At 63.9% G+C, this 55,633-nt stretch carries 55 protein-coding genes and 1 pseudogene (1 of these 56 cut by a window edge); 31 read left to right on the top strand and 25 right to left on the bottom strand.

Annotated elements, in window-relative coordinates:
* Positions 1 to 388, bottom strand: the 5' portion of a protein-coding gene (locus tag ACROSR_RS12675) for a hypothetical protein (RefSeq protein ID WP_432685588.1). Its footprint begins 389 nt before the window's first position; the window shows 388 of its 777 coding nt (coding positions 1-388); it begins with the start codon at positions 386 to 388; the stop codon falls past the left edge of the window.
* Between the two features lie 391 nt (positions 389 to 779).
* Here ACROSR_RS12675 and ACROSR_RS12670 point away from each other — a divergent pair, with 391 nt between their 5' ends.
* From ACROSR_RS12670 to ACROSR_RS12655, 4 genes are all read left to right on the top strand, one after another.
* Positions 780 to 1,232, top strand: a complete 453-nt coding sequence (locus tag ACROSR_RS12670) for a DUF2924 domain-containing protein (protein WP_432685586.1) — start codon at positions 780 to 782, stop codon at positions 1,230 to 1,232.
* Positions 1,229 to 2,539, top strand: a complete 1,311-nt coding sequence (locus ACROSR_RS12665; protein WP_432685584.1) for a recombinase family protein — start codon at positions 1,229 to 1,231, stop codon at positions 2,537 to 2,539. The genes ACROSR_RS12670 and ACROSR_RS12665 overlap by 4 nt, the downstream gene beginning before the upstream one ends.
* Positions 2,536 to 2,919 carry a hypothetical protein gene (locus ACROSR_RS12660; protein ID WP_432685582.1) on the top strand — a complete coding sequence of 128 codons (384 nt, stop codon included), beginning with the start codon at positions 2,536 to 2,538 and terminating at the stop codon, positions 2,917 to 2,919. Before ACROSR_RS12665 ends, ACROSR_RS12660 begins: the two co-directional genes overlap by 4 nt.
* 87 nt (positions 2,920 to 3,006) lie before the next feature.
* Positions 3,007 to 5,127: a hypothetical protein gene (locus ACROSR_RS12655; protein ID WP_432685580.1), complete on the top strand. Its 2,121-nt coding sequence runs from the start codon at positions 3,007 to 3,009 to the stop codon at positions 5,125 to 5,127.
* Positions 5,128 to 5,238: 111 nt separating this feature from the next.
* Here the strand turns inward: ACROSR_RS12655 and ACROSR_RS12650 are convergent, their stop codons facing one another.
* The 3 genes from ACROSR_RS12650 to ACROSR_RS12640 are packed head-to-tail and all read right to left on the bottom strand — an operon-like array spanning position 5,239 to position 10,005.
* A complete protein-coding gene (locus ACROSR_RS12650) occupies positions 5,239 to 7,779 on the bottom strand; it encodes a DEAD/DEAH box helicase family protein (RefSeq protein WP_432685578.1) in 2,541 nt (846 codons plus the stop codon).
* A complete protein-coding gene (locus tag ACROSR_RS12645) occupies positions 7,766 to 9,355 on the bottom strand; it encodes an Eco57I restriction-modification methylase domain-containing protein (RefSeq protein ID WP_432685576.1) in 1,590 nt (529 codons plus the stop codon). The genes ACROSR_RS12650 and ACROSR_RS12645 overlap by 14 nt, the downstream gene beginning before the upstream one ends.
* Positions 9,352 to 10,005 carry a DNA methyltransferase gene (locus ACROSR_RS12640; RefSeq protein WP_432685574.1) on the bottom strand — a complete coding sequence of 218 codons (654 nt, stop codon included), beginning with the start codon at positions 10,003 to 10,005 and terminating at the stop codon, positions 9,352 to 9,354. Before ACROSR_RS12640 ends, ACROSR_RS12645 begins: the two co-directional genes overlap by 4 nt.
* A gap of 843 nt (positions 10,006 to 10,848) precedes the next feature.
* Here ACROSR_RS12640 and istA point away from each other — a divergent pair.
* The 6 genes from istA to ACROSR_RS12610 all read left to right on the top strand — a co-directional run bounded on the left by istA (position 10,849) and on the right by ACROSR_RS12610 (position 16,395).
* Positions 10,849 to 12,345 carry an IS21 family transposase gene (gene istA, locus ACROSR_RS12635; protein ID WP_432685572.1) on the top strand — a complete coding sequence of 499 codons (1,497 nt, stop codon included), beginning with the start codon at positions 10,849 to 10,851 and terminating at the stop codon, positions 12,343 to 12,345.
* Positions 12,342 to 13,106 (top strand): IS21-like element helper ATPase IstB, encoded by a 765-nt coding sequence (istB, locus tag ACROSR_RS12630; protein WP_432685570.1) that lies wholly within the window; start codon positions 12,342 to 12,344, stop codon positions 13,104 to 13,106. Before istA ends, istB begins: the two co-directional genes overlap by 4 nt.
* A gap of 349 nt (positions 13,107 to 13,455) precedes the next feature.
* Positions 13,456 to 13,995 carry an SOS response-associated peptidase family protein gene (locus tag ACROSR_RS12625; RefSeq protein ID WP_432685568.1) on the top strand — a complete coding sequence of 180 codons (540 nt, stop codon included), beginning with the start codon at positions 13,456 to 13,458 and terminating at the stop codon, positions 13,993 to 13,995.
* On the top strand, positions 13,935 to 14,384 hold the full coding sequence (locus ACROSR_RS12620; protein ID WP_432685609.1) for an SOS response-associated peptidase family protein: 450 nt from the start codon (positions 13,935 to 13,937) through the stop codon (positions 14,382 to 14,384). The genes ACROSR_RS12625 and ACROSR_RS12620 overlap by 61 nt, the downstream gene beginning before the upstream one ends.
* Positions 14,385 to 14,861: 477 nt before the next feature.
* A complete protein-coding gene (locus ACROSR_RS12615; protein WP_432685566.1) occupies positions 14,862 to 15,269 on the top strand; it encodes a universal stress protein in 408 nt (135 codons plus the stop codon).
* 250 nt (positions 15,270 to 15,519) lie between these two features.
* Positions 15,520 to 16,395 (top strand): lysophospholipid acyltransferase family protein, encoded by an 876-nt coding sequence (locus ACROSR_RS12610; protein ID WP_432685564.1) that lies wholly within the window; start codon positions 15,520 to 15,522, stop codon positions 16,393 to 16,395.
* Between the two features lie 176 nt (positions 16,396 to 16,571).
* Here ACROSR_RS12610 and ACROSR_RS12605 read toward each other — a convergent pair whose 3' ends face one another.
* Positions 16,572 to 17,441, bottom strand: coding sequence for an MBL fold metallo-hydrolase (locus tag ACROSR_RS12605; protein WP_432685562.1), 870 nt, complete (start codon positions 17,439 to 17,441; stop codon positions 16,572 to 16,574).
* Between the two features lie 561 nt (positions 17,442 to 18,002).
* Positions 18,003 to 18,290: a sll1863 family stress response protein gene (locus ACROSR_RS12600; RefSeq protein WP_432685560.1), complete on the bottom strand. Its 288-nt coding sequence runs from the start codon at positions 18,288 to 18,290 to the stop codon at positions 18,003 to 18,005.
* A gap of 145 nt (positions 18,291 to 18,435) precedes the next feature.
* Here ACROSR_RS12600 and ACROSR_RS12595 point away from each other — a divergent pair, with 145 nt between their 5' ends.
* The 8 genes from ACROSR_RS12595 (at position 18,436) to ACROSR_RS12560 (ending at position 31,829) form a co-directional block, all read left to right on the top strand.
* Complete coding sequence (locus ACROSR_RS12595) at positions 18,436 to 19,122, top strand: NAD(P)/FAD-dependent oxidoreductase (protein ID WP_432685558.1); 687 nt, start codon at positions 18,436 to 18,438, stop codon at positions 19,120 to 19,122.
* Between the two features lie 228 nt (positions 19,123 to 19,350).
* Positions 19,351 to 21,348: an NAD-dependent DNA ligase LigA gene (gene ligA / locus ACROSR_RS12590; RefSeq protein ID WP_432685556.1), complete on the top strand. Its 1,998-nt coding sequence runs from the start codon at positions 19,351 to 19,353 to the stop codon at positions 21,346 to 21,348.
* A 14-nt stretch (positions 21,349 to 21,362) separates the two neighbouring features.
* Positions 21,363 to 23,084 (top strand): DNA polymerase/3'-5' exonuclease PolX, encoded by a 1,722-nt coding sequence (gene polX / locus ACROSR_RS12585; RefSeq protein WP_432685554.1) that lies wholly within the window; start codon positions 21,363 to 21,365, stop codon positions 23,082 to 23,084.
* Positions 23,085 to 23,313: 229 nt separating this feature from the next.
* Entirely contained in the window at positions 23,314 to 24,165 is an 852-nt protein-coding gene (locus tag ACROSR_RS12580; RefSeq protein WP_432685552.1) for an isochorismatase family protein, read from the top strand.
* Between the two features lie 47 nt (positions 24,166 to 24,212).
* Positions 24,213 to 25,202, top strand: a complete 990-nt coding sequence (locus ACROSR_RS12575; RefSeq protein ID WP_432685550.1) for an HlyD family secretion protein — start codon at positions 24,213 to 24,215, stop codon at positions 25,200 to 25,202.
* Positions 25,192 to 27,918 (top strand): ribosome-associated ATPase/putative transporter RbbA, encoded by a 2,727-nt coding sequence (rbbA, locus tag ACROSR_RS12570; protein ID WP_432685548.1) that lies wholly within the window; start codon positions 25,192 to 25,194, stop codon positions 27,916 to 27,918. The genes ACROSR_RS12575 and rbbA overlap by 11 nt, the downstream gene beginning before the upstream one ends.
* Positions 27,919 to 27,922: 4 nt before the next feature.
* Positions 27,923 to 29,047, top strand: coding sequence for an ABC transporter permease (locus ACROSR_RS12565; protein WP_432685546.1), 1,125 nt, complete (start codon positions 27,923 to 27,925; stop codon positions 29,045 to 29,047).
* Between the two features lie 82 nt (positions 29,048 to 29,129).
* On the top strand, positions 29,130 to 31,829 hold the full coding sequence (locus ACROSR_RS12560) for a cation-translocating P-type ATPase (RefSeq protein ID WP_432685544.1): 2,700 nt from the start codon (positions 29,130 to 29,132) through the stop codon (positions 31,827 to 31,829).
* A 58-nt stretch (positions 31,830 to 31,887) separates the two neighbouring features.
* Here ACROSR_RS12560 and ACROSR_RS12555 read toward each other — a convergent pair whose 3' ends face one another.
* Together ACROSR_RS12555 and ACROSR_RS12550 are read right to left on the bottom strand one after the other, a co-directional pair.
* The gene (locus ACROSR_RS12555; RefSeq protein ID WP_432685542.1) at positions 31,888 to 32,103 is read right to left on the bottom strand and encodes a dodecin family protein; all 216 of its coding nucleotides are present in this window, start codon (positions 32,101 to 32,103) and stop codon (positions 31,888 to 31,890) included.
* Positions 32,104 to 32,288: 185 nt separating this feature from the next.
* Complete coding sequence (locus ACROSR_RS12550) at positions 32,289 to 32,753, bottom strand: phasin family protein (RefSeq protein WP_432685540.1); 465 nt, start codon at positions 32,751 to 32,753, stop codon at positions 32,289 to 32,291.
* 218 nt (positions 32,754 to 32,971) lie between these two features.
* Here ACROSR_RS12550 and ACROSR_RS12545 point away from each other — a divergent pair, with 218 nt between their 5' ends.
* Positions 32,972 to 33,721, top strand: a complete 750-nt coding sequence (locus ACROSR_RS12545; protein WP_432685538.1) for a Crp/Fnr family transcriptional regulator — start codon at positions 32,972 to 32,974, stop codon at positions 33,719 to 33,721.
* Between the two features lie 27 nt (positions 33,722 to 33,748).
* On the opposite strand, the gene ACROSR_RS12540 is transcribed toward ACROSR_RS12545, so the two are convergent.
* The 3 genes from ACROSR_RS12540 to phbB form a co-directional block, all read right to left on the bottom strand.
* The gene (locus tag ACROSR_RS12540; protein ID WP_432685607.1) at positions 33,749 to 34,171 is read right to left on the bottom strand and encodes a CBS domain-containing protein; all 423 of its coding nucleotides are present in this window, start codon (positions 34,169 to 34,171) and stop codon (positions 33,749 to 33,751) included.
* 181 nt (positions 34,172 to 34,352) lie between these two features.
* Positions 34,353 to 36,200 (bottom strand): PHA/PHB synthase family protein, encoded by a 1,848-nt coding sequence (locus ACROSR_RS12535; RefSeq protein ID WP_432685536.1) that lies wholly within the window; start codon positions 36,198 to 36,200, stop codon positions 34,353 to 34,355.
* Positions 36,201 to 36,366: 166 nt separating this feature from the next.
* The gene (gene phbB / locus ACROSR_RS12530; RefSeq protein ID WP_432685534.1) at positions 36,367 to 37,098 is read right to left on the bottom strand and encodes an acetoacetyl-CoA reductase; all 732 of its coding nucleotides are present in this window, start codon (positions 37,096 to 37,098) and stop codon (positions 36,367 to 36,369) included.
* 218 nt (positions 37,099 to 37,316) lie between these two features.
* Between phbB and ACROSR_RS12525 the strand changes: the two genes are divergently transcribed.
* The 4 genes from ACROSR_RS12525 (at position 37,317) to ACROSR_RS12510 (ending at position 39,760) form a co-directional block, all read left to right on the top strand.
* Positions 37,317 to 38,087 (top strand): SDR family NAD(P)-dependent oxidoreductase, encoded by a 771-nt coding sequence (locus tag ACROSR_RS12525; protein WP_432685532.1) that lies wholly within the window; start codon positions 37,317 to 37,319, stop codon positions 38,085 to 38,087.
* A 170-nt stretch (positions 38,088 to 38,257) separates the two neighbouring features.
* Entirely contained in the window at positions 38,258 to 38,770 is a 513-nt protein-coding gene (locus ACROSR_RS12520; RefSeq protein WP_432685530.1) for a sll1863 family stress response protein, read from the top strand.
* 30 nt (positions 38,771 to 38,800) lie between these two features.
* Positions 38,801 to 39,349: an HdeD family acid-resistance protein gene (locus tag ACROSR_RS12515; protein WP_432685528.1), complete on the top strand. Its 549-nt coding sequence runs from the start codon at positions 38,801 to 38,803 to the stop codon at positions 39,347 to 39,349.
* 12 nt (positions 39,350 to 39,361) lie between these two features.
* On the top strand, positions 39,362 to 39,760 hold the full coding sequence (locus ACROSR_RS12510; RefSeq protein WP_432685526.1) for a SpoIIAA family protein: 399 nt from the start codon (positions 39,362 to 39,364) through the stop codon (positions 39,758 to 39,760).
* A gap of 138 nt (positions 39,761 to 39,898) precedes the next feature.
* Here ACROSR_RS12510 and ACROSR_RS12505 read toward each other — a convergent pair whose 3' ends face one another.
* From ACROSR_RS12505 to atpD, 9 genes are read right to left on the bottom strand one after another with little or no spacing between them, the layout of a single operon-like run.
* Entirely contained in the window at positions 39,899 to 40,783 is an 885-nt protein-coding gene (locus tag ACROSR_RS12505) for a F0F1 ATP synthase subunit gamma (RefSeq protein ID WP_432685524.1), read from the bottom strand.
* Complete coding sequence (locus ACROSR_RS12500) at positions 40,770 to 42,302, bottom strand: alternate F1F0 ATPase, F1 subunit alpha (protein WP_432685522.1); 1,533 nt, start codon at positions 42,300 to 42,302, stop codon at positions 40,770 to 40,772. The genes ACROSR_RS12505 and ACROSR_RS12500 overlap by 14 nt, the downstream gene beginning before the upstream one ends.
* A 19-nt stretch (positions 42,303 to 42,321) precedes the next feature.
* Positions 42,322 to 43,110, bottom strand: a complete 789-nt coding sequence (locus tag ACROSR_RS12495) for a F0F1 ATP synthase subunit delta (protein WP_432685520.1) — start codon at positions 43,108 to 43,110, stop codon at positions 42,322 to 42,324.
* Positions 43,111 to 43,113: 3 nt separating this feature from the next.
* On the bottom strand, positions 43,114 to 43,392 hold the full coding sequence (locus tag ACROSR_RS12490; RefSeq protein ID WP_432685518.1) for a F0F1 ATP synthase subunit C: 279 nt from the start codon (positions 43,390 to 43,392) through the stop codon (positions 43,114 to 43,116).
* A 2-nt stretch (positions 43,393 to 43,394) separates the two neighbouring features.
* Entirely contained in the window at positions 43,395 to 44,081 is a 687-nt protein-coding gene (locus ACROSR_RS12485; RefSeq protein ID WP_432685516.1) for a F0F1 ATP synthase subunit A, read from the bottom strand.
* A gap of 25 nt (positions 44,082 to 44,106) precedes the next feature.
* A complete protein-coding gene (locus ACROSR_RS12480) occupies positions 44,107 to 44,406 on the bottom strand; it encodes an N-ATPase subunit AtpR (protein WP_432685514.1) in 300 nt (99 codons plus the stop codon).
* Positions 44,399 to 44,686 (bottom strand): AtpZ/AtpI family protein, encoded by a 288-nt coding sequence (locus tag ACROSR_RS12475; protein ID WP_432685512.1) that lies wholly within the window; start codon positions 44,684 to 44,686, stop codon positions 44,399 to 44,401. Before ACROSR_RS12475 ends, ACROSR_RS12480 begins: the two co-directional genes overlap by 8 nt.
* Positions 44,683 to 45,075, bottom strand: a complete 393-nt coding sequence (locus ACROSR_RS12470) for a F0F1 ATP synthase subunit epsilon (protein ID WP_432685510.1) — start codon at positions 45,073 to 45,075, stop codon at positions 44,683 to 44,685. Before ACROSR_RS12470 ends, ACROSR_RS12475 begins: the two co-directional genes overlap by 4 nt.
* On the bottom strand, positions 45,065 to 46,465 hold the full coding sequence (gene atpD / locus ACROSR_RS12465) for a F0F1 ATP synthase subunit beta (RefSeq protein WP_432685508.1): 1,401 nt from the start codon (positions 46,463 to 46,465) through the stop codon (positions 45,065 to 45,067). Before atpD ends, ACROSR_RS12470 begins: the two co-directional genes overlap by 11 nt.
* Before the next feature lie 180 nt (positions 46,466 to 46,645).
* Between atpD and ACROSR_RS12460 the strand changes: the two genes are divergently transcribed.
* From ACROSR_RS12460 to ACROSR_RS12445, 4 genes are read left to right on the top strand one after another with little or no spacing between them, the layout of a single operon-like run.
* Complete coding sequence (locus ACROSR_RS12460) at positions 46,646 to 48,106, top strand: YfcC family protein (protein WP_432685506.1); 1,461 nt, start codon at positions 46,646 to 46,648, stop codon at positions 48,104 to 48,106.
* Complete coding sequence (locus ACROSR_RS12455; protein ID WP_432685504.1) at positions 48,103 to 49,332, top strand: arginine deiminase; 1,230 nt, start codon at positions 48,103 to 48,105, stop codon at positions 49,330 to 49,332. Before ACROSR_RS12460 ends, ACROSR_RS12455 begins: the two co-directional genes overlap by 4 nt.
* 10 nt (positions 49,333 to 49,342) lie before the next feature.
* Positions 49,343 to 50,344, top strand: a complete 1,002-nt coding sequence (gene argF, locus ACROSR_RS12450; RefSeq protein WP_432685502.1) for an ornithine carbamoyltransferase — start codon at positions 49,343 to 49,345, stop codon at positions 50,342 to 50,344.
* A gap of 4 nt (positions 50,345 to 50,348) precedes the next feature.
* A complete protein-coding gene (locus ACROSR_RS12445; protein ID WP_432685500.1) occupies positions 50,349 to 51,260 on the top strand; it encodes a carbamate kinase in 912 nt (303 codons plus the stop codon).
* A 48-nt stretch (positions 51,261 to 51,308) separates the two neighbouring features.
* Here the strand turns inward: ACROSR_RS12445 and ACROSR_RS12440 are convergent, their stop codons facing one another.
* The 5 genes from ACROSR_RS12440 to ACROSR_RS12420 all read right to left on the bottom strand — a co-directional run bounded on the left by ACROSR_RS12440 (position 51,309) and on the right by ACROSR_RS12420 (position 53,773).
* Positions 51,309 to 51,500, bottom strand: coding sequence for a hypothetical protein (locus ACROSR_RS12440; RefSeq protein WP_432685498.1), 192 nt, complete (start codon positions 51,498 to 51,500; stop codon positions 51,309 to 51,311).
* A gap of 806 nt (positions 51,501 to 52,306) precedes the next feature.
* On the bottom strand, positions 52,307 to 52,444 hold the full coding sequence (locus ACROSR_RS12435; RefSeq protein ID WP_432685615.1) for a hypothetical protein: 138 nt from the start codon (positions 52,442 to 52,444) through the stop codon (positions 52,307 to 52,309).
* Positions 52,441 to 52,890 (bottom strand): Clp protease/crotonase-like domain-containing protein, encoded by a 450-nt coding sequence (locus ACROSR_RS12430; RefSeq protein WP_432685613.1) that lies wholly within the window; start codon positions 52,888 to 52,890, stop codon positions 52,441 to 52,443. Before ACROSR_RS12430 ends, ACROSR_RS12435 begins: the two co-directional genes overlap by 4 nt.
* Before the next feature lie 69 nt (positions 52,891 to 52,959).
* The gene (locus tag ACROSR_RS12425; RefSeq protein ID WP_432685611.1) at positions 52,960 to 53,217 is read right to left on the bottom strand and encodes a hypothetical protein; all 258 of its coding nucleotides are present in this window, start codon (positions 53,215 to 53,217) and stop codon (positions 52,960 to 52,962) included.
* The gene (locus ACROSR_RS12420) at positions 53,210 to 53,773 is read right to left on the bottom strand and encodes a hypothetical protein (RefSeq protein ID WP_432685496.1); all 564 of its coding nucleotides are present in this window, start codon (positions 53,771 to 53,773) and stop codon (positions 53,210 to 53,212) included. Before ACROSR_RS12420 ends, ACROSR_RS12425 begins: the two co-directional genes overlap by 8 nt.
* A 123-nt stretch (positions 53,774 to 53,896) precedes the next feature.
* Here ACROSR_RS12420 and ACROSR_RS12415 point away from each other — a divergent pair, with 123 nt between their 5' ends.
* From ACROSR_RS12415 to ACROSR_RS12400, 4 genes and pseudogenes are all read left to right on the top strand, one after another.
* Positions 53,897 to 54,091: a hypothetical protein gene (locus tag ACROSR_RS12415; RefSeq protein WP_432685494.1), complete on the top strand. Its 195-nt coding sequence runs from the start codon at positions 53,897 to 53,899 to the stop codon at positions 54,089 to 54,091.
* Complete coding sequence (locus tag ACROSR_RS12410; protein ID WP_432685492.1) at positions 54,088 to 54,306, top strand: hypothetical protein; 219 nt, start codon at positions 54,088 to 54,090, stop codon at positions 54,304 to 54,306. Before ACROSR_RS12415 ends, ACROSR_RS12410 begins: the two co-directional genes overlap by 4 nt.
* Before the next feature lie 110 nt (positions 54,307 to 54,416).
* A pseudogene (locus ACROSR_RS12405) lies at positions 54,417 to 54,683 on the top strand (hypothetical protein); the annotation flags it as partial.
* 106 nt (positions 54,684 to 54,789) lie between these two features.
* On the top strand, positions 54,790 to 55,344 hold the full coding sequence (locus tag ACROSR_RS12400) for a DUF3489 domain-containing protein (protein WP_432685490.1): 555 nt from the start codon (positions 54,790 to 54,792) through the stop codon (positions 55,342 to 55,344).
* The last annotated feature ends 289 nt before the right edge of the window (positions 55,345 to 55,633 follow it).

The raw sequence follows: 55,633 nt of genomic DNA, 5'->3' as shown, positions 1-55,633 counted from the left end.
AGGATGGTCCGGTCAGTGTAAAGCTTTCGGTATCAAACTCGCCGGACCGCCATTCATCAGTTGTAATCAGGGTTGGGTCCGACGCATGCAGGCGCCAGACCTTACCGGTATCCGCCGAAACAGCTTTTCTGATCGTCGAGCATCTGCCTGTTGCGCGAATGTAGCCGTCCCGCAATGCCAGCAGCAGACCGTCGAAAGCAGTGGACGCAATCCCTGGCGAACTTTTCACGGCGTTGAGCGGCGATGTGTCGGCGCCTAACTCCAAGGTCTTGTTGTCGAAAAGATCGCGATAGAATTGCTGGTGCCATTCGAAGGCTTCGACTTGCTCAATATGAGAGAGCGCGGTTCCGAGGCACCAACTTGTTCCCAAACCACATCCGACCGTCATTTGATTCTCCTACCCGAGCCGCCCGCTGATCGAGAACATAAAGAGTACAAAGGTGCCGATCAAGGAGCGCCTACTGAAAGGGTGAAACGGTTCCGCCCTCAGTCGTTGGGACCGGGTTGACCCGTTCGGAGGTCGCGACGGCTCCTGCATTCCTGTTTGGTGTGGACATGTCCATTGACCTGAGCATCCCGATGAAGCGCCCGAACCCACTCCCGCCAGACCAGATGACCGCAACCGAGCGCCGCGCCGAGCTGTGCGGCCTGCTGGCCCTCGGGCTGGTGCGACTCAGGTTGTGCGAGCGGGGCGAACATTCTGAAGATACTGGAGAACTTCCCCTACACTCTCCGGCCGGCCAATGCCTTCATGCAACTCCAACGCATGAGGAGACCCCATGACAACGCATGATCCCATCCCCGCGCGCCTGGTCGCGCTGAAAACCACGCCGACGCCGGACCTGAAAAAGCAATGGCGCGACCTGTTCGACAGCGAACCGCCGCCATTCAACCGCCGCTACCTGGAGAGCCGGCTGGCCTATCGCATCCAGGAACTGGCCTATGGCGGGCTGAAGCCGGAGACAGTCCGGCGGCTGGAACGGCTGGGCGAGGATCTCGACGGCGGCGACCGGAAGAAAAGCCGCATTCGCGCAGACCTGAAACCGATCACTGGCACGCGGTTGCTCCGCGAATGGCAGGGGGTCGAGCACGTCGTCACCGTCACCGCCGACGGGTTCGAGTGGCAGGGGCGACCGTACAAGTCGATCTCGGCCATTGCCCGCGCGATCACCGGCACGCGGTGGAACGGGTGGGTCTTCTTCGGGCTAAAGAGCCGGAGGGCGCGGGCATGACGAAACCCATCGTCCGCAAGCAGCGTTGCGCGATCTACACGCGCAAGTCGTCGGAGGAAGGGCTGGAGCAGGAGTTCAACTCGCTCCACGCCCAGCGGGAAGCCTGCGAGGCGTTCGTCGCCAGCCAGCGCTCCGAGGGCTGGGTGCTGGTCCGCGATCAGTATGACGATGGCGGCATCTCCGGCGGCACGCTCGACCGCCCCGGCCTGCAGCGGCTGCTGGATGACATCGAGGACGGGCTGGTCGACGTGGTGGTGGTCTACAAGATCGACCGCCTCAGCCGGTCGCTCGCCGATTTCGCCAAGCTGGTCGAGGTGTTCGACCGCAATGACGTGACATTCGTCTCGGTTACGCAGTCGTTCAACACCACGACATCCATGGGGCGGCTGACGCTGAACATACTGCTGTCGTTCGCACAGTTCGAGCGGGAGGTGACGGCCGAGCGCATCCGCGACAAGGTCGCTGCCAGCCGAAAGAAGGGCATGTGGATGGGCGGGGTGCCGCCCTACGGCTACCGCGTCGAGAACCGGAAGTTGCTGGTCGACGAGGAGCGCGCCGACCATGTTCGCTGGGTCTTCGCGCAGTTCCTCGAGATCGGCTCGGGCACGGAACTGGCGCGGGAGGTGGGCAAGCGTGGCATCCGCACGCCGCGCGGCAACCGGTTCGACAAGAAGTACCTCTACCGGATGCTGAACAACCGCGCCTATATCGGCGAGGCAGTGCACAAGGGCGAGAGCTACCCCGGCGAACACGATGCCATCATCGACCGCGAGACATGGGACCGCGTCCACGCCATCCTGCAGGAAAGCCCCCGCAATCGCGCGGCCCGCACACGCGCCGACACGCCCGCGCTGCTGAAGGGGCTGCTCTTCGGTCCCGACGGTGCCGCGTTCTCGCCCACGCACACCCGCAAGTGTGGCAGGCTGTACCGCTACTATGTCAGCCAAACCGTGCTGAAGCACGGTGCCGGGTCATGCCCGGTGGGCCGCGTGCCCGCGGGGGAGATTGAGGCCGCCGTCATTGACCAGCTGCGCGCAGTGTTCCGCCAGCCCGAACTCGTGGCCGGCACATGGAAGGTGGCGCGCAGCCACGCCGACGACATCACCGAGGCCGACGCACGCTCGGCACTGCAGCAGCTCGACCCGCTGTGGGATGAACTCTTCCCCGCCGAACAGGCCCGCATCGTGGCGCTGCTAGTCGAGCGCGTGGACATCGGCACGGACGGGCTCAACGTCAGGCTCCGCACAGATGGGCTCAGCGGCCTCGCGCGCGAGATGCTGGCCGGCGGCATCGGGGAAGCCGCATGACCCGCGGGGCTCCGATCCCAGACACGGTGACGCTCCACGTCCCGTTCCGCGTCGTGAAGCGCGGCGGGCGGAAGGAGATGCAGTTGCCGGAAGGCGCCGCGCAGACGCGACGGAGCGACAACGCGCTCGTCAAGGCGCTGGCCCGAGCGTTCCGTTGGAAAAGGATGCTGGAGTCGGGCGAGTTCACGACCATCGCCGAACTGGCCGAGCGTGAGGGGATCGCGCCCTCATATATGAACCGCATTCTGCGCCTGACACTGCTCGCCCCCGAAACCGTCGAGGCTATCCTAGATGGCAGGCCGGGACCGGAGGTGACGCTCGCGCGCGTGCTGGGTTCGTTTCCGGTGGAGTGGGGAAAGCAGACGCTGCACTTCAGCTGAACGCCAACTTCGCCGCGAGGTTCGCGACGAAATGCTTTCGCGGCCCGCCGCTTACGCCATGAAAACACTTCCTTAAGGAGGCCGTCCATGGAAGATTGCGAAGGTGTGGTTGCATCTCTGGAGAAACGCAGCCGCGATAACAGTGATTTGCCGGTTGAGTTTATGGAAAGCCTTCTGCAAGGCCGCCTTCGGAACACTTACCTCGCTGCCTCGAAGGGTATGATCCCCCTGTATGAGGCCGTCGTAAACTCGATTCAGGCGGTCGAGGACGATGCTGCCGCAGGTGCGCAGCCGATCCGATCACACAAGATCACAGTGAGGGTGATCCGATCGCTGCAGACCTCGCTCCAACTCGAGGGGAAAGGCAGCGCGCGAGAGAGGATCACGGGGTTCGAGGTCACGGACGATGGCATCGGCTTCACCGAAGACAACTGGAAGTCCTTTCGAACCCTCGACAGTCTGTGGAAAGCTCAGCGAGGCTGCCGCGGCATAGGGCGCTTGATGTGGCTGAAGGCATTCAAGCAAGTGCGGGTCGACTCGGTGTTCGCCGAGGACAGCGAGCTTAAATGCCGACGGTTCCGCTTCGATGTCGCGCACGATGTAAAGCCGGAAGGGGACGTGGAGTCTGCTTCCGGCCCAAAGCGAACAGTGCTTTGTCTCGAAGGCTTCGAGCCACGCTTTGCCGAGCAGGCGCCGAAGACAGCCCGGGTGATCGCCATTGGATTGCTCGAACATTGCCTCTGGTACTTTGTCCGAGAGCAGGGCGTTCCAGAGATCGTCGTCGAGGACGGGCCGGATCAACTCGTGCTGGACGACCTCTACGACGAACACATGCACTCCGCCGCTCACGCCGAACAGGTCGAGATCAAGGGTGAGCCATTCGAGATTATGCATGTGAAGTTCCGCGCCGCCGTCAACAAAACTCACGGGTTAAACTACTGCGCAGCCGGAAGACTCGTGAAAGAAGAGGCAATCCAAGGGAAGATTCCCGGGCTGGCCGGAGCCGTGACGGACAATCGCGGACAGTTCACCTATGCCGCGTACCTCACCAGTCCATTCCTCAACGAACGCGTCGTGGAGCAGCGTATCGGCTTCAACATCGAGGACGAGGTGGACGGCATGTTCGCCGCTACCGACATCTCGTTCCGCGACATCCGAGAAGCGGTGCTACCACGCGTGAAAGTGTTTCTTTCTGATGCGCTTGAGCAGAACATTGCGGCCGGCAAAGAACGGGTCGCGACGTTCGTCGCGAAGAAGGCACCCCGATACCGCCCCATCCTCGCGCACATCCCCTCAGACGAACTGGTCGTTGACGCTAACATCTCGGATGCCAACCTGGACGCCTTGCTGCACAAGCACCTGTTTCGCGTGGAGCAGAACCTTCTAAGTGAAGGGCACAAGGTGCTGTCGCCCGGCGACGATGAAACCGAGGAGGCATACGAGAAGCGCCTAGATGACTACCTGCAGAAGGTATCGGACCTGAAGCAGTCCGACTTGGCGAACTATGTCACGCACAGGCGCGTTATCATTGATCTCTTGGCAAAGGCGATAGAACGGGACGCGTCGGGTCGATACGTCCGCGAGGACGTCATCCATGAGTTGATCGTGCCGATGCGCGTCACGTCGGATGACCTTGCGTTTCGCCGCCAGAGCCTGTGGCTACTGGATGAACGGCTCGCGTTTCACGACTTCCTCGCATCAGACAAGCCGATTGCGACCATGCCGATAACCGAGAGTGCTTGCGGCAAGGAGCCTGACGTTGCCTCCCTGCGCACTTTCGACAACCCGCTTCTCGTATCGGACAAGGCGACCGGACCAGCAGCATCGCTCACGGTCGTGGAGATCAAGCGGCCGATGCGCAGCGGCTTTAAGGCGGGACAGTCCGAAGAGCACGATCCGATCCTGCAGGCGTTGGACTACCTGAGGCGACTCCGGGAGGGCGCGAAGGCGAAGAACGGCAGACCGATTCCGAATGCCGACAAGATTCCGGGATTTGTTTACGTGGTTGCGGACCTGACCGATCATCTCAGGGGGTGCTGTGAACTCCACCATCTCAAGATCACGGCGGACGGCATGGGCTACTTCGGCTACCACCCGAGCGCCTTCTACAATGCCTATATTCAAGTGATTTCATTCGATGGGTTGGTGGCGTCGGCGACAGAGCGCAATCGTGCGTTCTTCGACCGCTTGGGACTTCCAAGTAGCTAGCGCCTTCATTCGAAAAGGTCATACACAAATATTGAATCGCGCTACATTCAATTAACTTCGCATTGTTGCGTGATAGCTCGGTTTCTTATCTGCCTCAGCAGTTGATCCGATTTATTCCCTCGCGACAACAGTGTCGTACAACCCGTAGTGAGTCAGTCCTTTGTGGCTTTCGATGCCCGTGTACCGCAATGAGGCGTCCTCGTAGCGTCGGAAAGCGAAGACCGCCTGGTTCATCTGCTCGGTGTTGAACACTTTGAGGCGCACGAGCAGGTGGAAATCCTTCACCGTCAGTCCTGTGACCGTCAGAAACAGGTCCGGCTCGAGCTTGGTGATCACGTCCTGCAAAGTGTTTTCGCGGAAATCGGTCAGGTACATGAATGCCGGAATCCGTGTGGCGAACTTGATCAGCTTCTCCTGCACAAGCTTCCGCTTGGACTTGTATTCCTTTTCCTCGGCCGTGAGTTCCTTCTTCTCCTTTTCAGTGAGACCGCCGTTCTTGGCCTTGTTCTTGAGTTCCTTGACCTTCTCGCTCTTGTTGATGATCGTCTCGATGATGTTGTCGCCTAGCGAGCGCCAACCCTCGATGCGCTCTACCGCTGCCATCGCTTCGGGGTTGTCGAGGACACGACGGAGGGTATCGTTGTCCACATTCACCAGCATCGCGCTTTCCCATTTGCGCGCGAGCAGCGTCGCCGAGGTTCCGGCCATCGCGATGTCGAGGATGCCACCCGCGTCGATCTGCGTCATGTTCGCGCCGTCGTAGGCCAGCACGGGCAGAAACGATACGAGGTCCTTAACGGCGTTCTCGGGGTTTGGCTTATTCGGGGCCAGGCCGATCCCGTACTCGGACAGCTGACGAAGCGCCCTGGTCGGCGCGAAGTCGAACACGAAGCAGATCGGCTTTAGGATCTCCTCCTCGTTAGGATTGTCGCCATTCGGGTTCTTGATGGACCACGGAGACTGAACGCGAAACGCCGCCTGAAAGTAGGTCTCGGGCGATTTCAGATTGCGGAGCATCATGATCGACGACCACTGCGGCACGGTCACGCCGGTCGTCAGCTTGCCGCAGGATAGCGTGATCGTCTTTGTGTCGAAGCCGCTCCCGATCGCTTTGCGTACTGGCGGCAGCGCATCCAAACCGATCCCCGCCGACGCACCGGCAGAGACAACGACGTCGTAGTCGTGCCAGAAGGTGTTGTGCTTCTCGGCCAGCAGGTTGGCCATCGCGTGGCAAGCCGCCACGTTGGGCAGAAACCAGAACGAGTGCTGTAGGTATGGCAGCAAGCGCACATCCGAGTACGGGAATGGCGGCCGGGTGCCCGTCTTTAGGCTTTCGACAGCTCGCGGTGCGTATTGGCCGCGGATGATGTCGAGCCACTTCTGTACATCGCTCTTGTGCTTGAACTGAGCGCCGGTCCCGATGCCGGTCGCGGAGAAGAACTCGTTTAGATCGAACTCGTCGAACTCCCCGGCGCTCGCGATTGCCAGGAGCTCATCGGGCATCTGATATGTCAGGAGCCGCATCTGTGGCAGTGCGCCATAGGGGTTCCATTTGTCCGGATGCTTGGCGCCGAATTCCACCTTCGCGCGTTGCTCGTCCGTGTAGGTCCAGTTGAAGATCTGTTCCTCAATGAACTCGCCGGTCGCGAGCGCCTTGAACGGCGTTCCGGACAGATAGACGTAGGCCCTTGTCGTGATCGGCAGGAACTCGGTCTCGTCGTTGGACAGGACGTTGAGATCCTCGTTCACGCTATCTAGGCCGGGGTCATATTCCAGCTTGGCCTCCTTCTTGGCGACCGCCTCTTCCTCGCCCTCGAACAGCTCTTTCGCGGTCTCCCGCCAAGCACCGAAATGGTACTCGTCGAACACGACGAGGTCCCAGTTCACCTGGTGCAGCCACTCGTTCTTCGCCTTGATGTTCCCTCCGGCGTCACGGCCCAGCAAGTCCTGGAACGAGCCGAAGTAGACGACGGGCTTGGAGCGGTCGATCTGGGTCGGGTCGCCGCCGGAGTTTTTCGACAGGTACTGCCAGCCGTCGAAATCGACGTGGCTCTCCAGATCCGTCTGCCACGCATCCTCGACCGCAGGCTTGAAGGTCACCACGAGCACCCGCTTGGCGCCGAGCTTCTTCGCCAGTTGGTAGGTCGTGAAGGTCTTTCCGAACCGCATCTTGGCGTTCCAGAGAAACCGCGGCACCGCATGCATGTCCTCGGCCCAGCGGGACATGAAATAGCCGTGCGTCACGTCCACGGCCTCGGCTTGCTCCCGGCGCATCGGGAACGTCAGGTGATGGTTGCCGCTGAATTTCTTGCCTGTCCGCAACTCGGTCAGGACCGTCTTCACATCGCCCAGCGTGCAGTGCATCCACTCCAGTTCGCTGTTCGCAAATCCCTTGCGGGCGAGGGCTGCGCGTACCTCGTGGTCGGTGAAGACGGTGCCGTCGTCCCGCTCGGCAGGCTCGTCCAATTCGATGCGGTAGTTCTTGATGGCGGCAGTCTTGAGCTGCTCGGCCACACGCCGCTTCACGTCGCGCGTCGTCTGCCCGATCTTGAGAAGACCAGCGTGAGCATCGTCGGCAATAGAGTAGGCGTATATGCGGGGGCGAACTTCTGGCTTCGGGGCGAGAATTTCGTCGATGCTAGGCTTGTTCATCTTCACCGTCGTCAAGCTTCATTGGCCGAACTTGAGACTCGATGTAGGCCTGCTCTTCACGGGAGATGCCGTACTTCTCGTAAAGTACCGCGTCAGTCCAATTGCGATCCCAGGTCTGCATAGGCACCCATGCATAGGTTGAGTGTGTGGCGTGCTGTGTGATCTTTCGGACAGATACGAGGAATCGAAAGAAGCGCGTGGAATAATACGACTGAATACTCTTTGCTTCATTTTGAGATTGCACATAAAAAAACAGGAAAGATTGCGTGCATACAGATGGCGATGGAGCAATCTGTGGCTTTCCTAAAATCTGATGAGGAATGGCATCGCCTCCATTGAATGCCTGCGGCACCAGAACCTTCCAAGTGTCGATGAGGTGCGCGCTCTTGGTGACGTCTTTGCGTTCAATATATCCGTTTCCACGCTTCATTTTGCGAATAAAAAAGAGAGGAATATCTCCAGGTTTCTCTCGGGCATGGAAGCCGTCGAAATTGGAGGTCCAGCCGAATTCTTTGTCGCGAGCCAGTATCGTGTTTATCGATGATTCATTGTGCCGCAAAACTTTGTGCAATATCGAGACAGCTTGTGAGTCCCGAACGAATACATCATACTCCCCGAGATTCCGGGTCACGGGCCCAATGACATCCCCTCCGCGCACAGTCGTGACCGAGCAATCTCCATCATACGTTGAGTCCCACAGGAAATAGCAGACGCCGGCCTTGACTTCTACGCCTGGAAAAACATCACTCGCGGCAGGGAAATCAATCAACTCCCGTATACGTCTGTCCTCTAGCATTGATCGCCGGAACTCCGTTAGGCCAAGTCCCGAAGCCATCCAACGAGATGGAATAACCATCGTCATATAACGAGGTTGCAGAGATTTCGCTTGCTCAACGAAGCGTTGATAGATCGGCACGTCTCTGGTGCCCCCATCTGAGCCAAGCTGATAAGGTGGGTTACCCACAATGACGTCAAACTGCATTTCACCTCCAAACAGCTCTGTGAGCCGAGTTCTTATGTTGTTTGAATGGATGAACGCATAGGCATGCGTCTCCAATCCCTCACCTCGATCGTAGCTGGCTTGCCCGGCGCCGCAGAACACACATTTCCCCTTATCCCATTCATGTTCCGTGCGCTCGAACCAGATGTTGCCTGTATCGTTATTGAACCGTCGGGTAATGGCGTGGGCACCATTGGCGTGCTTTGAACAATAAACGCTGCGCCGCGCCAGCATGCTGGTCAGATGGGTGATGCCGATGCCGAACACCTGCTGTGACAGAATGTGATCTACACGCTCCTGAAGGTCTGGGATTTGCTCGCTCAGCCCCTCGGTGAGGCGATTGGTTATCTCTCGGAGGAACACACCGGATTTGGTGCAGGGATCGAGGAACCTTACATTCCTGTCCGCCCAGATGTTTGCGCCACCGTTGTCGGATGCCCAAGCCGTGGCGAGTGTGTCCAGCATCGTGTTGGCGAACTCGGGTGGCGTGAAGACCTCGTCGTTTGACAGGTTCGCGATGCATGTCAGCACATCGGGATTGCGCCCACGCAGAGCAAAGCCGGCCTGTACGCTCATGCAGCCTCCATCGGTGTTCCGCCGCTGCCAGCTGCGAGGTCGCGTACTGTCATCGGCTGGTAGGTCCTGATCGGGGTGAAAAGCTCATGCTTGCCGAGATGCGCGAACAGCGATCCTTCCGCGCTGAACCTCGATGAGCCAGTGAGGACGTCCAGGCGGAAGTCGCGCCGCTGGAACTTGCCCCTGCCGAGATAGCCCCATTCGGCGAATGTGATCGGCTCACCGTCATGCCTTCGCATGGTGACCGCGTCACCATGGAGGAGATTGCACGACAGCACGAACGATGCGGCGCGATACAGGTCGTCCGATTTGTCGAGACCGAGATAGTCCGAAAATATCTCGATCAGGTTCGCCCGGCACTCGGCGATGTTGTCTTCGAGCAGTTCAATGCCGTAAATGCACATAAGGCCGAGAAGGGAGTAATGCGCCTTCTCAAATTGGGATTTTCCAAACTTGGTTTCGACGGCAGCAAGTTTTCTCTGCAGAACGCGAACCAGAAAATTGCCACTCCCGCAGGCCGGTTCCAGAAAACGTGAGTCAATTCTGTCCGTCTCGTCTTTGACGAGGTCGAGCATGGCGTCGACCAGCCATGGCGGCGTGAACACTTCGCCATGGTCGGCAACTCGTTTCTTTGATCTTATCAGGCTCATGTTCTAGTAATGGCAGCTTGGCTCGACCCGGTAAACACGAGATGAGCGCGTCGCGGTATGTTTGCGGCCTATGCGGTCGAGAGGCGCGCAGATCGGAGGGCCGCTCAGGGTGAAGATACTCCCCCGCATTGCTGTCTCCCAGGCTCGGCAGGTTGCCAAGCGTTCCTCACCGCGTCCACGTCGAGCGGGGTCTTGCCCTAGTTCCCCACGCCCGGCGTCGCGGCGAGGGCGGACTGCTTTGCCTTCCTGACGACTTTGGCTTCCTTTGCTGCGATCCTGAGTTCGATTTCTGTTCCATCTCGCGAACGCCACCGGCGTCGAAGTGCACAGCCAGTCCGCTGAAAAAAACTAGCGAAGTCAGTTTATTACAGGCAATTCACCAAAACAGAGCAGTCCTCAGGTCCGGAGAATACTGGCCCTTAGAGACCGCTTTCGGGCCTCCAGGAGCCGGGGCCAGTGCTCAGCCCCTCCCGCATAACCCTCGAATACAACGAGAAAATCCGGCCGCAGCCGGATCGGGAGAACGCTTTCGCGGGGGCAAGTGGCGGACCGAACGGGATTCGAAAGGTCAAGACGCTCAGCAACAGACGGCAGGTAAGGAACTGCGGTTGCCCCCTCCCGCAACCAATGCCTCGCAGTCGCCAGCTGCATTCGGTGAGAGGCGTTTACCTCGCCCTCCCGCAACCATTTTTCCAAAATATATCAGATACTTAAAACCCGAGTGTTTCACTTGTGAGAACGGCGGTGCAAAACTCGGCCACGGTAGCGGCGGGATAGTCCTGCTGCGGGCGGCGTAAAAACCGGCCACTTTGCTCTTCTTGTGACGGCAAGAGGGGCGTGGAGATGCATACCGTGGATTTGTATTTGAAGGTTCGCCTGGCGTGTGGCGAAGGCATGAGCCAGCGAGAAGCAGCGCGTCATTTCAATGTTTCGCGCGACAGCGTGGCCAAGATGCTGGCGTTTTCAGCGCCGCCCGGTTATCGGCGTCAGCAGCCGATCAAGCGCCCCAAGCTGGACGGGTTCACCGAGATCATCGACGCGTGGCTGGACGGGGATCGTGAGACCCACCGCAAGCAGCGCCATACCGCCAAGCGGGTGTATGACCGGTTGCGCGAGGAGCACGGTTTCACCGGCGGCTACACGATCATCAAGGACTACATCCGGGACCGCGAGCGGCGTGGACGTGAGATGTTCGTGCCGCTCGCCCACCCGCCCGGGGATGCGCAGGCGGATTTCGGCGAAGCCATGGTGGTCATCGAGGGCACCGAGCAGAAGGCCCATTTCTTCATCCTCGATCTGCCGCACAGCGATGCCTGCTTCGTGCGGGCCTATCCTGCGGCGACGGCGGAGGCCTGGATGGATGGCCATGTTCATGCCTTTGCCTTCTTCGGCGGCGTCCCGCAGTCGGTCCTCTATGACAACGACCGCTGCCTGGTCTCGAAGATCCTGGCGGACGGGACGCGCAAGCGCGCCACGCTGTTCAGCGCCCTGCAGTCGCATTACCTGGTGCGGGATCGCTACGGGCGGCCCGGCAAGGGCAACGACAAGGGTAAGGTCGAAGGGATCGTCGGTTACGCCCGCCGGAACTTCATGGTGCCGGTCCCGTGTTTTGCCAGCTGGGACGCGTTCAACGCGGATCTGGAGGCCCAATGCCGCAAACGCCAGAACGAGATCCTGCGCGGCCACAAGGAAACGATCGGCGAAAGGCTGCAGCGCGATCTGGCGGCGATGAAGCCCCTGCCCGGGGCGCCATTCGAGGCTTGCGCGCAGGCCAGCGTCCAGGTCAGTTCGCAATCACTCGTGCGCTACGAGACCAACGATTACTCGGTTCCCGTCGCCTATGGTCACCAGAATGTCTGGGTGCGCGGCTATGTCGATCAGGTCGTGATCGGCTGCCGGGGGGACGTCATCGCCCGGCATCCGCGGTGTTACGCGCGCGAGGATGTGGTCTTCGACCCGGTCCACTACCTCCCGCTGATCGAACGCAAGATCAACGCCCTGGACCAGGCTGCGCCTTTGGCGGAATGGGATCTGCCCGAAGAGTTCCAGACCCTGCGCCGTCTCATGGAGGCACACATGCTGAAGATGGGTCGGCGTGAGTATGTGCAAGTCCTGAGACTGCTGGAGACATTCGGCCTCGACGACCTCCACGCGGCGGTCAAGGATGCGCTGCGCCTGCGCGCGACAGGCTTCGATGCGGTCAAGCATCTTCTGCTTTGCCGGATCGAGAAGCGCCCGCCCAAGCTGGACATGGCCAGCTATCCCTACCTGCCGCGTGCCGACGTCGAGACGACCTTGACCGCGAGCTATATGACCCTGATGGCGGAGGCGGCGGAATGACGGAGGCTCCGCAGATCCTGCTCGCCCATCACCTGAAGACCCTGAAGCTGCCGACCTTCCTGCGCGAATACGAGAAGCTCGCCCGTCAATGCGCCACCGAAGGGCTGGATCACGTTCAGTTCCTGGCGCGCCTGGTCGAATTGGAGATGATCGACCGCGAACGCCGGATGGTCGAGCGTCGCATCAAGGCGGCGAAGTTCCCGGCCGCCAAGGGCCTGGACAGCTTCGACTTCAAGGCGATCCCGAAGCTCAACAAAATGCAGGTGCTGGAACTGGCCCGCTGCGAATGGATCGAGCGGCGCGAGAACACCATTGCCCTCGGCCCGAGCGGCACCGGCAAGACCCACATCGCCTTGGGACTCGGATTGGCGGCCTGCCAGAAGGGGTTGCCTGTCCGCTTCACCACCGCCGCGGCGCTGGTCAATGAGTTGATGGAGGCCCGCGACGAACGCCGTCTGCTGCGCCTGCAAAAGCAACTGGCCAGCGTCAAGCTGCTCATCATCGACGAGCTGGGCTTCGTGCCGCTCTCCAAGACCGGCGCCGAGCTGCTGTTCGAGCTGATCTCGCAGCGCTACGAGCGCGGGGCCACGCTGATCACCAGCAACCTGCCATTCGACGAATGGACCGAAACCTTCGGCACCGAACGTCTGACCGGGGCCCTACTCGACAGACTAACCCACCACGTCAACATCCTCGAGATGAACGGCAAGAGCTATCGCCTCGCGCAGAGCCGCGCGCGAAAGTCAACCGACACCGCCTGAGACGACCCTCGCTGCCTTGGCCCTGACGGGCCAAGGCGGCCAGTCATCCGCCAGCTATTTGGGAAGCGCGGCTGACTGGCCGCAGCCACGTGGCGCGCGTTACGCCCAAATCCAAAGTGGCCGGATTTTGTGCCGCCCAATGGCCGGATTTTACTCCGCCGTTGACAACTTGTGTAAGAGCATGCGCGTTTCACTTCAACGCCACCTCAACGTTTTGCGAGTCCCCCTGAAAAGCAGATATCTTCGGGCGACCAGATGCCCGCTCAATGAGGTTCCGTATATCCAACTTCTCACTTGTCGATCCGGTCGTCGGCAGAACGCAGTGAGTGTCGGCCCAGGTGGGTCTGGCATGCCGCTGCCATTGGGCGCAGTTGGCCAAAAAAGTGTGCTCTGCGCCGATCAACAGTCTATCCTTCTCCCTATGTGCAATCTTTATTCGAACACCATGTCTTCGACCGAGATGCGCCGGTTATTCGTTGTGGGTACCGCGCATGACAGGCTCGGGAACGCAGAGCCTTTGCCAGCGATCTTTCCCAAAGGCATGTCTCCCATCGTCGGCATGGATGCCGAAGGCACCCGCTGGTTGCAGAACGCGCATTGGGGCTTCGTGCTGCCGCAGGTCTCGAAGAAGACAGGCAAGCCGATCCAGCCCAAGGCTGTCAACAACGCGCGAGATGACAAGCTGCAACACTCGCGCTTCTGGATGAAGAGTTTCAAGGATCGCCGCTGCCTCATCCCGGCGACCAGCTTCTGTGAGCCCAAAGGCCGCAATCCGGCGACCTATGTCTGGTTCGGTGTGAGAGGTGACGGCGTGCGCCCCCATTCGCTCTGGCCGGCATCTGGCGCGTCTTCAAAGGCAATTATGGCGGGGATGAGAACCGCGAGATGACCACCTCATCCATGGTCACGACCACGCCGAACGCGCTGACCAAAGAAACGCATCCCGATCGGATGCCGATGACCCTGGATCCGAATGACTACGAGACATGGCTGACCGGCACGCCGGATGAGGCCTTTGCCCTGATCAGGCCCTTCCCGGCCGACAGCAATGTCATCCATCAAAGCGGCGAAGGTCTCAAATCGGATCCTGCGCTGCGGGTCTGGACTTTTCTGGATAACCACGCGACTTGTGGGAGACGGCCTCATTGCACCGACCGGCCGAAATATGCCGGAACACGGTCTACCCACTTCACACAGATGACCTCGGACACGATCGATCTGGTCGCCACCGCAGAGACCGACGCGAAGAACCCTTTGCTGTCAATGGTGCCCGCATGATGCGCTGCAAGCGCAGCCGACCGTTCCCAGCTTCTTTACGGACGGTCAAGTCATCGGCGAACGCAGGCGCAGCACCCGACACGCAGGGCGGGAAGTGTGAATTCGCTGCATCAGCAAGATTTTCTCGGTGCAACCTCGAAAGCGGACACATGACGGATTCCACCTCGCAGCCAGTGTCCACAACCTCAGGAAGCTCGAAATGCTTCCTCATATCCCGAAAGCAGCCCGCTGGCGAAGAGCAGGCGCACGCGCCTCAAATCTTAGAAGGAGGGCAATCTGGCTACCGAACCGGATTGTTCAACGGAATAGCTCAAATCAACCCTTGCGCAAACGGAGCTGTCCACAAATGGCAGCACCACAAGGACTCCTCTCACCCGCTGACGGCCGCCTAGAACCGCTCACCGCCGGTTGATTTGGCGCAAGGCGCCCGCTCGAATCCAGGGTAGTATGGCCTTGCGACAAGGGAAAGGATATCCGATGTACAACAATGTTCTGGTTCCGGTGTCATTTGATACCGAGCGCGACAGCGCCGGCTCGCTGGCTGTGGCAAAGCACCTGGCCGGTGAGAATGGCAAGATTGCGTTGCTGCATGTCGTCGAGCAGGTGCCCAATTACGTGCTTTCCGCCTTGCCCTCAGAGTATCAGTCCGATGCCCGCGAGACCGCCGAGAAGGAGCTGGCCGACATGGCCGCGACCCTGCCGAATGCCAGCGCGCATGTGATCGCGGGGCATGCCGGCCGCACCGTTCTGGATTGGGCCGAAAAAAATCAACCCGATTGCATCGTCATCGCAAGTCACAGGCCCGGCATGCAGGATCTGCTTCTGGGATCGACGGCGACCCAGGTGGTGCGCCATGCCAATTGTGCGGTGCATGTGATCCGCTGAGGCGTCGCAGGGGTCGCGCGTTTGGGAGCGGGTCTTTCGGCTCGGCAGGACGCGGTTTCCCAGATCCGCGGTCTCGATCGGGGACGCGGGCTTAATGGCTTCGCTCATCCGCCTGACGGCAAAGGCCGCGCATGCGGCGTCTGGACATGGAACCATCCAAGGCATCGTGCAGACGCGCGATCGGAACATTGTCAGGTACGGTCGGTGATTGGCTGTTGGCCCCGGGCCGGGATGCCCACATATATCCTGTATGGTATCCGACTTCTTCGCCTCGCTATGGCATCGCGCCCAATACATCCCGCTGTGGTCCGCGCTGTCTGCCACGCGCCTGCGCAGCCTCGATCATCGCGCCCGGCTTTTCGGGGGTATGGTCGGTCTTGCGATGCGCTGGTTTCCGCCCGCGCGCTGGCGCTTCGACAAAGAAGTGCTGCGGGTGTTTCCCGACATGCCGCGCGGCCAGCGCGCCGCCCTCAGGCGCGAGATGGGTCGCAACATGGGGCGCACCCTGTTCGAGATCCTCCGCAGCGCGGAGTTCCAGTCGAGACCGGACCGCTTTCATGTGTCCGGCCCCGGACTGGCCGCGTTGGAAGAGGCGCGCGCTGTGGGAAAGGGAGCGATCGTCGTGTCCGGGCATTTCGGGCAGTGGGACGCGGTGCGCGCCGTTCTGAAAGCGCGCGGGATGGAGACCGGCGCCGTCTATCGCAAGCAGAAGAACCGCTTTTACCAGCGCGGGTTCCTCGCCGGCATCGAAGAGGGCGGCCGGCCGGTGATCGCGACGGGACGGGCCGGCACGATGGAGCTGGTGCGCCACCTGCGCCGGGGTGGCTTTCTGGCCATCATGCTCGACGAGAAATATGCCGAAGGCGAACGCGTGCCGTTCCTCGGCCTGCCGGCGCTAACATCGACGGCGCCCGCCGCCCTGGCGCTGAAATACGATCTGCCCCTTGTCCCCGCCTACGGGACGCGCCGGCCGGATGGCGCGGAGTTCGATGTCGAATTCGAAGCTCCCATTCCCCATTCGGACGCCCTCACGATGACAAAAGCCGTCAATGACAGCCTTTCCGCCCGCGTCCTCGACAATCCGGGACAGTGGTACTGGATGCTGCGCCGGTGGACGGGTGCCTGACGCCGCCAGCGCGGGTGAAGGCGGCGGTGACCGCGCCCGGCGGAAAGTTGGTCATCCCGGGGCCGGGACCGGCGCTGTGACGCTGTGACAGGGCCCGACCGGTTGCGGGCCTCGCCCTCGCGGATCTCAACCCCGCTGGTATACGTGATCCGGCCAAGGCGCGTTCGAGCGGCGTCTCATCGCGGATCAAACTTGCCGACGGGGATCTTGAGATACCTGTGCCCGTCGGCCTCATCCTCTGGCAGGCGTCCGCCCCGAATGTTGACCTGAAGGGCGGCGAGCATCCGTGCGGGCAAGGGCAGTGTCGCGTCGCGCGCGTTCCGGGTCGCGATGAATTCGGCCTTGCCGATCCCGTCTTTGACGTGGCGGTTTCGCAAGCGATGTTCGGCCACGGTCGCCATGTATTCGGGCGCGGCATCCTCATCCGGGTAATCGTGACCGACGTAAAGCCGGGTATAACCGGGAAGATCGAGGATCATCCGGAGCGAGGCCCAGAGATCTTCAGTGCTGCCGCCGGGGAAATCGGCCCGGCTGGTGCCGCGTTCGGGCATCATCAAGGTGTCGTGGACGAATGCCGCATCGCCAGCGACATAGGTGATCGAGGCCAGCGTGTGACCGGGCGAAAACATCACCTTCACGGGGATCTCGCCGACCATGAAATCCTCGCCCTCGGCGAACAGATGGTCCCATTGCGTGCCGTCGGTCGGGAAATCGTCATCCAGATGGTAGAGGCCCTTCCAGAGTTCCTGCACCTCAGTCACCTTTTCACCGATGGCAGTGGGTGCGCCAAGTTTCGTGGACAGATAGGGGGCCGCGCTGAAATGATCGGCGTGGGGGTGGGTGTCGAGCACCCGGACCACCTCGAGTCCCTCGTCGCGGACATAGCTCAGGATCTCGTCGGCGCTTTCGGTGGTGACCGCCCCGGCCTCGGGGTGGAAGTTCCAGACCGGGTCGACGATGGCGGCTTTCCGCGTCTCGGGGCAATGAAAGACATATTGCAGGCTGCCGGTCGGTCTGTCGAAAAAGGCGCGGATGATCGGGGTCATGCGTGTATCCTGCGTTCGGGTGTTTCAGCGGAACGGCGCGCGCGTCCGGAAATCCATCATCTCAGGAAGGCCGGCGTCAGGTCGGGTGCCGCCAACCTCGGCCAAGCGGCGGTGGCATCCGCCCTGCCAACCGCGCGCGCAGCAAATATCTTGACCACCAGGAACGAACGCGCGCCCGTGCCGGTCATGAACGGTACGGGCAAATCCTCTTCGGCGGCGGCCCAAGTATCGGGAAAGGCGCATCATGCATCCATGAAACAGGTCTTCAACGCGTTCCCCGGAGCTGCCCGCGCCTGGGTTGAGAGCCACGTCGCACGCGTCAGGACCTTTGCACGCATCGAGACGGCGCAGCGTCCCGTGTGTCTCCGACGCCACTTGGGCGCGTCCCTGTTCGGAATGGGTCGTACTGGCGTCCATTATTTCTGACATCCGGGCTCGTTTATTCTCTGTGGCCGTGAAGGCGGTGGTGTCTGCGCCAGCGCATCTGGCATGGCGACGCAGATCACCGTGGCGCCAAGGAGACCTCGCATTGGTCCGATGTCGGCCATCGTGAAGCGGCCTTCACTTGAACCGCGACATGGCGCTCTTGAACGCGTCCGACATGGTGTCCCACATCTTGTCGAAGCCGGATTTCATGTCCTCCCACGCGTCGTCGCTGGCTTCCCGCATCTCTTTCAGCTTGGCTTCGGCCTCGTCGCGCTTGCTGCGCATCTCTTTCAATTGCTTTTCGTACTCGGCCTTCGAATCGGCCTCGGCCTCGTCCACCTTGGCTTTCATCTTGTCGATCTCGGCGTTCCACTCGTCGAGCTTCGCCTTGGCTTTTTCGATATACTGTTCGCGCTCGGACATTCAGGATCTCCTTTTGACTAGGGTCGGGTCGCCCCCGAAATGACGAAGTATAGGTGATGTTTGGGCGTGCCCGTTTGATCTATGTTAATGAACGTAGAAAACTTTGGAACCCACCATGTAATGTGAACCGATTTAGATCGAGAAGATGAAAGCCAAGGTGGACGAGGCCGATGCCGTGCTCGCCGCAATGGGACGGCGGCCCAATGTCGAGGATCTGGGGCTGGACACGCTGGGCGTGCCGCTCGACGACAAGGGCATGCCAAGGATCGACCCCGCAACCCTGCGCATCGGCGACCTGCCGATCTTCCTGACGGGCGACGCGAACGGTTATCGCCCGCTGCTGCACGAGGCCGCGGATGAGGGGCATATCGCGGGCCGCATGGCGGCACCGGGTGCCGGCCGCGGCGGCCTGTGCCGACGCACGCCCCTGTCCATCGTGTTCTCGTCGCCCCAGGTGGCGCGGGTCGGCCCCCCGCTGTCTGACCTGCAGCATAGGGACATCGTCGCCGGCAGCGTAGATTTCTCGAGACAGGCGCGGGCGCGCATGGCACAAACCGCCGCTGGTGTGCTGCACCTTCACGCCGACCGCTCCAGCGGTCGGCTTCTGGCCGCAGAGATGTGCGTGCCCGGCGCCGAACATCTGGCCCATCTTCTGGCCCTCGCGGTCGAGCGCGACCTGACTGTGTCCGACATGCTGGCGATGCCCTTCTACCACCCGGTCCTCGAAGAGGGCCTGCGCAGTGCCTTGCGCGATCTGGCAAGGCACGTGCCCGACGCGGGCGGATCCGATCTTTCGGGCTGCGAGGCAATCGGTCATGACGCGCTGGATTGACGCGAACCGTCTCCGCGCCGGCATGAGTGCCATTATCGAGGATCACGTCCAAATATTCCCAGAAAATTGGCCTGACGCCGACCATCGGACTGCTATTCGAGCCTTGTTCTAGGTAATCAGGCCAAGGAGTGCGTGCAATCCTGCAGCCCTGCCTGATGGCCAAGACCCCGATCCGTACTTGGCGTCCCGTAATGTCATCTCGATCTGCATCGGGAGCTGAGTTTCACCATGCCTGACACACAAGATGCCGCGCAGTGGGCCAGGGACCTCCACCGGCAGATCGATCGGCATGATCGCCTTTACCACGTCAAAGACGCGCCGGAGATTTCGGACACGGAATACGACCGGTTGTTCGCCGAACTCCAGAAGCTCGAGCAGGCGCATCCCGATCTCGTAACCCCGGATTCGCCGACGCAGCGCGTCGGTGCAGAGCCGGTATCCGACCTTGGAAAGGTCAAGCATGTGATACCGATGCTGAGCCTTGACGCGGTGCGCACCAATGAGGAGGTCTCGGAGTTTCTCAAGTGGGTCCGTGACGAGACGGGCGACGCCGACAGCATGCTCGTGGCCGAGCCGAAATTCGATGGCCTGTCGATCGAGGTCGTCTACGAGAATGGTGGTTTCCTTCGGGGCGCGACCCGCGGCGATGGCGAGACGGGCGAGGATATCAGCCATACGCTGCGGGCTGTCCGCGCCCTTCCCCTGCATCTGGAAGCAGCCGATGATCTGAGCGACAGGATTGCCCTGCGCGGCGAAGCGATCCTGCCCAGATCGAGCTTTCAGAAGGTCAACAAGGCGCGGGTGGAGCGCGGGGATGCGCCTTTCACCAACCCGCGTAATGCGGCTGCCGGGCTTTTGCGTCGCCTCGATCCGTCCCTGGCAGAGGACACAAGGTTTGCCGTCACCTTTTACGACGCGTCCGGGATCGATGACGACACGGCCCCGACACAATGGGCGCTTCTCGATCGGCTCCGGGACCTCGGGCTGCCGGTGATCGGCAACAGGGCGCGCTGCGGCACGTTTGAAGATGTCGCGGCGTTCCACGATTCACTCCAGCAGGCCCGCGACGATCTGGATTACGAGATCGACGGGATCGTCCTCAAGCTTGATGCGCGCGCGGCCCGGGAGGCGCTCGGCACGCGCAGCCGAAGCCCGAGATGGGCGATCGCCTGGAAGTTTCCGCCGAGGCGCGAGGAAACCCGGATCGCGGATATCGTGGTCAGCGTCGGCCGCACGGGCGCGCTGACGCCTGTGGCGCTGCTCGACCCGGTCGATGTTGGCGGTGTGACCGTGGCGCGGGCGACACTTCACAATGAAGAGGAGGTGCATCGCAAGGACCTTCGCGTCGGGGACACGGTGCGGATCGCGCGGGCGGGCGACGTGATCCCTGAGGTCTGCGAGCGCGTCCCGCGACCGGGTGTCGCGCGGGCAGAGCCATTCGGGATGCCCGATCACTGCCCCTCCTGCGGGGCCGCGGTCGAACGGTCCGGGCCGCTGACCTGGTGCCCCGCCGGGATCGCCTGCCCCGCACAGTTGCAGGGACGACTGGTGCATTACGGCGCAAGAGCGGCGATGGATATCGAGGGCTTGGGTGAAAAGACCTCCGCGCAGCTCGTCGACCGCGGGATGGTGGAGGATATTGCCGATCTCTACGACCTGAGCGTTGAGGGTCTCGCGGGCCTCGACGGGTTTGCCCGCAAATCGGCCACGGCCCTGCATGATGCGATCCATGACCGGCAGGAGGTGACGCTGGACCGGTTTCTCGCAGCTCTCGGGATCCGCCATGTCGGAGAGGACGTCGCGCGCAGGCTTGCCCGCGCCTTCGGCACGCTCGACGAGCTGAAGCAGGCATCGCAGGCAGAGATCGAAGCGACGGGCGGCATCGGCGCCGAAACCGCGGCAAGCATCAGGGCATTTTTCGACGAGCCGAGGAACAGGGAGGTGATCGCCCGGCTGCTTGAGGCCGGGGTGTCGCCGCAACCGCTCGAACAGGAGGGAACATCGCTGAAGGGCAAGACCTTCGTCTTGACGGGCAAGCTGCAGCGATGGACCCGCGAGGACGCGACCGAAGAGATCGAACGCCGCGGCGGATGCGTGGCCTCGAGCGTCAGCGGCAGGACCGATTACGTGGTCGTGGGAACGGATCCGGGTGCCAAGCTGCAGGATGCGCGGGACGAAGGTGCCGAGACCCTGGACGAAGACGCATTCGCGAAGATGCTTGACTGAAGGAGACCGGAGCGATGCCCGTACATAACAGCGAAATCGCGTCGATATTCGACCACGTCGCGGACCTTTTGGAAATCCGGGATGCCAACCGCTTTCGCGTCCGTGCCTACCGGAACGCGGCCAACACGATCCGCGACCAGAGCCGGTCGGTGGCCCGGATGCTCGGCGCGGGCGAGGATCTGAGCGCATTGCCCGATATCGGAGAGGATCTTGCGGAAAAGATCGCCGAGATCGTGCGCACCGGTCATCTGCCGCTTCTCGACGAGATTGCGCGAGAGGTCCCCGAAGCCACGGTTCAGGCCACCCGCATTCCCGGTATCGGGCCAAAGCGCGCGCGGGCTCTGTTCGAGGCGCTGGATCTGACCTCGATCGACGATCTGCAGGCGGCTGCCGAGGCTGGCAGGATCGCCGGGATCGAAGGCTTCGGCCCGAAGACCCAAGAGAAGATCCTTGAGGAACTGAAAACGGGCAATATCACTGACCGCCGGTTCCGGCTCGATACTGCCGAGGAATTCGCCGAGCCGCTGCTGGCATGGGTGCGGCAGATCGACGGTGTGAAAAAGGCCGAAATCGCCGGCAGCTATCGCCGGCGAAAGGAAACGGTCGGCGATCTGGATATCCTTGTCGCAGGCGCGGATGGCGGCACCATCATCGACCGGTTCACGGCCTATGACGAGGTCGAGGATATCGCATCGCAGGGCAGGACACGGGCGACCGTGACGCTGCGATCGGGGCTTGACGTTGACCTGAGGGTGATCCCCGAGGCAAGCTGGGGGGCGGCCTTGCATTATTTCACCGGCTCGAAGGCGCATAACATCGCCGGGCGCCGCAGGGCACAGGCGCGCGACCTCAAGCTCAACGAATACGGCCTGTTCGACGGTAAACACCGCGTGGCCGGCGCAACGGAGGAGGAGGTTTACGACAGCATCGGACTGCCATGGATCGCCCCCGTCCTGCGCGAGAACCGGGGCGAAATCGAGGCCGCGCAGGACGGACGATTGCCAGACCTCGTCACGCGCGACGACATCAAGGGCGATCTGCATGTGCACACCAAGGCCTCGGACGGCAAGAACACGCTGCGCGAGATGGCGGAGGCGGCGCGGGACATGGGGTATGAATACCTCGCGATCACCGATCACTCGAAAAGCCAGACCCAGGCCGGCGGGCTGAGCCGGCACGATCTCGAGGCGCAGATCGACGAGATCGCATCATTGGACGAAAAGCTTGACGGCATCCGTCTTCTGGCCTCCTGCGAGGTGGACATCCTCGAGGAAGGACGGCTCGATTTTCCCGACTCCCTCCTGCGGAAACTGGACCTTGTCGTTGCCTCGGTGCACGCGAAACTCGATCTCTCCGAGACCGAGCAGACCGAGCGGATCCTGCGGGCGATGGACAACCCTCTGGTCACCATCATCGGTCATCCGACCGTGCGGCTGATCGGCGTGCGCAGGGCCTTTGCGGTCGACATGAACCGCCTCGTGGAGGCCGCGAAGGACAGCGGTTGCATGCTTGAACTCAACGCCAATCCGAGCCGGCTGGACCTTAACGACCTTGATTGTCGCATGGCTGCCGAACGCGGCGTTGGCATCGCGATATCCACCGACGCGCATTCCACCGGCGGGCTGGCCAACATGCGCCACGGCATTGATCAGGCCCGGCGCGGCTGGCTCTCGGCGGCGCAGGTGGTCAACACGCTGAGCTGGAGCGACCTATCCGGCAGGTTACGACGAACCTGAGAACGTGAATGGCTGCGGTGGGTGCCGGTCCTGCGCAAGCCGAAGCAACGCGTGAATATTCCACCCGATTGATCCGTATCAATGAGGGTCCGGGGTGATCTGCTAGGGGTGCGAGCAACGCGGTGGCAGGATGCATGGCTGGATTACGGGGATCGGTCCCGGGTGCGGGTACCGTGTCACCGGCGCACGGGTGCGATGACAGAGTTCGCAAGTCACAAGGAGCATGGTCATGACAACCGATGATAGCGATATCCCGACCCTGAAAGAGGCGCTCCGGCAGCCTTGCAAGTTTCGCGACATGTCGCTCGCGATGGAGCCGATGCCGAATTACAGCAGCACGCCGGACGGCCCCAACGAAACCCCGATCGCGTTCTGGGCGTCATGGGATCTGGGCGATCGTCCACGGCGGATCGCCCTTCTTCTGGATGACTGTCAGGAAGAGTATCGCGCCTATGCCGGGGACATCCTGCCCAACATGGTCCGGATCGTCGATGCCTTCCGAACGGCGCGCAGTCGGAGTGATGGCGTCTGCATCGCCTGGAGTGCGTGGAGCCGGCGTTTCGATGACGGAATTTCGAACGCCATGGATCGCTGGTACGGTCCCAGGGGTCTGCGCCCCGACAACCCGGAAAACGCGGCCTATGTCTTTACCGGTGCGCCCGGGCTGGAACCTCTGGCCGAGATTGCCCCGACCGATGATGAAGTGGCAGATGGCTGGTTCTATCACGGCAAGCATCTCGACATGTTCTGGACGTTCGACCCGGACGGTGCCTCTTATCTGGACAAGAAGCTCAAGGCGCTCGATATCGACACGATCGTGATCGTCGGACTCTGGACGGATGAATGCGTGCTGAGCACCGCCTATGCCGGCAACTCGCGGGGCTATGACGTGGTGGTCGTCGGCGATGCCGTCGCCACGGCGACGGCGAACCAGCAAACCGCGCTCACGGTCGCCAACAGCACCGTCGCAAAGGTGCTCGCAACCGAGGATGTCGTCCGGTATATGCAAAACGACTTTGACACTGGCCAGCCGGGGGCGGTGAAGGGCACGCGCTTTCCCGATGGCCGCAAGGACGACTGATCCCTGCGCGCCGCGCCCGCAACCCCTGAAACGAAAGGCATGACCCGATGGGCGGAAAGACGGGATTTCTGCTGGCAGCCGGCCTTCTCGTGCTTGTCGGCGCCGGAGCCCTCTACTGGATGATGAACCGGACTGACGGCCCGCCGCCCGGGTTTGCCACCGCGAACGGGCGGATCGAGGCCGAACGCGTGGATGTCGCCACGAAATTCGCCGGACGCCTGACAGAGATCACGGTCAGCGAAGGTGACAGGGTCGAGGCGGATCAGGTGCTGGCCCGGCTCGACGACACGCAGCTTAGGGCGCAACTGCGTGAGGCCGAAGCGCATGTCGTCTCGGCCCGCGAGGCGCTGGCGGAACGTCGCGCGGTGCTGGCGGAAAGAAAAAGCACGCTGACCTTCGCCGAAAAGGAACTTTATCGCGCTGAGGAACTGGGCGCGCGTGGCTTTGCCTCCGGGGAAACCATCGATCTGCGCCTGTCGAAAAAGGAGTCGGCCGAGGCGGCGGTGGAGTCGGCGAAGGCCGGCATCGCTGCGGCGCAGGCCCGGATCGAGGCCGCGCAGGCCACTGTCGACCGGCTGCGCGCGGATCTCGCCGATTATGCCCTGCGCGCGCCGCGTGCGGGGCGTGTGCAGTATCGCCTCGCCGAGCCGGGCGAGGTGCTGGGCGCCGGGGCACGTGTCCTCACCCTGCTGGATCTGAGCGACGTGGTGATGACCGTCTACCTGCCGACCGGCGCGGCGGGGCGGCTCGCCTACGGGGCCGAGGCGCGGCTGGTGCTCGATGCCGCCCCCGATTACGTGATTCCGGCGCATGTCAGCTTTGTCGCGGGCGAGGCGCAGTTCACCCCCAAATATGTCGAGACCGAGGAGGAGCGCGAGAACCTGATGTTCCGGGTCAAGCTGCGCATCCCGCCCGAGATCCTCGCCGACTATCAGGACGTGGTGAAGACCGGTGTCCCCGGGCTCGCCCATGTGCGCATAGATCCGGGCGCGCAATGGCCCGAAGAACTGGCCGTCCGGCTGCCCGATGTCCGCTGAGACGATCACCGCCGATCTGGCGCATATCAGCCACCACTACGGCGCGGTCACGGCGCTGGACGATGTCAGCCTGTCCTTTCCCCGGGGTCGGATGGTGGGGCTGATCGGGCCGGACGGGGTCGGAAAATCCACGCTTCTGGGCCTGATGGCCGGGATCCGGCGGATCCAGGAGGGCCGGGTCGCGGTGCTGGGCGGCGACATGGCCGACCCCGCGCATCGCGCCGCGAGCTACCCGCGCATCGCCTACATGCCGCAAGGCCTGGGGCGGAACCTTTACCCGACGCTGTCGGTGCAGGAGAATGTCGATTTCTTCGGCCGGCTCTTCGGGCAGGGCGCGGCGGAACGCGATTCACGGATAAAGGAGCTTCTGGACAGCACCGGGCTGGCCCCCTTCGCGGCGCGTCCGGCGGGAAAGTTGTCGGGTGGCATGAAGCAGAAGCTGTCGCTGTGTTGCGCGCTGATCCACGACCCCGATCTGCTGATCCTCGACGAGCCCACGACCGGCGTCGATCCGTTGTCGCGCAAGCAGTTCTGGGACCTCATCGATCGCATCCGCGCGCGGAGCGAGGGCATGACCATGGCGATCGCCACGGCCTACATGTCCGAGGCCGAACGCTTTGACCACGTGGTCGCGATGGATGCGGGCCGGGTTCTGGCCACCGGCACGCCGCAGGATCTGCGCTCCGAGGCCGGGGCGGACACGCTGGAAGAGGCGTTCATCGCCTTCCTGCCGGAAGAGAAACGCGCCGGCCACGGCGAAGTGCATCTGCCCCCGCGCGACCGGACCGAAGGCCACGCCGCGATCGAGGCCGAGGGGCTGACCAAGCGATTTGGCGACTTCACCGCCGTCGACGATGTCAGTTTCGAGATCGAGAAGGGCGAGATCTTCGGGTTTCTCGGCTCCAACGGGTGCGGCAAGACCACCACGATGAAGATGCTGACCGGCCTGCTGGAGCCGACCGAGGGCCAGGCCAGCCTTTTCGGCAAGCCGGTGGACAGCCGTGATCTCGCGACGCGGCGCCGGGTCGGATACATGTCGCAATCCTTTTCGCTCTATTCAGAGCTTTCGGTGCGACAGAACCTCGTGCTGCACGCGCAGCTTTTTCAACTGACCGCTGCGCGGCGACGCGACCGCGTCGAGGAGTTGCTGGAGCGGTTCGAGCTTCGGGGCGTCGCCGGAAGCTACCCCAATACCCTGCCGCTCGGCGTCCGCCAGCGCCTGCAGCTGGCCGTCGCCGTCCTGCACAAGCCCGAGATGCTGATCCTCGACGAGCCGACATCGGGCGTCGATCCGGTGGTGCGGGACAGGTTCTGGGAATTGCTGATCTCGCTGTCGCGCGAGGATGGTGTCACGATCTTCATATCGACCCATTTCATGAACGAGGCCGAACGTTGCGACCGCATCTCGCTCATGCATGCGGGGCGGGTTCTGGCGGTGGGGGATCCCGAAAGCCTGCGCCGTGAGCGCGGGGCGGACAGCCTCGAGGACGCGTTCATCGCATATCTCGAAGAGGCCGCGGGTGAAGAGACGCCTGTCGAGGCGCCTGCGCCCGACCGCCAGCAACGCCGTGCCGAGGGCCGCCGCAGCCTTCTGTCGTCGGCCCGGATCTGGGCCTTTGCCCGCCGCGAGGGGGTCGAGCTCGGGCGCGATCCGATCCGGCTCAGCTTTGCACTTTTGGGGCCGATGATCCTGATGATCGCGGTCGGCTTCGGCATTTCCTTCGACGTCGAGAACCTGTCCTACGCGACCGTCGATCAGGATCGCAGCGCCGAGAGCCGTGCCCTGGGGCGTCAGTTTTCAAGCTCGCGGTATTTTCAGGACCATGGCGATCTGGACTCCGTCGCCGGCATGACGGGACCGCTGCGCAGGGGCGATATCACCATGGCCCTCGTCATCCCGCCGGATTTTGGTCACGATATCCTGGCCGGAAACCGGCCCGAGGTGGCGCTCTGGCTGGATGGCTCGAACACGGTGCGGGCCGAATCCGCGCGGCGCTACGCCGAGGCCGCCTTCGCCGGCTTTCTGACCGAGATGTCGCGGACCGCGACCGGTCAGGTGCCGGATCTCTATCCCGCGACGATCGAGCCGCGCTTTCGCTACAATCAGAGCTTCGATTCGGCCTACGCGATCCCGCCCGGCGTCCTGATGATGATGCTGATCATGATCCCGACGATGATGACCGCGCTAGGGATCGTGCGGGAAAAGGAGATGGGCTCGATCACCAATCTCTACGCGGCCCCGGTGCGCAAGCTGGAATTCCTGATCGGCAAGCAGATGCCCTACATCGCCGTCGCAATGGTCAGCTTCGTCATCCTGGTCGGCATGCTGCTGGTGGTGTTCGGCCTGCGCATCGAGGGCAGCCTGCTGGCGCTCGTGACCGGGGCCTTGCTTTACACGACGGCGGCGACGGGGTTCGGGCTGGTGATCTCCACCTTCGTGCGCAGCCAGATCGCCGCGATCTTCGGCAGCGCGATCATCGTGATCATCCCGACGGTGAACTTCTCGGGCATGCTCTACCCGGTCTCCACGCTTGACGGGGTGGCGCGGATCATCGGCGAATCCTTTCCCGCGCTCTATTTCCAGCGGATCAGCACCGGGGTGTTCAACAAGGGGCTTGGCCTTGGCGATCTCTACCTCAACCATCTGATCCTTGCGGGGTTCTGTGGGCTTTTCCTCGGTCTTGCCACCCTTTTGCTGCAAAAGCAGGAGGCCTGAGCCGATGCGTAGCTTGCGCAATGTCTTCCGCCTCGGCCTTAAGGAATTGTGGAGCCTGTTCCGCGATCCGGTCCTGATGGCGCTGGTTGCGTACACGTTCACCGTCGCGGTGTACGCGGTCGCCCACGGCGTGCGCACCGAGGTGCGCAACGCCGCGATCGCGGTGGTCGACGAGGACCGCTCGACCGTCTCCGGCCGGATCCGCGGTGCCTTCCTGCCGCCCTATTTCCAGCCTGCCGACCTGATCGGCATCGACGAGATGGGACCGGCGATGGATCACGGCCGCTACAGCTTCGTGCTGGATATCCCCGCCGGTTTCGAGGCCGACCTGCTGGCCGGGCGCCAGCCCGTGCTGCAACTGAATGTCGATGCAACGGCCATGACGCTGGCGGGCAACGGCACCGCCTATGTCACCCGGATCGTTCAGGACGAACTTGCCGACTACCTGTCGGGGCGCGATGCTGAAACCGCGCTGCCCGCCAGCCTCGTGCCCCGCGCGCGGTTCAATCCGAACCTGCAATCGCAATGGTTCTTCGCCGTGATGCAGGTGATCGGCAATGTCACGATCCTGGCTGTCGTGCTGTCGGGGGCGGCCGTGATCCGCGAACGCGAGCATGGCACGATCGAGCATCTCATGGTGATGCCGGTCACACCGCTGGAAATCATGCTGGCCAAGATCTGGGCCAACGGCCTCGTCATTGTCACCGCGGCGGTGCTGTCGCTGCTGGTGGTGGTCGAGACGCTGATGGGCATCCCGGTGCCGGGCTCGATCGCGGTCTTCGCCACCGGCGCGGCGATCTACCTGTTCTCGGTGACCGCATTGGGGATCATGCTGGCGACCTTCGCCACCACGATGCCGCAATTCGGCCTTTTGTCGATCCCGGTCTTTGTCGTGCTTTACCTGTTGTCGGGCGGTGTCACGCCGCTCGAGGCGATGCCGGAGCCGCTGCGCAGCCTGATGCACCTGTCGCCGGCCACGCATTTCACCAGTTTCGCGCAGGCGGTTCTCTATCGCGGGGCGGGGTTTTCACTGGTCTGGACCGACCTGCTTGCGGTGATCTGCATCGGTGCTGTCTTTCTGGGCCTCGCGCTTGGACGGTTCCGAAAGACCATGGCGGCGACCGGGTGAGGCGCCTGCCCCCTTCCGACCCCCGACCGCCGTTAGTGCGACCGCACCCACCAAGGGCCTGATCAGGAACAGGACAGACAGCATGACCGCCAATCATTCCCGCAACACCAAGGATGTCCTCGACGATCTCGGCGTCGACCCCGATCGCGGCCTCGACCACGGCGAGGTCAAACGGCGCCTCAAGGAGCATGGTCGAAATCGCCTGAGCGGAAAGCGAAGGGCAAGCCCGTGGCAGATACTCGTGGACCAGTTCAGAAGCCTTGTGATCGGCATCCTTGCCGTCGCGGCGATCGTCTCGTTTGCGACGGGCGAGATCGTCCAGATGTTCGCCATCCTCGCCGCGATCGTGATCAATGCCGCCATCGGCTTTGTCACCGAATGGAAGGCCGTTCGCTCGATGGCGGCGCTGCGCAGCCTGGGAACCGTGCAGACACGTGTCCGGCGCGGCGGCAAGAGCGCCTTGGTGGACGCAGAGACCCTCGTCCCGGGTGACGTGGTCCTGCTTGATGCTGGCAATGTCGTGACGGCGGACCTGCGGCTGATCGAATCCAACGGGCTGACCTGCGACGAGTCCCCCTTGACCGGGGAATCCGTCCCGGTGACCAAGACCTGTGATGCCGTGGACACTAACGCGCCGCTGGCCGAACGCGCCTCGATGGCCTTCAAGGGCACCGCAGTCACCGCCGGCACCGGCACCGGCGTGGTGGTCGAGACCGGGATGCAGACTGAACTGGGCGGCATTGCCCGGATGACGGCCGAAGCCGAGCAGGAGGTCAGCCCGCTGGAGAAACGGCTCGATCGGCTCGGGCGCAATCTGGTGGTGCTGACGCTGATAGTCGCGGCCGTCATCGCGGTTCTGGGCTGGCTTGGCGGCAAGGATATCCTTTCTATGCTAGAGACCGCAGTGGCGCTTGCCGTGGCCGCTGTCCCCGAGGGTCTGCCCATCGTGGCCACGGTGGCGCTGGCACGCGGCATGTGGCGGATGGCGGGGCGCAACGCGCTGGTGGAAAAGCTTGCGGCGGTCGAGACGCTTGGATCGACTAGCATGATCTTCGCCGACAAGACCGGAACGCTGACCCGCAACCGGATGCGCGTGGCCGCCCTGGCGCTGCCCGAGAGCGACGAGGATGTGCCATGGGAAGACGGTGCGCCGCCGCAAGAGCCGTCGAGACTGGCGCGTCGGCTGCTCGAGGTTGCTGCACTGTGCAACAATGCCGAACTGGCCGGCGACAATGCTGGCGAAACCGAAGGCGAAAAGCAGGATGCTGACCAGAGCGACTCCGATACCGGGGATCATCCGACAGGCACCGGCGATCCGATGGAACTGGCCCTGTTGCACGCCGCCGAAGCGCTGCGGATCAGCCGCGAGCGGCTTCTCGAAGAGCAACCCGAGGCGCGCGAGGAGAGCTTCGATTCTGAGACCAAGATGATGGCGACCTTTCATGAGGCCGAAGACGGCTACCGCGTCGCCGTCAAGGGCGCCCCCGAGGCTGTGCTGGAGATCGCGACGCATGTCGCCACCGGTGAGAGCGCGGCCGAGGCCCTGTCGGATCAGGAGCTACAGGACTGGGCGAAGCGCGTCGAGACGCTGGCCGCGCAGGGATTCCGGGTGCTGGCCATTGCGGAACGGCACGCCGACAACGCCAATGACGATCCCTATGCCGACCTGACCCTGCTGGGTCTTGTCGGGCTGGTCGATCCGCCGCGCGATGATGTGGCCGATGCCATAGACCAGTGCCACAGGGCGGGCATCGGCGTGGTCATGGTGACCGGCGACCAGCCCGTCACCGCAACGGCGATCGCGCGGGCCGTGGGTCTGGCGGACAGCCCCAGTGCGATCGTCGGCGCCGACCTGGCGCAGATGACGGGCGATGACGGCACGGAGACGCGAAACCGTCTGCGCGACCATCACGTCTTTGCCCGCGTGTCCCCGGAACAGAAGCTGGACCTCATCCGGCTCTGGCAGGAGGCGGGGGCCGTCATCGCAATGACCGGCGACGGGGTGAACGACGCACCTGCCCTCGAGAAGGCGGATGTCGGCATCGCCATGGGAAAACGCGGCACCGATGTCGCCCGCGAGGCCGCCGATATCGTGCTCAAGGATGACGCGTTCCCCACGATCGTCGCGGCGATCGAACAGGGGCGCACTATCTTCGAGAATATCCGACGGTTCATCGTGTATCTGCTGTCGGGCAATCTGGGCGAGGTTCTGGCTGTCGGCCTGTGCGCGGTGATCGGCGCCCCGCTGCCGCTATTGCCGCTTCAGATCCTGTTCATCAACCTCGTGCTCGATGTCTTCCCGGCCCTCGCGCTCGGCGTCGGGGGAAGCCCGGCCGATATCATGGACCGGCCGCCGCGCGACGCGAACGAGCCCGTTCTGACATGGCGGCACTGGATCGCGACGGGCCTTTGGGGTGGGCTGATCGCGGCGTCGGTCATGGCCGTGTTCTTCATCGCGCTGTGGCAGGACCTTGGACAGGACGCCGCGGTGACGATCGGGTTCCTGACCTTCGCACTGGCGCGGCTCTGGCATGTGTTCAACATGCGCGACGCGGGCACCGGCCCGATCCGCAACGCCGTCGTGCAAAATCCATGGGTATGGTATGCGATCGCGCTGTCGCTCGTCCTGCTGGCCGCCGCGGCATGGCTCCCCGGCCTCGCGACACTTCTCGGGGTGGTGGCGCTGGACCTGCTGGGTTGGATGCTGGTCCTTGGCGGCAGTCTCGTGCCGCTGGTGGTCGGGCAGACGGTGCTGAGCATCAGCGCCCGCGCCCGACCCTGACCCCCGGCGCGCGCCGATCTGCGGTGCGCGCCGAGGGCATGCGGGATGGAAAATCGCCTTAACCGGCCCCTTGGCCATCGATCTGAAAGGTGATCTTGGCGTTCACGCGGTAGCTGGTGATCCTGTCATTCTCGACGGCGGCATTCATCTCCTTGATGTAGACCGACTTGACGTTGCGCACCGAACTCGCGGCCTCCGTGACCGCATTCTGCACGGCGTCCTCGAAGCTTTTGTCGGATTCGGCGAGGACTTCGATCACCTTGAGCATGGCCATAAATCTGTCTCCTTCTGGTCCAGGTTTTCGCGACGGGTCCTGCCCGTGCGCTGTATGTCCCGACCCGGGCGTCAGGTATCGTTTCGCACCATCGGCCATGGTCGAGAGGTCGGGGCGCTCCTGCCCGAATGCGGCATCATGTGCCGCGATGGTGCCACGACGTGGCGAGCGGACCGCGGCGTCTGTCAGACCGGGGTTGCGTGCTCGGTTTGAGCACCGGAGGCGGCGCGGTCCTTGGCTTTGGTCTGCTTGGGCTTGTCGGCGTTCTGATTGGTCGCGGACGCGCCGGTACCGCTTTCCGGGGTCACTGCGACCTGCGTGAGCTGCGTGCACAGGGCGACCCAGTCCTGCAGATCCGCGTTGAGGCGCTCGAACGATCCGCGCTGCCAGTCGGTGATCGCGCGCATGGCCGCCAGGGGATCGGTGCGGCTGGCCGTGCTCATCTCGCGCAGGGCCTCCAGCCCGGTTTCCGCGGCCTCCTGGCGGCGCTCGAACCAGTGTCGGGCGAAGGTTTCGGTCTGCGCGACCATCTCCTGCTGCAGCTTCATCATCTGCTCGACCTGAGGCACGGCCGCGCCGGTTGGGGTGAAAAGCGCCTGCATCCGGCGCCCCAGATCGATGATATCCGTCTGCGGCTCATCCTTGGCCATGGGTCGCCTCCCTTGTTTCCGCATTCATCTGCAATCAAAGGTATGTGACCACGGGCCACGGGATGTCGGCATTAACCCGCGTCAATCGCCCAGCTGCAACATGCGTCAGCTTTGGAATATTCAATTAACGTGATATTAACGAAATATGCAGGTGCCAGCGGGCGTCGCCATGAGCCGGCCCGCCGCCCCACGCGCCGCGAGAGAGGCGGATACAGACCATGACACAGCCCTGGAACCGAACGAAGAACGGCGTGAAATCAGAGGAATACGAAACCATGACGGTGCGCGGGCCGGTTTCGGATTTCGAAGACCTGTTCGGGAATGACAGGCGCGGTGTGGCCAGGGGCACCCGGCTCAGACGCGAGGGCGACGAATCGCAGGCGCGGTTCTATGTCGCCGAGGGCTGGCTGGCGGTCTCCAAGTCGCTGGAAGACGGCGAGCATCAGATCCTCGACTTCGTCCTGCCCGGCGAGACCTACGACCCGACCGCCGCAGATGGCGTGACAAGCTTTGTCGAGGTCGAGGCGCTGTGCGACGCGGTGGTGGTGACCATCGACAGGGCGGTCTGGGCGCGGCTGCTGCGCGAACACGCCGATTTGTGGGAGGCCGAGAGCCGGCGCGACATCGCAGCACATGCCCGTCAATCGGAACGCATGCTGCGTCTTGGAAAGTCCAGCGCCGAGACGCGGGTCGCCTATGCGCTGATCGAGCTGTGCCTCCGGATGTCGGCGTGCGGGACGACAGCCGATTGCACGTTTCACGTGCCGCTCGGCCAGCAGCAGCTTGGTGATTTCATCGGCCTGTCCTCGGTCCATGTCTGCCGGACGCTGCGGCGTCTGGCCCGGCAGGGCATCATCACGACGGGCGACCACATGGATATCACGATCCATGACGTGACCGCGCTGGCGGATCTGGCGGGGGTCGAGCTTGCCGCGCTTCGCGCCGAGATCATCCCCGGCGTGGCATAGGGCCGGAATCAGCCCCCGATCACCGTCTCACCCACGGGCGTCGCGGGCGCGGGCTTCGCTGATCTCGCCCAGGGCCTGCCCGGCCAGTTCCTCGGAGACATGTTCGGCGATGTCGCCGAGCGACAGGATGCCGACCGCCGCACCCGCGCGGTCCATCACCAGCAGGCGGCGGACCTGCCGCTCGCCCATCAACGCCGCGGCCTCGGCCACGTCACCGTCGGCGGAACAGGTGATCAGATCGCGCGACATGATGTCGGCGACGGCGGTGTCGGAACCCAGCATGAAGCCCGGCGCACCCAGTGCGCGCAGGACGATGTCGCGGTCGGTGACGATACCGACGGGCCGGTCGTCCAGAAACACCGGCAAGGTGCCGACATTCTGCGCGCGCATCCGCTCTGCCGCTTCGCGGATGGTGGTCATGGTCGTGGCACCAATGACCGGGGAAGACATGACCTTCCTGATGCGCATGGCCCTTTCCGTGCCTCTGGCTTGTCCCGACGCAGCCTCGTGCGTCTCTATTCCCCATCATGGGCCATCCGGAAAAAAACATCATTAATCACGGTCAATGCGAGGGCACGCGATCGCCGGGAAACCGACAGGCCCGGGGCGAGCGGGTGCCCCGGTTGCGGGTTCATTTCTGGAACACGTAGGTGCCGGGGGCGGGATCGCGCGGCTGGTATTCGCCGGTGCCGGTGCCGAGTGCCGGCGGGGCCGTTTCCTCGGCGCCGGATCGCGCGTCGAGCCAGTCGACGAGGGCGGGCCACCACGAGCCTTCGCGCGACTCGGCCATGCTTTCCCACGTCTCGGGCGGCACGTACGGATCCTTGGCCCCGGTGGTGTGGATGTGGAACGATCGGCCCTTGTGTCCCGGTTCGCTGACGATCCCGGCATTGTGCCCGCCGCTGGTCAGCACGAAGGTCACCTCGGGTTCGGTCAGCAGATGCAGCTTGTAGACCGACTGCCACGGCGCGATGTGATCCGAGGTCGTCGAGACGCAGAAGAGCGGCACGTCGATCGCGTCCAGCGTCACCGGCGCGCCGTCCATGTAATACTTCCCCTCCGCCAGCTCGTTGCCCAGATAGAGCTTGCGCAGGTATTCGCTGTGCATCCGGTAGGGCAGCCGCGTCGCATCCGCGTTCCAGGCCATCAGGTCGAACATCTCGGGGCGCTCGCCCATCAGGTATTCGTGGATGTAGCGTGACCAGACCAGATCGGCCGAGCGCAGAAGCTGGAACGCCCCCGCCATCTGCCTGGTGTCGAGATAGCCCTGATCCCACATCATGTTTTCCAGAAACGAGACCTCGCTTTCGCTGATGAACAGCTGCAGCTCGCCCGGTTCGGTGAAATCCACCTGCGTGGCCAGCAGCGTCAGCGAGGCCAGCCGGTCGGCGCCGTCGCGCGCCATCTGTGCGGCCTTGGCCGCCATCAGCGTGCCGCCGAGGCAATAGCCCATGGCGTGCACCTTTCGCTCAGGGAGAATCGCGCCGACAGCCTCAAACGCCTCGTCGAGCGCGGCGAAATACGCCTCCATGCCGAGATCGCGATCCTCGGCGGTCGGATTGCGCCAGGAGATCATGAACACCGTGTAGCCTTGCGCGACCAGATGACCGACCAGCGAATTCTCGGCGCTGAGATCGAGGATGTAGTATTTCATGATCCAGGCCGGCACGATCAGGATCGGCTCGGGTTTCACGGCATCGGTCTGCGGCGCGTACTGGATCAGCTCCAGCAGGTGGTTGCGGTACACCACGCGGCCCGGTGTCGTGGCGACATCGCGGCCGGGCACGAAATCTTCGGCCCCCGCGGCCGGCTTGCCCTGCACCGTGCGCTGCCAGTCCTCGAGGAAATGCTGCATCCCGCGCCCAAGGTTCGCGCCGCCCTCTTGCAGCGTCTTTTCGGTGACCTCGGGATTGGTGGCGATGAAGTTCGACGGCGAGACGATGTCGAGCATCTGGCGGATGATGAACGACACGACATGCTGCTCGCGCTCGGTCATCCCGTCGATATCGCAGGCGGTGTTGTACCACCATTGCTGCGACAGCAGAAAGCTTTGATGGATCAGGTTGTAGGGCCAGCGCTGCCAGCCCGGGTGATCGAAGCGGTGGTCATGGTGAAGCGGTTCGATGCAGCCCGGGGTGTTCGGGTCGCGGGCCAGCTGGGTCGCGTAGGCGCCAAGCCGCGTCGCCTTGCGCGCGGCCTTTTCGGCCAGCTGCACCTGCTTGCCCGGCGACCCCATCAGATGCGCGCCCCACGCAAAGAAGGTCGAGGCCAGCCCGTAAGGCGTCACCCCCAGCGTGAACCGTGCCAGATGCGCGTTGAACGCCCGGTCGAGGTTGCGCGTGCTGTAGCGGTCGGGCAGATCGAAGGGCGAATGGTGCACGATCTCGGGCGGCTCGTGCACCAGCTCGCCCCGCGCCTCGGCCCGCTCGGCCGGTGTTTCAGGCGCGACCGCGTCTGCGCGCTCTGCCCGGGTTTGCATCTCTCTCGACGTGTCAGGCATCGAACCCTCTGCTTTTTCCATGCCGCAAACATCCCCGGGCCGGGGGCGGCGATTTCCGCAGGACGTTTAACAGGTGAAACGTCACGCGGCATTGATCTGTCGCAATCCCGACCTGAAAAGGTCGTCCTCGGATCGGGAAATGTCGTCAACCCATCCGCATGCCGCCATTGACCGGCAATGTCGCCCCGGTGATGAAACCCGCGTCGTCCGAGGCGAGGAACCGCACGCAGCGCCCGATCTCGTCGGGATCGGCCAGACGCGACATCGGCACCATCTCGAGGATCTTCTCGATCATCTCGTCGGGCACCGCCGCGACCATCGCCGTGTCGGCATATCCCGGTGCGATCGCGTTCACGGTGATCCCCTTGTCAGCAGATTCACGCGCCAGCGCGCGAGTGAACCCCTCGACGCCGGCCTTGGCCGCGCAATAGTTGGTCTGACCCGCCTGACCCCGCGCGGCATTGACCGAGGAGATGTTGATGATCCGCCCGAAGCCCCGCTCGCGCATGCCGCCGATCACCTGCCGGGTGAGGTTGAACATCGAACCGAGATCGACGCCGATCACCGCGTCCCATGCGTCCCGGTCCATCTTGTGGAACATGACGTCCTTGTTGACGCCGGCATTGTTGACCAAGATGTCGAGCGGTCCGATGGCGGCCTCCACGTCTTTCACGCCCTGCACGCAGGCGTCGTAATCGCTCACGTCCCATTCGAAGACAGGTATGCCGGTCTCGTCGGCAAAGGCCATGGCCCGCTTGCCCGCGCCAAGATGGGCGACGGCGACGGTCACGCCAGCGTCGGCAAGCGCGTTCGCCGCCGCCGCGCCAAGGCCCTGAACGCCGCCGGTCACGAGCGCGGTTCTGGTCTGATTGGTCATTGGGATCTCCTGTAGTTCCTGATGGGTCTGTCGTCAGCCGTCACCGGGCCTGCGACATGTTACCCAATCCCCGGCACAGCCCCGGTTCGTGCGAGGCCGGCCCGAAAGGCAGATTAGGCGCGGGAAGACCGCCTCCCATTAACAGGCGTTAATGTCAGCGCACCCAAATGACTGCCATTGAGGCCTGCATATTCAGACCCGTCCGAAAGGAAGACCGCATGAAACGTCTCGACGGAAAAACCTGCATCGTCACCGGCGGTGGTGCCGGCATCGGCCGGGCCACCTGCCTGCGCATGGCCAGCGAGGGCGCGCGCGTCGCCGTCACCGACATCGACGAGGACGACGCAAAGGCCGTCTGCGAGGAGATCGCGGAACAGGGCGGCATCGCCGGATCCTGGCGCCTCGACGTCGCGGATGCCGACGCGGTGACCAGTGTTTTCGACGCGGTCGCCGACAGGTTCGGGCAGATCGACGTGGTGGTGAACAATGCCGGCATTGCCGGGACCAGCGCGCCCACCCACGAGATCAGCGAGGCCGACTGGCGCAAGGTGATCGACGTGAACGTGAACGGCGTGTTCTTCTGCACCAAGGCGGCGATCCCGCATCTGCAAAAGGCGGGCGGCGGCAGCATCGTCAACCTGTCCTCGATCTACGGCCTTGTCGGCGCGCCGGATCTGCCGCCCTACCATGCCTCCAAGGGGGCCGTGCGGCTGATGAGCAAGACCGACGCGCTTCTCTATGCCGGCGACGGCATCCGCGTGAACTCCGTCCATCCCGGCTTCATCTGGACACCGCTTGTCGAGGGGCTGGCCAAGGCCTCGGACGAGGGCGAGGCGGCCTTTCGCAAGGGGCTCGACGATCTGCACCCGATCGGCCATGTCGGGGACCCCGAGGATATCGCCGCCGGCATCGCCTATCTCGCCTCGGATGACGCGAAATTCGTCACCGGATCGGAGTTGGTGATCGATGGCGGATATACCGCGCGCTAGAGCATGGCATGCAGGACCGGGCCTCGGTTCCGGGCCCCTGAAACATGCGATATCACAGGGGTGGATCGTGCCCGATGACTGCGAATGACCGCGACACCCTCCGGCCCGGGGAGGATGAAACCACCCTCGGCCAGCCAACCACCGAACACCCATTCAAAGGAGATACCCGAATGACCACGACGGCAACACCGATGACCCGCACACTGGCCCGCATACTGGCCGGGAGCATGCTCGCCCTCGCCCTCGTCCTCGCGCTGCCCCTCGCGGCGCAGGAGACATCGCAGGAGGCGCAGGAGACCGAGAGCGTGACCGCCGAGGAGATCCAGGCCGAACTCGACGAGGCGTTCGAGACGATCCGCGCCTATTCCGAGGACCAGCGGGACGAGGCCGTGGAAGCGATGCGCGAGACCCTCGCGGAGATCGACACCGAGATGGCCCGCCTGGAACAGCGCGCCCGCGAGGAGTGGGCCGGGATGTCGGAAGCCACGCAGGAGCAGACCCGCGAGACGCTGGACGCATTGCGCAAGCGCAGGAACGAGCTGAGCGAGGCGTTCGGGCAGATGCAGGCCGGCAGCGAATCGGCTTGGGGCGAGTTGCAGGACGGCGTCGCGAACGCCTGGTCCGAGGTGAAGGACGCGTGGAACGCCGTCTTTGACGACACCGGAAGCGACAGCGAGAACTGATCCGTTCCGGGCAAGCCGAAAGGACATCCGATGACCAATCAGGACATGAAGCACGACACCGTGCCGGGCGGACTGACCACATGGCTGCGGATCGCGGGGGCTGCCTCGATCTTGCTGGGGGCGCTCGCGATCGTCTTTCCCTTTGCGGCGACGCTCGCCGCCACGCTCGTGATCGGCGCCGTCCTCTGTGTTTCGGGGATCCTGGAACTGATCCGGGCCTTCGCGATGCGCCGCAACGGCAGCCTGACCTGGGACGCGCTTTTCGGCCTTGCCGCGTTGGTTGCGGGGCTCATCCTCCTGTTCTGGCCGCTGCAGGGGATCGTGACGCTGACGATCGTCGTGGGGGTCTTCTTCCTGCTTGCCGGCGCGTTCAAGCTGGTCGCGTGCTTCAGCCTGCGCCCGTTGCCGGGCTGGGCGTGGGTCGGGGTGTCCGGCGCGCTGTCGGTCCTGCTGGGGCTGATCCTGCTTTTCGGCCTGCCCGGCACCGCAACCTGGGCCATCGGGCTTCTGGTCGGGATCGACCTGATCTTCCTCGGCATCACCGAAATCGCGATGGCCACTGCCCTGCGGCGGTCCTGAGGGAGAGAACGCATGATCGAGATCGAGCATGGCAGGCAGGGCGACAGCCTCTTGATCCGCGTGATCGGAAAGGTCAGCCGCAGGGACGTCGATCTGGCCGCGCCGGAGATCGATAACGCCCTGGAACTGGCCCACGCACCGCTGAATCTGTTGATCCGGCTTGAGGATTTCGAAGGCTGGGAGATCGGCGGGCTTTGGGAAGACATGACCTTCGGCATGCAGCACCGGAACGCGTTCGGCCGCATCGCCGTGATCGGCGAGGGCACGCTGGAAAAATGGCGCGCCGCATTGGCTGCACCCTTCGGGGGGTCCGAACTGCGCTTTTTCCCGCAAGAGCACGAGGATGCGGCGCGGGAGTGGTTGGGCATGGCCCCGGGCGGAGGCGCTGAGGCGGCGGACGACACACCCTGAGGATGTAGAGCGTGGCGCGTTCAGTCGCGGTCACGCGACGCAGTCCGACCCTCTGAATTCACTGTCCGCGGATCGCAATACCGGCGTCAGGTTTCGCGCGACATGCCCCGGGCGCGCGCATGATCGCGACGCGCCGGGTCATTCCCCGGCCGAACTGACGGCCTCGAACCCGGAGACGACATCGAGGAGTTCTCGGGTGATCGTCTCCTGTCGCTTGATACGATAGGCTTGCGTGAGGTCCTCGCGCCGCTCTTCGATATTGCGCTCGGCGCCCTGCATCGCGGCCAGCCGCGTGGCGTGCTCGCTGGCCAGCGCCTCGGCCAGCGCGCGGTAGAGACCGACGAAAAGCTGTTGCTGCACAAGCCACGACAATAGCTCGGACGATGGCATGCGGAAAAACGGCAGCCCCCGCCCGGGCCAGGCCGCATCGCGCAACGAGGTCAGATAGCGGGCCGGCAGGGGGAGCAACTGCCGCTCGACCGGCTGCGCCAGAACGCGGCCCGCGCGCCGATTGTGCACGACGCGGATGCGGCCGACACCGCCCTCGCGCCGCCATCGGTCGCTGTGGACGATCACCGATTGCACCAGATCGGAGAGCCCCGCCACCGATCCGGGCAGCGTGAAGAGCGTGTCGACACGCTGGTCCTCGGCCTCCAGCCGCGCGGCGGCGCGCATGCCGAGCACGGCCACCAAAGTGTCCGGCCCCTCGATCCGGTCGCGGGCAAAGCGCGCGATCGTCTCGTTGTAGCGCCCGCAGAGCCCCCGCTCGGAGCCAATGACGATCAGCGCCGCGCGCGACGGTCCTGTCACGCCGGTCCGTGGCAGCGGCAACCCGCATGCGCGCCGGTCATGCAGCACGGCGGTCAGGCCCAGCTCGATCGTGCGTTCGTAATCCGCGAGCGCCTCTTCGGCGCGCTCGAACTGGCGGATGCTGGCGGCCGAAAGCGCCTTCATCGTGCGCACGATGGACTGTATGTCACCGGTCGTTTCCAGCGCGTCCGACAGGGATTCAAGCGTCTGCATCGCCGCCCTCGCCATCGGTGTCGTCCAGCGCCGCGCGCATCGTGTCGATCAGCGCCGTGCGGCTTTCCTCGGTCAGCTTTTCGCCCGCCTCGATGGCGTCGCAGATCTCCGACAGCCGGTCACGCGCGGCGCGCTGCACGATCGCTTCGGCGTTGGCGACCTCGCCGGGGGGGATGTCGTCGAAAAGCCCCTCGGTCGCGGCCAGCAGCGCCGCGATCTGTTCGGGCACCGCAAGGTGATGCTGTTCGCGCTGCTTGAGCACCTCGCGCACCCGCAGGCCGCGTGTCAGCTTGCGTCGCGTCTCGTCATCCATCTGCGTGCCGAAGCGCGCGAAGGTCTCCAGCTCTTCGAACTGGGAATACATCAGGCGCAGGTTGCCCGCGACCGCCCGGAACGCCGGAAGCTGGACCTTGCCCCCGACCCGGCTGACCGAGGCGCCGATATCCACGGCCGGCAACTGACCCTTTTCGAACAGATCGGGCGACAGGTAGATCTGTCCGTCGGTGATCGAGATCAGGTTCGTCGGGATATAGGCCGAGATGTTCTGCGCCTGCGTCTCGATCACCGGCAAGGCGGTCAGCGACCCGCCGCCATGCTTCTTGCGCAGGTGGGTGGCGCGTTCCAGTAGCCGCGAATGGATGTAGAAGATGTCGCCGGGATAGGCCTCGCGCCCAGGCGGACGCCGCAGGAGCAGCGACAATTCGCGGTAGGCGCGCGCATGCCGGGTGAGATCGTCGAACACGATCAGCACATCGCGCCCCCGGGCCATGAAATGCTCGGCCATGGTGGTGGCGGCATAGGGGGCCACGAATTGCAGGCCCGGCGCGTCCTGACTGCTGGCCACCACGACGATGGTCCGCTGCATCGCGCCATGGTCGCGCAGGCTGCGCAGCACCCGCGCCACCGCCGAGGCGCGTTGCCCGATCGCGCAATAGATCGAAATCACGCCGGTGTCCGCCTGATTGAGAATGGCATCGACGGCGATGGCGGTCTTGCCCGTCTGACGGTCGCCGAGGATCAGTTCGCGCTGGCCCCGCCCGATGGGGATGGCGGCATCGACGGCCTTGATCCCGGTCTGCAGCGGTTCGTTCACCGGATCGCGGTGCATGATCGGCGGGGCCATGCGTTCCACGGGCATGCGGTCTTCGGCCTCGACGGGCGCGCCCGCATCGAGCGGCCGCCCCAGCGGATCGACCACCCGCCCGAGCAGCGCTGCGCCCACCGGCACATCCACGACCCGGCCCGTCCGGTGCAGACGGTCACCGGGTCTCAGGCTGCCGGTATCGCCCAGAACGATGACGCCGACCCGGTCCTCGCGCAGGTTCGAGGCGATGCCCGCAAGGCCCCCTTCGAACATGACTAGTTCATCGGCCCGCAGATCGGTGAAGCCCGCCACCTGCGCCACGCCGTTGCCCACCGACAGAACATGCGCGACCTCGGTGACGTCGACGCGAAAAGCGACGTTTTCGAGCGCCGCGTCCAGCGGGTCGAACAGCGTGTCCTGAAGCGTCTCCAGCATGTTTGCGTGCCTCCTGTCGCTAGGTCGCGGTCTTCTTGCGCCTGGTCCGGCTGGCGGAGTCCACAAGGTCGTCGAGTTCGCGGTTCAAGCGCTCGAGATGCCGGGCTGCCGACCATTCCACGGTCTGTTCGCCGATGGTCAGGCGCAGCCCCAGAAGGATCTCTTCGGCCTCGCGGTACTCCACATCGATGTCGGTCGCGATCTGCTCGTGGATCGCGCGGGTGATCTTTCGGCGGGCGGCCGCATCAAGCGCGCCTGCGGTTTCCACCAGCGCCGGGCCGTCTGGGCCATCGGCGGCGGCCGTCATCTTCTTGCGTGTGTCGGTGTCCAGATCCCCGAGCTTCTCGACGAAGCCCTGCGCAATGTGGTCGTCCAATCCGCCTGATGTGAACTCGGCCAGCAGCCGGCCGGCGGTGTCCAGCACCTTGTGCCCGGCCCTGCGCTGCATCTCCCGGGCAAAATCGGCGCGTTCGTCCTCGAGCGTTTCGGTCCAGTTGCTGCGCTTGCGATCGATATCGTCGCGGATCTCCTGCTCCAGCCGCTGCCGCAGATCATCGGCTTCGGCGCGCGCGTCCTCGAGCATTTCCTGCCGTGACGCCTCAAGCGCCTCGCGCTTTTCCTGCAGCTCCCTGGCCTCGTCCTCGGCCTCGCGGCGGCTGGCCCTGGCATCCGAAAGCCGCTCTTCGATACGGGCCTCGCGCCGTGCCATCGCGTTGGTGATCGGACGGTAGAGGAACCGTTGCAACAGCCAGACAAGGACAAGGAAGTTGACGATCTGCGCCGCGACGGTCAGCCAGTCGATCTGCATGGATCAGCCCCCGCCGCCCAGAGCCGCCACATCGACGAAAGGATTCGCGAAGAGCAGGATCATCGACACGACGAAACAGTAGATGGCGGTGGATTCGATCATCGCCAGGCTGACGAAAAGGGTCCGGGTGATCGTGTCCGAGGCGTCGGGCTGTTGCGCCAGCGCCTGCAGCGCCTGCGCGGCCGCGCGCCCCTCGGCCAGCGCCGGCCCGATCGAGCCGATGGCGATGGTCACACCGGCCGTGATGATCGAGATCGTGGCAATCACTGTCGCGGGGTCCATGGTCAGTCTCCTTCGTGGCGTTCATTATCCGGGGCGTCGGGGGTCGCGGACTCGACTTGTTGCCGGGACCGGCTGGCAGACGCGATATAGACCATTGCCAGGATGGCGAAGATATACGCCTGGATCAGGCCGGTGAGCAGGCCGAGCAGTTGCATGAGGATCGGGAAGAAGAACGGTGCCACGCTGATCAGGATGCCGGCGATCACCGTGCCGCTCATGACGTTGCCATAGAGCCGGACCGCGAGCGCGATCGTGCGAGACAGCTCTCCGATGAGGTTGAAGGGCAGCATGAACGGGCTTGGTTGCAGATACGACCCGAGATAGCCGCGCCACCCGCGGCGGGAGATCGAAAAGATCGGCACCGCGATCAGCACGCATATGGCCAGCGCCGCGGTGGTCGACAGCGACCCGGTGGGCGGGTGATATCCCGGCACGATGGTCAGGATGTTGGCCATCGCGATGAACAGGAACAGCGTGCCGATGAACGGCAGGTATCGCGCCGGATCCGCGGCCCCGACCTCGTCGATCTGGTCGCGGATCGTGGTGATCACGACCTCCAGCATCACCTGCCAGCGCGATACGGTCTCGCCCTCGCTCAGCCGCGCGGTGATGGCCGAAGACACCAGCACCAGGAGCGCCATGACCCCCCATGTGAACACGATCGTGGCATTGAGCCGCAGCCCCCCCATTCATAGAGAACCCATGTGTCGGGACTTATTTCCATGGCAGACGCTCCGGACGTGCGGTTTTTGCCATACGGCTGACGATCAGACGGATGGCGATGAATCCCAGCAGGGCAAAAGCGATGTGAACCGCCGCTGCACCGGTCCGGACGGCCAGCCAGAGGGCGGCCACGAGCAAAAGCGCCCGAAGCAGCCCCATGGCCGCGAACAGCCAGACGCTGCGGCCCGATGCAAGGACGCGCACCGCGCCCCATAACAGGCCCATGTAGAGCAGGCCGAATGCGCCCCCGGCCAGCAGGGACAGGATGGCCGGGCCAGAAACCTCAGTCATCGCGCCCTTCCCGCTGCATCCAGTACCACGCGTTGAGCGCCCCCAGAACGGCGCCCGCCAGAAGCAGCGCCAACGTCCACGAGGTGTCGCCCGGCCAGCGCGCATCGATCCAGCGGCCCAGCGCGATCCCGACGATGATCGGCACCGCCACGGCCCATCCGACAAGGCCGAACATGCCCAGCCCGAACCAGGGGCTTTCCCTGCGCCGCTTTCGGGCCTCTTGCATGCGTGCGGCCTTGCGCGTGATGGTCTCGGACTCGTCGTCGGGGTCTTGCGTCACTGATCCACCCCCTGCAACTCGCGGAACCGGCGGACCATGTGCGCCTCGAGCCGCGCCAGCGCAGAGCGCGCCTTGCGCTCCTCTTCGGTGTGGCGTCGGAACTCGGCTTCGACCCGGTCGCGCAGATGTGCAAGGTCGTCGCCCTCGATCGCGGCGCGCACGGCCACCATCACCGTCGGCCCGGTCTTCACCAGTGTGCCGGCGTTCACGCCCACGAAGTGTTCCGCACCCTCGTCGGTCTCGTAGACCAGAACCCCGGCCACCAGTTGCGTGACATGGTCCATGTGCCGCGGCAGTATGCCGAACACCCCGTCAGAGGCCTCGGCCACGATCCGGCAGACATCCTCACGACGAACGACCTTCTCCGGGGTGATGATCCTAAGCTCCATCCGTACCCCCTTTGGCCTCGAGATCGTCGACGGTGCCGATCATGTAGAAATCGCCCTCGGCGCGGTCGCCAAACTCGCCATCGAGAATGCGCGCGCAGCTTTTCACCGTGTCTTCCAGCGCGACAAGTGCGCCCTTGGTGCCGGTCATCGCCTCGGTGGTAAAGAAGGGCTGGGTCAGGAACCGCTCGAGCTGGCGCGCCTGCCGCACCGTGGCGCGGTCCTTTTCCGACAGCTCCTCCAGCCCCAGCATCGCGATGATATCCTTGAGATCGTCGTATTCCGCCAGCGTGTTGCGCACCGCACGCGCCACGCGGTAATGCTCGTCGCTGACCGTGCCGGGGGTGAGCATCCGCGAAAACGACTGCAGAGGGTCGATGGCGGGATATAGGCCTTCGGAGGCCTTCTTGCGTGACAGCACGATCGAGGCCGATAGATGCGAAAATGTATGCGTTGCGGCAGGATCGGTGAAATCGTCGGCCGGCACGTAAACCGCCTGTATGGATGTCATGGCGGCACTGTCGGTCGAACAGATCCGCTCTTCGAGTTCGGCCAGTTCGGTGCCAAGCGTCGGCTGATACCCCACGCGGCTGGGAATGCGCCCCAGAAGGCCGGACACTTCCGAACCCGCCTGCACGAAGCGGAAGATGTTGTCGATCAGCACCAGCACATCGCGGCGCTCTTGGTCGCGGAAATGCTCGGCCATGGTCAGTGCGGCGTGGCCGACGCGAAAGCGCACGCCGGGGCTTTCGTTCATCTGACCGAACACCATCACCGTGTTCTCCAGAACGCCGGCATCGCCCATCTCGCGATAGAGTTCCTCGGCCTCGCGGCAGCGTTCGCCGATGCCGCAGAACAGGCACACGCCCTGGTATTCGGCGACCATGTTATGGATCATCTCGGTGATCAACACGGTCTTGCCGACGCCCGCACCGCCGAAAAGCCCGGCCTTGCCGCCGCGCTCCAGCGGGCTGAGCAGATCGATCGCCTTGATCCCGGTCTCGAAGATATCGCCTTCGACGCGGCGCTCCGACAGCGGCACCGGATCGCGCAGGATCGACCGGCGGGCGACATCCTCCAGCGGATCGCCCTCGTCGATGGTCTCGCCGAAGAGGTTGAACATGCGCCCAAGCACCGCGTCGCCGACCGGCACCTCGATTGGGCCGCCCGTGTCGCGGACCTCAAGCCCCAACCGCAGATCGCCTGTCGGGTTCATGACCAGCCCCCGGGCAATGTCATGCGCGGGCAGCCCGGCCACCTCGATGGTGATTTCCGGATGGCTCAGGGTGACGAGCCGCGATGTGATCATCGGCAGGCCATGCGCAAAGCGGATATCCGCGATGCCGCCTTCGATGGCAATGATGTGTCCCACGTCTTTGTCCTGCACTGGCATGTGCCGCCTCCGCTGCCTGCACGCTGATGCTAATGCCAGGTTGCGCGCCCTGACCTTGATCGAAGTTAAACCAGCGCATGTCTGTCTGCCGTTCGTCAGCGACGCTTAACGCAGGTTAATGTCGAGCGGCCCTGTGCTCCTAAAGTTTCCGGACGTTTTTGAAAGCATGCAGGAGCGATCATGTCTGACCCGTCCCAAACGCCGCAGGATCAGGAGGCTGACCTGCAATCACGCTTTCCGACGGCCTACACGATCCTTTTCGCGCTGATCGTTCTGGTCGCCGTGCTGACATGGATCATCCCCGCCGGGCAATATGACCGCGAGATGAACGAGGAGGTCGGCCGCGAAGTGGCGGTGCCGGGCACCTACCAGACTGTAGAGTCCAATCCACAGGGGCCGGTCGATGTTCTTCTGGCCCCGATCGGCGGCTTCTATGATCCCGACAGTTACACCGCCAACGCGATCGACGTGGCGCTTTTCGTGCTGCTGTTGGGCGGTTTTCTGGGGGTGGTCAATGCTACCGGGGCCATAGACACCGGCATGCGGTCAGCCATGCGGTCGATGGAAGGCCGCGAGATATGGATGATCCCGATCCTGATGGCGCTTTTCGCCGCCGGCGGCACGACCTACGGCATGGCCGAGGAAACGCTGGCCTTCTACGCCATCCTTCTGCCGCTGGTGCTGCGGGCCGGGTATGACGCCATCACAGGGGTCGCGATCATCCTGATCGGCGCGGGCATCGGTGTGCTCGGCTCTACCATCAACCCCTTTGCCACGATCATCGCCTCGGACGCGGCCTCGATCCCGTTCACCAACGGCATCATCCTGCGCTTCGTGATCTTGCTCGGCGGGCTGGCGATCTGCGTGGCCTATGTCATGCGCTACGCGGCCCGGGTTAAGGAAGATCGCGACCGCTCGGTCGTCGCCCAGCAATGGGACGCGCATGAGCGGCATTTCCTGAAGGGCCAGGGCGGCGAGGGGGGCGATGACACCCTCAGCGGCACGCAGAAGATCATCCTCGTGCTGTTCGCGGCGACGTTCATCGTGATGATCTGGGGCGTGTCGAGCCAGGGCTGGTGGATGGCAAAGATGGGCGCGCTGTTTCTCGGAGCCGCAATCGTGACCGGGATCATCGCCCGGCTGGGCGAGAAGCGGCTGACCGGGGCCTTCATCGACGGCGCGCGCGACCTGCTGGGCGTGGCGCTGGTCATAGGTCTGGCCCGCGGCATCGTCGTGGTGATGGAAAACGGGCGGATCGCCGACACGATCCTCAACGCCTCGGCCGCGACACTGGGCGAGATGTCCAATATCGCGTTCATCGCGACCATGTTCGGCATCGAAGTCGGGATGAGCTTCTTCGTGCCCTCGTCCTCGGGGCTGGCGGTGCTGTCGATGCCCATTCTCGCGCCGCTGGCGGATTTCGCAGATGTCGGGCGCGATCTGGTGGTGACGGCCTATCAATCCGCCAACGGGCTGGTGAACCTGATCAACCCGACCTTTGCCGTGGTGATCGGCGGGCTGGCGATCGGGCGGGTGCCTTATGACCGCTGGATCGTCTTCATCTGGCCGCTGCTGGTGATCCTGACGGTGTTCATCATGGGGGCATTGGCGGTTGGTGCCGCGATGGGAGGTGTGGCATGAGCGAGGAGCAACTGGGGGTGCATTCCGAGACCGGGCGGCTGCGGCAGGTGATCGTCTGCAAACCCGGTCGCGCGCATCGGCGACTGACGCCGGAGAACTGCGAGGACTTGCTTTTCGATGACGTGTTCTGGGTCAAGCAGGCGCAGAAGGACCATGACGTCTTTGCCGACCTGATGCGCGGCGAGGGGGTCGAGGTGCTCGATACCGGGCAGATGCTGGGCGAGGTGCTGGACATTTCGGAGGCGCGTGCCTGGGTGCTCGATCACCGGGTCACGCCGCAGGAGATCGGGGTCGGCATGCTGGACGATCTGCGCGCCTGGATGGACGAACTGCCGGGTGCCGCGCTTGCCGAATTCCTGATGGGCGGGCTGACTGTGGATGATCTGCCGTTCGAGCCCGCGGGCATGTTCGGATCGTATCTCGGGCGGCTCGGCTTCGTGTTGCCGCCGCTGCCCAACACGCTCTTTACCCGCGACAACAGCGCCTGGATCTATTCGGGCGTCACCCTCAACCCGATGTATTGGCAGGCGCGGCGGCCCGAGACGCTGCTGAGCGCCGCGATCTACCGGTTCCACCCGAAATTCGCGGGCCGGGTCGAGGTGCTCTGGGGCGATCCCACGCATGATTTCGGCCGCGCCACGCTGGAAGGCGGTGACGTGATGCCGGTGGGCGATGGCCTCGTCCTGATCGGGATGGGCGAGCGAACGTCGCCGCAGGCGGTGGGTCTGCTGGCCGAGGCGCTGTTCGATCAGGGCCGCGCGACCCGCGTGCTGGCCTGCCAGCTTCCAAAATCGCGCGCCGCGATGCATCTCGACACGGTTTTCACCTTTTGCGGCGGTGAGGTGGTGACCAGCTTCACCGAGGTCGCGGCCGAGATGACCGTCTACGACCTGCATCCCGGCGAGGGGCACGCGCCGCTCGACATCCGCCGCATCGACCGGCCGCTCTTCGACGTGCTGGCCAAGGCGATGGGGTTCAAGAAGCTGACCGTCGTGCCGACCGGCGGCGAGGACACCTTCGAGGCCTCGCGCGAGCAATGGAACGACGGCAACAACGTGCTGGCGCTGCGCCCGGGCCTCGTGGTGGGCTATGACCGCAACGACGACACCAACGCCGCGCTGCGCGCCGAGGGCATCGATGTGCTCGAGGCGCCGGGCGCCGAGCTTGGCCGCGGCCGCGGTGGCGGGCGCTGCATGAGCTGCCCCACGATCCGTGACCCGGTCTAGGAGAACCGAGATGGCCTTCAACCTGAAAAACCGTCACTTCCTGAGCCTGCGGGATTTCAGCCCCGCCGAGATCGGCTTCCTGCTGAAACTCTCGGCGGACCTCAAGGCGGCGAAATATGCCGGCACCGAACGCGAGGGGCTGAAAGGCAAGGAGATCGCGCTGATCTTCGAGAAGGACAGCACCCGCACCCGTGCGGGCTTCGAGGTGGCCGCGCATGACCAGGGCGCGACCGTCACCTATCTGGGGCCTTCGGGCTCGCATATCGGGCGCAAGGAAACCGTCAAGGACACCGCCCGCGTTCTGGGCCGCATGTTCGACGGGATCGAATATCGCGGCTTCGGCCAGAAGGTGGTCGAGGATCTGGCCGCGCATGCCGGCGTGCCGGTCTGGAACGGGCTGACCGACGAGTTCCACCCGACGCAGATCCTCGCCGATTTCCTGACCATGCAGGAACACGCGCAGAAACCGTGGCGCGACATCATCTTCTGCTTTCTGGGCGACGCGGCCAACAACATGGGCGACAGCCTGCTGATCGGCGGCGCCAAGATGGGCATGGATGTGCGTCTCTGCGCACCGCGCAGCTGCTGGCCCGACAAGGCGATCGAGGCCGAGGCGCGCGCCATCGCCACCGAGACCGGCGCGCGGATCCTGATCTCCGAGGACGTGGCCGAGGCCACGCTCGGCGCGGATTTCCTCTACACGGATGTCTGGGTGTCGATGGGCGAACCCAAAGAGAAATGGGCCGAGCGGATCGATCTGCTGCAACCCTACCGGGTGACCGCCGATGTGATGACCAATACCGGCAATCCGCGCACGCGTTTCATGCATTGCCTGCCCGCCTTCCACAACGCCGAGACCGAGATGGGCGCGAAGATCGAGGCCGAATTCGGCATCTCCGAGATGGAGGTCACCGACGAGGTCTTCGAAAGCGCGGCCTCGATCGTCTTCGATCAGGCCGAGAACCGGCTGCACACGATCAAGGCAGTTCTTGTCGCCACGCTGGGGGGCTGATGCCATGCTTGTGGTGATCGCACTGGGCGGCAATGCGCTGCTGCGACGGGATCAGAGCCTGACCGCCGAAAACCAGCGCGAGAATGCCCGCACAGCCGCATGTGCACTGGCCGAGGTGGTGCGCGCCGGTCATGATCTGGTGGTCACCCATGGCAACGGTCCACAGGTCGGGCTGCTGGCGTTGCAGGGGCTGGCCTACAAGCCCGACGAGACCTATCCGCTCGACATGATGGGGGCCGAGACCGAGGGCATGATCGGCTATCTTATCGAACAGGAGCTCGAGAATGCGCTGGACCATGACCGCACGGTCGCCTCGCTGCTGACGCAGGTGCGCGTCGACCCGGACGATCCGGCCTTTGCCAGCCCGACGAAATTCGTCGGACCGGTGTATGACCGCGACGAGGCCGAGCGCGTGGCAGAACGGCACAAATGGTCCATCGCGCAGGATGGCCAGAAATGGCGCCGCGTCGTGCCCTCGCCCGCGCCCGTCGAGATCCCCGATCTCAAGGTGATCCGCCTGCTCTTGCTGCACGGCACCATCGTTATCTGCGCGGGCGGCGGCGGCATCCCCGTGATCGAGAATGCTGACGGAGCCCTAACTGGCGTCGAGGCCGTGATCGACAAGGATGCGACAAGCGCCCTGCTCGCCGAGGGACTGGGGGCTGACGCGCTGCTGCTGCTCACCGATGTCGATGGCGTCTATAAAGGATTTGGCACCGACGCGGCCGAGCGGATCGCGCAGTTGACCCCGCAGGAGGCCGTGGCGCTGGACCTGCCCGCGGGTTCCATGGCACCGAAGGTGATGGCCGGCGCGCAATTCGCGCGCGGCGGCCAGCGATGGACCGGCATCGGCAGGCTGAGTGACGCTCTGGCAATCATCGAGGGCCGCTCGGGCACCCGCATCGCGGTATCCTGAGCCGATCAGTGCGCCGGATGCGCAGGCCGGCTGGCGCGCCTGCGGCGCTCACCGCTCGTCGTCATCGTCCCCGCGATTCGTGCGGACGTGAAGGCCATGGGACACCGACACGATCGAATATCGAACGTCTTCGGGCGGTTCCTCGATCGCTCTTGTCAGCGCGCGAAGCTCGCGGCGGGTCTGGTGCAGGTGATCAATCAGGTTGAGAACGACCGGCACCGCGTCATTGGGCAGCGACATCTCTTTTTTCAGATCGCACAAACGCCGGACGCACGATGTCCAACTCATCGAAAGTGAGGCCAGCTCATTTTGACGGTCTTTGGCTGGATACGCTGGACGTTCCGCTGGATCGTAGGAGTTTTCCGAAATCGACCGCGAAACCCTGCGTATCGGCGATCTGCCGATCTTCCTTGCGAGAGATCCGTATGGCTATCGCGTGCTGCTTCATGAGCCGGGGGGGGAGGGGCATATCTTCGGCCGCATGGTCGCGCCGGATGCCAGTTGCGATGATTTTCGCCTACGCACGCCCCTGTCGATCGTGTTCTCGTCGCCATAGATGGCGCGCGTCGGCCCGCCGCTGTGAGACCTGCCGGACATGGATATTGCTGAGGGCAGTGTGGATTTCGCTAAACAGGGGCGGGCATTGATGGCGCAAATCGGCGCAGGCTACTGCGCCTCCATACTGAGCGTCAGAGCCAGCGACTTATGGCCGCGGAGATGTTTTAACCGCCGCCGAACACCTTGCCCATCTTCTGGCCCTCGCGGTCGAGCGTTGAGCTGACCGTATCTGACATGCTGGCGATGCCATTTTACCACGCGGTTCTGGAAGAGCGGCTCTGCAGCGCCTTGCGAGATCTGGCAAGGGACGTGCCAGATGCAGACGGATCCGACATTTCGGGCGCAGGGCAATCGGGCATAATGCGCTGGACTGAGCCAACCCAGATGCGCCGCAATAATGGACGACCTCGAAATTTTTCAGCAACGTGGACTGGCGTCGGCGATCGGGCTTTTGTTCGGCCTGGAACGGGGGGCATCAACGCGACCAGTCAGAGGGTTCCACCGTCGGCATCCACCCCGTGAAGCTGAAACACGCACTTGGCGAGGTCATGCTCTACGTTCGATTTCCGCTTTCGTTGCGCAACGTCGAGGATCTGCTCGACGAGCGGGGTATGGATCCGCGTCACGCGCATGCCGTCCCGGTCGAGCTGGCCGCTGAGACCGGCATGCATGACGACGACTCCGATGCTGTCAATCGTCCCGGTGCGCGGCAGCAAGATGCGGTGTGCCTGGCTTGCCAGCGCACAGTCGCCGAGAAGGCCTGCTCGGTCACGAAGGCCGAGACTGGCTTTTCGCACCGCCGGGCACGGACGCGGCCGGCGAGATCGGAAACCGTGGCCGCCTCGCCGCCGACGCTGTTCATCTCCCGTGCCAAGCCCCGGACGAATGGGTCGCTGGCCGCTGCCTCGATCTGGGCAGCGATATCTTCATAGCTGGTCCACCCCGAGGACTCCCCGATGCAGCCGCAGCGATGGATGAGCACGCCGGAGAATTCAATCACGGCCATGCCGTCGATGATCGGGTAGGACGCGTCACCGTCCTGGTGCAGGCTTTCGGCCAGGTTTCCAGACATAATTCTGGCACGCGCAGCAGGCAGAGGCGCCGCGCCCTCTGGCACGCCATCCATGCCTGCCAACTCGACCTACCGCTCCAAAATGCGTGGGCCAAGTCCCGACAAGAACACCACGGCCTTGGCAGGCTCGACCAGTAGTGGCGTGTTGAAGGCACGCGAGGACAGCCACCGATGTGCATCCGCCCATTCCGACACCGTGAGGTCCGGATAGGGCCGCACGCCGCGCCGCCAGGCGCGCAGGATGTCGTCGGCGCCCTCAAAGCCGAGGTCGAGGTCGGCGGTCAGGTCGCTGTCGGTCAGACCGTGGTCATCATCCCCATCATTCAAGCGAGACCCGGGGGTCTGCGAGGGCGGTGAGCTGCTCTCGGACATGGGCTTCCAGCACCCTCTGCAGGATCGCCGTCTCGATCGTCACGGCCTCCCCCGATGCGGCCTCCATCAATGCGGCCAGTTGCGCGGCCATCAAGGCCGCCACGCGCGTGGGCCAGGTAACCCAGACATCGCGCTCCTGGCGGGCAAGGCGAAACACCAGCGTTTCGGCGCGCGCACGGTCGACCAGCGCACTCTTCTTGCGCTGGATCGACAACTGGCGCTCCTGCGCCTGGTAGACGGTCAGCGCCGTGCGGGCCTTCAGGTACGACGCGCTGTCGCCGGGGCCGGAGACGGTGCCGGCCGCGCCATCGCCTCCGCCGGTGCCAACCCCGCCCTGCGCCCGCATCTGCTGGTCGGGATCGGTCGTCTCCGCCCGCCGCGCATCCGAGGCGGGCGCGTTGATCGAGCCATCCGGATAAAGCACCAGCCGCCCCGTCTTGCGCGCTTTCTGCACGGCCCCGCGCGACAGCCCGGACCGGGCGGCATAGGCACGTTCGGACAGACCTTCCACGACCCAATGCGCTCCGTTAGTCTATTGAAGATAAACGATAAAGGTCATATAATTCAGTTGATTACGTTCCGGATCGGAGCGATTCTCGGATCAGGACAACAAAGCCTGATCGGAGACACGCCCATGACCATCCCCCAACGCTACAACACCGAGGCCGCCCGGCTGCTGCCGCATATGGCGGAAGACCTCGCGGTCGATCCCACGATCACCACGGCAAACAACATAGACGAGATCGTCTTTCGCCGCAGCGAATTCCTCGGCGGGATGGCCTGCGCGATCCTCGCAATGCTCGAACAGCAGGATGGAGACACCGCATGACCGCCATCACCACAATCCGCATCGATCACGACACGCTGCCCGACCGATTTGATCGCAAGCACCCCGACGCCGTCGCTGACGCCATCGAGGCCGTGCTGCGCGACAATGGCATCACCGCCGAGGCGTCGGACGTGATCTCGCATCTCAAGATCGAACTGCCGACTACTCAGCTTGCCGCTGCCAGCACCGTGCTGGCCGGGATGGGGCTGATCTGATCGGATGAGCAGAACGCAATCTTATGATGCTGATTTGCCTACACTTTCCGACCTGCCAGAGCGATTGTGATGACACCCAAACGATGCAACTCACCCAACGGAGCCACACCATGACCAGCCTGAAACCGCAAACCACACCCCGCCACGAACTGCGCGCCGAGAAGGCACGGCGCAACAAGGAGGCAGCCTTGAACGCCTTCATCGGCAAGAAGGCAGAGATCGACGAGATGCTCGCGCGCCTGCAGGCGCTCAGCGACGATCACTTCAACTGCCACCCCGACGAGGTGGGCTGGGCCATGGTCGGCACGCTCGAGCACTACAACGGCTTGCTCAAGCGCATCACAGACAGCGCTTTCGGCGAGGGCGAATACGCCCGCCAGCTTTTCCAATCCCCGGAGAAGGGTGCGGCCTGCCTTCGCGGCGGGCTTCACCCGGTAGGAGGCCGCGCAATCCCGCGCCGCCCTGTCAGAACCGGAGGTCCTCATGCTCAAACTCACCGATACCCAGACCATCGTCCTCAATCGCGCGGCCACGCGCCCCGGCAATCTGGCCACGCCACTGCCCGACGGGCTGCACGGGGCCGCCGCGAAGAAAGCCGTGGCCGCGATGATCTCGCGCGGCTGGCTCCAAGAGGTCGAAGCCGACCTGCGCCGCGGTGATCCGCTCTGGCGCGAGACCGGCGATGGTCACGGCACCACGCTTGTTGCCACCGAGGCCGGGCTCGAAGCGATCGGGATCGAGCCGGTCGTGGCCAGCACAGTGCCCAATCCACGCAAGACCAAGCCGGATCCCGCGCCGACGCCCCAATCGCCCGATGCCCCGAAGCCCGTCGCCATCCGGGCGGGCACGAAGCAGGCCCAGATCATCGCGCTGCTTCAGCGGCCCGAGGGGGCGTCCATTGGTGAGATCGTCGAGGTGACGGGATGGGCGCCGCATTCAGCGAGAGGCATGATCTCGGGCGGGCTCAAGAAGAAGCTGGGTCTCGCGATCACTTCAGCGAAGGAACAAGGACGAGGAACGGTGCATCGAATCGCGTGACACGATCCTACGCTACCGCCGGTCAGGCATATTGCGGAACCATCAAGTCCGACTGAAAGACTCAGATGACGGCTTGGAGCCCGCATCGACCGCCGGCACTGACTCGGATACTGCACCTGCATTCGGCAGGTGCCAGCCCCGGACCGGACGTTCGCACGTGTTGATAAGTGGTAGTGATGGATGGGACACATGCAGCAATGCCCATAACGATGCTAGGGTCTGGACTCATAACCAATAGATGACAGTCGCGGCTAGCGCGATCGCCGAGAGGAAGACCTTGGGGCACCTG

It is taken from the genome of Roseovarius tibetensis (assembly GCF_050896375.1).
GTDB classification, from domain to species: domain Bacteria; phylum Pseudomonadota; class Alphaproteobacteria; order Rhodobacterales; family Rhodobacteraceae; genus Roseovarius; species Roseovarius tibetensis.
The sequence above is the reverse complement of the archived record's forward strand: the minus strand, read 5'-3'. Positions and strand labels throughout refer to the sequence as shown.

Bases quoted from the DNA above. Each gene is read 5' to 3' on its own strand.
- ACROSR_RS12670 (WP_432685586.1), top strand. From the start codon at position 780: ATGACAACGCATGATCCCATCCCCGCGCGCCTGGTCGCGCTGAAAACC.
- ACROSR_RS12665 (WP_432685584.1), top strand. From the start codon at position 1,229: ATGACGAAACCCATCGTCCGCAAGCAGCGTTGCGCGATCTACACGCGC.
- ACROSR_RS12660 (WP_432685582.1), top strand. From the start codon at position 2,536: ATGACCCGCGGGGCTCCGATCCCAGACACGGTGACGCTCCACGTCCCG.
- ACROSR_RS12655 (WP_432685580.1), top strand. From the start codon at position 3,007: ATGGAAGATTGCGAAGGTGTGGTTGCATCTCTGGAGAAACGCAGCCGC.
- ACROSR_RS12650 (WP_432685578.1), bottom strand. From the start codon at position 7,779: ATGAACAAGCCTAGCATCGACGAAATTCTCGCCCCGAAGCCAGAAGTT.
- ACROSR_RS12645 (WP_432685576.1), bottom strand. From the start codon at position 9,355: ATGAGCGTACAGGCCGGCTTTGCTCTGCGTGGGCGCAATCCCGATGTG.
- ACROSR_RS12640 (WP_432685574.1), bottom strand. From the start codon at position 10,005: ATGAGCCTGATAAGATCAAAGAAACGAGTTGCCGACCATGGCGAAGTG.
- istA (WP_432685572.1), top strand. From the start codon at position 10,849: ATGCATACCGTGGATTTGTATTTGAAGGTTCGCCTGGCGTGTGGCGAA.
- istB (WP_432685570.1), top strand. From the start codon at position 12,342: ATGACGGAGGCTCCGCAGATCCTGCTCGCCCATCACCTGAAGACCCTG.
- ACROSR_RS12625 (WP_432685568.1), top strand. From the start codon at position 13,456: ATGCCGCTGCCATTGGGCGCAGTTGGCCAAAAAAGTGTGCTCTGCGCC.
- ACROSR_RS12615 (WP_432685566.1), top strand. From the start codon at position 14,862: ATGTACAACAATGTTCTGGTTCCGGTGTCATTTGATACCGAGCGCGAC.
- ACROSR_RS12610 (WP_432685564.1), top strand. From the start codon at position 15,520: ATGGTATCCGACTTCTTCGCCTCGCTATGGCATCGCGCCCAATACATC.
- ACROSR_RS12605 (WP_432685562.1), bottom strand. From the start codon at position 17,441: ATGACCCCGATCATCCGCGCCTTTTTCGACAGACCGACCGGCAGCCTG.
- ACROSR_RS12600 (WP_432685560.1), bottom strand. From the start codon at position 18,290: ATGTCCGAGCGCGAACAGTATATCGAAAAAGCCAAGGCGAAGCTCGAC.
- ACROSR_RS12595 (WP_432685558.1), top strand. From the start codon at position 18,436: ATGAAAGCCAAGGTGGACGAGGCCGATGCCGTGCTCGCCGCAATGGGA.
- ligA (WP_432685556.1), top strand. From the start codon at position 19,351: ATGCCTGACACACAAGATGCCGCGCAGTGGGCCAGGGACCTCCACCGG.
- polX (WP_432685554.1), top strand. From the start codon at position 21,363: ATGCCCGTACATAACAGCGAAATCGCGTCGATATTCGACCACGTCGCG.
- ACROSR_RS12580 (WP_432685552.1), top strand. From the start codon at position 23,314: ATGACAACCGATGATAGCGATATCCCGACCCTGAAAGAGGCGCTCCGG.
- ACROSR_RS12575 (WP_432685550.1), top strand. From the start codon at position 24,213: ATGGGCGGAAAGACGGGATTTCTGCTGGCAGCCGGCCTTCTCGTGCTT.
- rbbA (WP_432685548.1), top strand. From the start codon at position 25,192: ATGTCCGCTGAGACGATCACCGCCGATCTGGCGCATATCAGCCACCAC.
- ACROSR_RS12565 (WP_432685546.1), top strand. From the start codon at position 27,923: ATGCGTAGCTTGCGCAATGTCTTCCGCCTCGGCCTTAAGGAATTGTGG.
- ACROSR_RS12560 (WP_432685544.1), top strand. From the start codon at position 29,130: ATGACCGCCAATCATTCCCGCAACACCAAGGATGTCCTCGACGATCTC.
- ACROSR_RS12555 (WP_432685542.1), bottom strand. From the start codon at position 32,103: ATGGCCATGCTCAAGGTGATCGAAGTCCTCGCCGAATCCGACAAAAGC.
- ACROSR_RS12550 (WP_432685540.1), bottom strand. From the start codon at position 32,753: ATGGCCAAGGATGAGCCGCAGACGGATATCATCGATCTGGGGCGCCGG.
- ACROSR_RS12545 (WP_432685538.1), top strand. From the start codon at position 32,972: ATGACACAGCCCTGGAACCGAACGAAGAACGGCGTGAAATCAGAGGAA.
- ACROSR_RS12540 (WP_432685607.1), bottom strand. From the start codon at position 34,171: ATGTCTTCCCCGGTCATTGGTGCCACGACCATGACCACCATCCGCGAA.
- ACROSR_RS12535 (WP_432685536.1), bottom strand. From the start codon at position 36,200: ATGCAAACCCGGGCAGAGCGCGCAGACGCGGTCGCGCCTGAAACACCG.
- phbB (WP_432685534.1), bottom strand. From the start codon at position 37,098: ATGACCAATCAGACCAGAACCGCGCTCGTGACCGGCGGCGTTCAGGGC.
- ACROSR_RS12525 (WP_432685532.1), top strand. From the start codon at position 37,317: ATGAAACGTCTCGACGGAAAAACCTGCATCGTCACCGGCGGTGGTGCC.
- ACROSR_RS12520 (WP_432685530.1), top strand. From the start codon at position 38,258: ATGACCACGACGGCAACACCGATGACCCGCACACTGGCCCGCATACTG.
- ACROSR_RS12515 (WP_432685528.1), top strand. From the start codon at position 38,801: ATGACCAATCAGGACATGAAGCACGACACCGTGCCGGGCGGACTGACC.
- ACROSR_RS12510 (WP_432685526.1), top strand. From the start codon at position 39,362: ATGATCGAGATCGAGCATGGCAGGCAGGGCGACAGCCTCTTGATCCGC.
- ACROSR_RS12505 (WP_432685524.1), bottom strand. From the start codon at position 40,783: ATGCAGACGCTTGAATCCCTGTCGGACGCGCTGGAAACGACCGGTGAC.
- ACROSR_RS12500 (WP_432685522.1), bottom strand. From the start codon at position 42,302: ATGCTGGAGACGCTTCAGGACACGCTGTTCGACCCGCTGGACGCGGCG.
- ACROSR_RS12495 (WP_432685520.1), bottom strand. From the start codon at position 43,110: ATGCAGATCGACTGGCTGACCGTCGCGGCGCAGATCGTCAACTTCCTT.
- ACROSR_RS12490 (WP_432685518.1), bottom strand. From the start codon at position 43,392: ATGGACCCCGCGACAGTGATTGCCACGATCTCGATCATCACGGCCGGT.
- ACROSR_RS12485 (WP_432685516.1), bottom strand. From the start codon at position 44,081: ATGGGGGGGCTGCGGCTCAATGCCACGATCGTGTTCACATGGGGGGTC.
- ACROSR_RS12480 (WP_432685514.1), bottom strand. From the start codon at position 44,406: ATGACTGAGGTTTCTGGCCCGGCCATCCTGTCCCTGCTGGCCGGGGGC.
- ACROSR_RS12470 (WP_432685510.1), bottom strand. From the start codon at position 45,075: ATGGAGCTTAGGATCATCACCCCGGAGAAGGTCGTTCGTCGTGAGGAT.
- atpD (WP_432685508.1), bottom strand. From the start codon at position 46,465: ATGCCAGTGCAGGACAAAGACGTGGGACACATCATTGCCATCGAAGGC.
- ACROSR_RS12460 (WP_432685506.1), top strand. From the start codon at position 46,646: ATGTCTGACCCGTCCCAAACGCCGCAGGATCAGGAGGCTGACCTGCAA.
- ACROSR_RS12455 (WP_432685504.1), top strand. From the start codon at position 48,103: ATGAGCGAGGAGCAACTGGGGGTGCATTCCGAGACCGGGCGGCTGCGG.
- argF (WP_432685502.1), top strand. From the start codon at position 49,343: ATGGCCTTCAACCTGAAAAACCGTCACTTCCTGAGCCTGCGGGATTTC.
- ACROSR_RS12445 (WP_432685500.1), top strand. From the start codon at position 50,349: ATGCTTGTGGTGATCGCACTGGGCGGCAATGCGCTGCTGCGACGGGAT.
- ACROSR_RS12440 (WP_432685498.1), bottom strand. From the start codon at position 51,500: ATGTCGCTGCCCAATGACGCGGTGCCGGTCGTTCTCAACCTGATTGAT.
- ACROSR_RS12430 (WP_432685613.1), bottom strand. From the start codon at position 52,890: ATGTCTGGAAACCTGGCCGAAAGCCTGCACCAGGACGGTGACGCGTCC.
- ACROSR_RS12415 (WP_432685494.1), top strand. From the start codon at position 53,897: ATGACCATCCCCCAACGCTACAACACCGAGGCCGCCCGGCTGCTGCCG.
- ACROSR_RS12410 (WP_432685492.1), top strand. From the start codon at position 54,088: ATGACCGCCATCACCACAATCCGCATCGATCACGACACGCTGCCCGAC.
- ACROSR_RS12400 (WP_432685490.1), top strand. From the start codon at position 54,790: ATGCTCAAACTCACCGATACCCAGACCATCGTCCTCAATCGCGCGGCC.